Genomic DNA, 40824 nt, shown 5'->3' on the forward strand with positions numbered 1-40824 from the left:
GGGGCGGGAGGGCGGGGAGGCCGGCCCAGGCCTCAGTTCCGCCCGAGAGAACGGCGCGAGTAGCGACGGGCGTATCCGAGGCGACGACGAATGGGTACGGGGTCGTTGACGGCGCGGCCAGAGCCGCGGCGTTTGTGCGGTTTGCACATCGCGCAACCACGCCAGGACCGGGACGGGTGATGATTGGACATCGCGCCATTCCAGAGGTTGACTCCGCATAACCACTTCCAGCAGGTATCGCCCAATGCCGATAACGTACATTATGTCAATCTGTGCTGACGGTTTGCACTGCCCCGCAATTGCTTTCGTCCGACGACGCGCGATTCCCGCGAGCCCGGCACTACAGATCGAGGACGAAGCGCAGTGCTTGGTCAATGACTTGCATCTGTTCTGGACTGATCATTCCCTGACGAGATGACAGTCGTTCGACGGCGACCACTCGCAGTTGGTCGCAACGGGCGTAGGAAGTGTGGCTCAACCCGCTGTTCTCTGGCTCAAGTTCGACATGGCTTCGCAGACCGTAACCAGCAGTCGTGATCGGTACGACCACCACCAGACCGCCCGGTCCGTTGTTGAGAATGTCGACCGACACCACCACCGCCGGGCGACGAAAAGCCGGCTCGTGTCCGACTGGCCGGCCGAGATCGACGTGGTAGACCTCCCCTCGCCAGATCAAGCCAATGCGTCCCACTCGCGACGCTCGGCCAGGTACTGCTCCCATAGTTCGGGGTCGTTGCGCAGGCGCTGGTAATCCCCGTTGAGGCCCCGCAGGAATTCCTGCCTCTCCAAGGCGTCAATGGCTGCGTGCACGACGTCGACGACGGCGGTTTGACGAGCTTTGGCGAGAGATTGCAGCCGCTCAGAATCGAGACGGCGGACTCGGACAGTCGTAGTTTCTGCTGCCATGAAGTCAGTGTAGACGAATTGTAGACACAAGGTATGGCGGAAAACTTCGAGCGCTGCCGGCCCCCGCGCCTTCCTGGGGTGTTCCGCTACGAGATGCGTGGCGGCAGCGAAACAGTTTCGCCCGCCACGTCGATCGCGACCTTGCCGCGGAGTGCATACGACCGCCTGTTCTCCAGGAGTTCATGAGCCTCGCCCATTCGGGCGAGCGGAAGAGTCGCGCCGATGACCGGCTTCACGAGACCGCGCTCGATCAGTGTGGTGAGCGCGTCCAGCTTTCCTCGGTTCTGTCGTGTGAAGACGAAGTGATAGGCGGCGTTCCTCCCCCACGCCTCGATGAGGTTCTGCGGCTGCGCGATGTCGACGATGCTGACGACGCGTCCGAAGTCGGCGAGCGTCAGCGGGCTTCGTGTGAGCGCGTCGCCACCGATCGTGTCGAAGACGACATCGACCCCTTTGCCTCGCGTCATCTCGGCCACGGCATCGACGTAGTCCGTCGAAGTGAAGTCGATCGCCGCATCCGCTCCAAGAGAGCGCACGAACTCATGGTCGCCGGCTTTCGCGGTGGTGATCACTCGTGCGCCGATCGCGTTCGCGATCTGGATCGCGATCGTGCCGACACCGCCCGCACCTCCATGGATGAGGATCGTCTCCCCCACGGCGAGCTGAGCTCGCGTCACCAAGGCCTCCCAGACCGTTCCGCCGACGAGAGTCAGGCTCGCCGCCTCCAGGTGACTGAGGTTCTCCGGCTTCCGGCCGACGAGGTCGACGTCGGCGACGTGCTGCTCGGCGTAGGAGCCGGGGCCGCCAAAGATCCGGGGCGTGTAGTACACCTCATCGCCGGCGCGGAACTCGGTCACCTGGGATCCGACTTCCTCGATCACGCCGGAGATGTCATGCCCGATGATCGCCGGGAGCGGCACATGATCCGCGTAGTCTCCGCGACGGATCTGATAGTCGAGCGGGTTGACGGCGGTCGCATGGACGCGCACCCGCACCTGCTGGGGTTCGACTCGCGGTACGGCGACGTCGCGCAGCTCGAAAGCATCGGCTCCTCCGAAACGGGCGAGCACAACTGCCTTCATCGAATCAGTCATATCGGTGTTCCTCGTGTGTCGTCTCCTGACTCGGGCACCTCGCGACGACGGTGCTCTCGTCCTACCCTTCGCTTTCTAGTCCCCCCACGCTCGCCTTGGCGTCCTTGATCAGCAGCAATAGGTGGAGCGGGTCCGTAGGCGACGGTTCGAACTGGTAGCGAGAGTAGAACTGCCGGGCTTGTTCGTGGAGGGCGTGCACGAGGATGGCGCGGACACCGATCTGATCAGCGACTTGGACGCTGCGAGCAATAGCGTCGCGCAACAGGTTCTCCCCCAACCCGCCGCCTTGGTGTTGGTGGTCGACTGCGAGGCGCGACAACAGGATTACCGGCACCGGGTTGGGCATGTTTCGGCGGAACCTGCCGGACAAGTCGGCGTGTGACACTGCGCCAGATGCAAGTGCGTAGTAACCGACCACTCGGCCATCACGGCACGTGACGAAGCAGCGCGACGCACCGCCGGCGTGGTTAGTCAGTGCACGCGTGCGGAGATAGTTGTCCAGGCTGGGTTCCCCACTGTGGAAGGTCGTGATGTCGTCGGACTCGCCGATCGGCCGCGGGAGGCTGTACCCACTCACGCGTCAGGGTCGAACAGCGATGGCTTGTCGAACATCTTCGCCAACGCCGGCTTGTGCTGGACAGGCCGGTCGAGCAAGGCGCTGAACTCAGCCCATGCGGCGTCATCGAGTAAGAAATGCCGACGGTCTGCGAGAACGTCGCGAGCGTGCGCGACTGTGGCACACACAGTGAAGGTTGTCAGGTCGGTCCCTTCGACCTCCGCGGCACGACGAATCAGTGCGTCCTGCTCAGGCGTCAGGCGCACCGCGAAACGTTCCGACTTAGTAGCCACCCACCTATTGTGTGCCTAATAGGCGTACAGGTCAACAAGGGTCGTCACCCGCGCCCCTCAGAGTGCTCGTAGGCCACGCAGGGTCCGTTCGATCAGTTCACGACGTTCGTCGATTGTCATCGAGTCACCGGTGGCGTGCACCCGCAAGTAACCCTGTGCCACCAGCTCGCCGACCAGGAACCGCGTCGCACCGAGCGGCAAGGACAGATGAGCGGCGATCTCTGCGACCGAGTGGCGGTGCCTACAGCACGTCAAGATCTGTTCCCGGACATCATTTTTCGGCCAGCGCGGCGGCTTTGCTCCTGAGTTGAGCGTTTCGATCACAGCCTCGAGAGGCAGTTCGACACCGGCGTTGGTGCGGCCTCCCGTCAGTACGTATGGCCGGACCAGGCTCGGTTCATTCGCGGGCTCCGGTGCTGTGAACCCGTCGCTGATCGGACCGCCATTGCGCTCCCACTGCTGACGCGTGTCGGTGTGCTTCTCCAACTTGTGGTTCTGCAAAAACCACAAGGCCTCGTCAGCGTGCACCGCAGCACGCAGCTCGCTGGAGACGACCTTGAGTACGGTGCGGTCGGTGTCGATGACGAATGTGGTCCGTCTGACCGGCAACAGCCGGGCCACCAGGCCACGGCGCCGAGCGTGCTGGCGACGCCGGGACGTCTCACGCAACACGACGGATCTACGCAGCTTCGCGAGCCGACCTCGGCGCACCCCGAACAGCTCGCACACCACTCCGTCTGCGTCGGAGAGCAACGGATAGTCGAACGACCGCTGTTGGGCGAAGTGGGCCTGCCTGTCGACGGTGTCGGTGCTGATGCCTACCCGCTGGGCGCCCAGCAGGGCGAATTCGTTGCTCAGGTCCCGAAAATGACAAGCCTGCGCCGTACAGATCGGCGAGGATGCCAATGGGAAGAAGAACAGCACAACCGGACCTTCGGAAAGGAGCGCGGAAAGCGTCCGAGGCCGACCGGTGTGATCATAGAGAGCAAAGTCAGGCGCCTTCTCGCCCGCGATCATCGGCAAAGACTAGCGCGGGGAGCCTCCGCACGGTGCGCGACTGGAGATAATTTGGGTGATCGCCACATGCCGTCGGCGGGCATGCTTCAGAACACGCAGGTGTCCCCCAACGCGGGTCCATCATGGGCCTAACGTGCCACTCCGATCCGTGAGCTTCTTCTCCTAGCCCGGGTGAACGAAAACTACGAGCGCTTCTGCTGGCCCCATCCTCAAGCGTGTGTACCTAAGACGGCGTAGCGTGCTGGATGCTCAGCACTGTCGCTCGAGAGCGGTCTAGATATGGGACATCAGTATCGGATAGTGCACGTCGGCACCGGCTACACCGGCTCTATCGCCCTGCGGCAGATCCTGAAATCGCCACGGCTGAAGTTGGTCGGCCAACTGGTTCACAGCAGCGACAAGGTTGACAGGGATTCCGGTGAACTGGTGAACCAACCCGCCGCCGGTGTGATCGCTACAGACAACCTCGATGACCTGCTGGCCCTGGACGCAGATTGCGTGACCTACTTCGCAGCTGTGTCCGGTCGCGAAGCCAGCGATATTGTCGACCAGCTATCAGCAATGCTCGCGAGCGGAAAGAACGTCGTGACGCCGTCCTATCACGCGTTGTTCCACCCACCCACCATCGACGAAGCCTCAAGGAACAAGCTGGAAGCTGCATGCCGGCAAGGACATAGCTCCTTGCTGGCCACTGGGATTGCGCCAGGCTTCGCCACCGATATCCTCGCAGTGCATACAGCAAGCATGACCGAACTGCCCACAAAGGTGTCTGTTGACGAACGCATTCCATGCGGGGCTTATCGCGTGCCGGGCTTCTTCGCGATGCTTGGCTTTGGCCGAACCGCTGAACAAGATGCCGAAACGTATCGCCCTGGATTCATGGTCCCCACAGTCACCCCATCCCTACGACTTCTAGCCCAAGGCCTGGGACTACAGCTGGACGAAGTCCACGAGCACCGAGACATCGCAGTCGCAGATCGTGACTACCACTTCGACGCCGGCCAGATCCCCGCCGGCACAATTGCCAGCGTGCGGATGCGGTTCGACGGCGTCGTCGGTGGCCAGCAGCGCTTGCACTACTCGTCGATCTGGTCGATGCCTGATGAAGCGGTCGAAGACTGGCAACCACAGATAGCGGCCGACAGTCCGACTCGACGGCTCACCCGAATTACCGTCGAGGGCAATCCCCCGGTTCAACTCGACTTTGCCCTCAACGGTGGGGAGCTCCCCGGCTCAACCGCTACTGCCGCGCGAGTGGTGAACGCCATCCCAGCGGTCTGCGCCGCCAACCCCGGTGTCCTCAGTGCACTCGACCTTGTTGTGCCTGCCCACGCAGCACCGAGCTAAGGCGGCGCGACGAAGACCCCTAACGCGGGAACAGGACTCCGCTCTTCATTTCGGCGAGCCGCATCCCAACCGCCTGGCAGATCTGCCGCAGCCGACAACATCCGAAGCGACTCCGCCACTGACTCCATCGGTCCCATGCTGCGGGTGATCCGGCACATCGTGATCGCGCCGTGCAAGTGGAAAGCGCAGTGTTGGCGAGCGCCTCAGCCCGATCCGGAGCGGCGCCGTCCGCCTCGAACGCGGCCGCCACAGCGTCACGCCAGATGAGGTAGACCTCCGCGGCGCGCGCCGCCAACTCCTCTTCCCCCAACCCGGGATTCACCGCCGCGGCCGCCACCGGACACCCCGCCCGGAAGTCACTGTCGATCAACAACCCGCGGATCCACCCTTGGCGGCCGCCCGCTCGATCATCCCGGCGTACGACTCCCCCGCATATTCGAGCGTCCTGCGCAGCAGCTCTGCCCTTCCGCCCGGAAAGTGGTGATACACCGAGCCCCGAGGGCACCCACTCCGGGCAAGCACTTCGTCGATGGAGAGCCCAACCGCGCCGCGTTCACGCATCACCACGATCGCAGCATCCAGCATGCGACGACGTGTCTCTCCCCGCGGCGGCATCCGGAGACCTAGCCCACAGGATCTGAATCGATTTCCGCGGAATAGATTTCGGCGATCCCGCGCAAGTTGGCCTGGAGCCCCTCCCGCCATTCGGCGAGGCGATTGTCGATGATCCGCCCCTCCTTCTCCGGCATCCGGTCGATGGCGAAGCTGAGGCCCGAGCGGCCTGGCCCCATCCGCCCCCACTGCCGCACAAGGGTCCCGTCTCGGACGGGTTCGACCTCGAACGCCCAGGATGCGCTGGGCTCACCATCGGCGCCCGTCACATCCCAGACCCAGCGCCGGCCGTCCTCGACCTCCACGATGACCGACTCCGTACTCCACTCCCCGAGGGCGGCGTGGTTATTGCGGCCCCGGAAGCGGTTTCCCACCGCCACCGAGTCCCCCTGAATCCACTCGACCGCCGCCAGCTCAGCCGAGAACCTCGCAGGCAACGTCACGTCGGTGACCAGCTCCCAGACCCGCCGCGGGTCTGCCGCGATCACCGCGGATTCCTGAACGATGGGCGCATCCCGATACCGTCGCGGAGCGGGTCGCCGCGTTGGAAGTCCTGGTGGCCGCCGCACACGTCTGAGCGGGCACGCGTACCCCCGCACTCGCCGAAGGTCCGCCCGCAGAGCTACCGTTGCCATGGGTCGAGGTCACCGCCGGCGACAAGGGAGCATCGACATGCTGAAGTACGAGATCCACGGCACGGGCGCGCCCTTGGTCCTCGTCCACGGAATCACCCACCGCAGGCAGGCCTGGTACCCGGTCCTCGAGCATCTGACCGACCATCGCACCGTGGTGCTCTTCGACCTGCCCGGCCACGGCGAGTCCCACGATTTGGTGGTGCGCGACGGCGACGTGCAGGCAACCTTGCGCACCGAGCTCCTTGAGTTGCTGGACCAACTGGGGATTGAGCGTCCGCATATCGCCGGAAACTCTCTCGGCGGTCGCATCGCGCTGGAGGCCGCCGCCGACGACCTGGTCGCGAGCGCAACGGTGCTGTCCCCCGCGGCTTACTGGCACAACTCGCTCGACTTCGCCTACGTGCGCATGGTCTTCCGGTTCCTGACCACCAGCGCCCGAATGCTGGCGCCCGTGGTGCCGACGTTGGCTCGGTCGTCGGTGGCGCGGCGAATGATGGGTGCGGTGGTCTCGGCCCACCCCGAGCGGATCCCCGCCGAGGAGTTCGTGGCCGACCTCTACGGCATGAAGCGGGCCATTCCCGCGATGAAGATGATCTTCCCGGCGGCCACAGTGTTCGACCGCGAGATCGCGGCCGACATCCCGGTGACCGTCGCATGGGCCGCCCGCGACCGGATCCTGCTGCCCTACCAGGCGCGTATCGCCGAGCAGCGACTCCCCCAGGCCCGCCACCTCCGCCTGCACGGGTGCGGCCACGTGCCGATGGCCGACGACCCCGAGTTGATCGCACAGGTACTGCTTGAGGGCAGCGCACCCGGCGGCTCGCAGGCCCAGGCGTCCTGACGCCCTTCCCTGCGTCGGCGGGAGTGCTTGAATAAGCCGTGCCCAACCGCATCCAGTCTTTGCTCGGGGTGCAATACCCCGTGGTCCAGGCGCCAATGACCTACATCGCGCGCGCCGAACTGGCGGCCGCGGTGTCAGAGGCCGGTGGGCTCGGAGTGATCGAAACCCTCACCCCCGAGGGGCGCGCCGACCTGCGGCGGGTGCACGAGCTCACCGACAAGCCGGTGGCGGCGAACCTGATGATCCAGGGCTGGAAAAAGGATCCTTCGATCGTCGACAAGCTGGCCGAAGCCGGCGTGCGGCACGTCTTCACCTCAGCCGGTGATCCGGCGCTGTTCACCAAGCTGCTGCACGACGCCGGTATGACGGTGGTGCATGTGGTCGGATCGCTCAAAGGTGCACACAAGGCGGCCGAGGCCGGTGTCGATGCACTGGTGGTCGAAGGCGTCGAGGGCGGCGGTTTCAAATCACTGCTCGGCGCCTCGACGATGGTCCTGCTCCCCCTGATCGCCGAGAACGTGAACCTGCCCATCATCGCCGCCGGTGGCATCTGCGATGCGCGGTCGGCGGCGGCAGCACTGGTGTTGGGCGCCGAGGGCGTGCAAATGGGCACGCGGATGCTCGCCAGTCAAGAATCCATGGTGCACACCAACTTCAAGGATGCGATCGTGGCCGCAAACGACGCGGGCACAGTACTTCTCGACATTCCGGGCAACCCGACCATGCGGGTCTTGCGGACGGGGCTGGCGGCTCGCGTCGCCGCACACGACCCGACGGCCCAACTGCTGGGAAAGGTCACCGAGCTCTATTTCGACGGCGATATGGAAGCCAGTGTCGCCAACACCGGCCAAGTGTCGTCGCGAATTGTCGATCTTCTCCCGGTGGCCGAGATCATTCGCCGCACCTGGGGTGAGATCGAAGCTGTTCTGGACGCGGCGCGGTTGCGGAGCGGGACGTCGCGAACCCCATGACTGAACACGACTCGCAACCCGATTCGCAATCCAATTCGCAGCGTGGAACGGCGATCTCACGTTTTCATCTGTTCAACGTGCTCGGAGTGATCGCCATCCCCGCCATCGGCTGGTTCACCCAGCGTTGGTCCGGTGCGACGACGCTGGCGGTGTACTGGTTCGAGAACGTCGCGATGTGCCTGTTCGTGATTGCCCGCATAGCCGTGCACCGGCGCTGGACCCCCAAATACGGGCACTTCCGCTATCGCGCACCGCAATCCGGCGGCCCGACCGGCAACCAATCCTTCCTGGGCGGCTTCGCCCTGATCAGCCTGGCCTTCTGTGCTGCCCACGGGGTCTTCCTCGGCGCCATTCTCGCGATCCTGATGCACAACCGTGCCCCCGAACTGCAGCTCCTCAATCTCGACTGGCGCAGCATCGGATGGGGCTGCCTGTTCGTATTGGCTTTTCTGACACTGGATTTCCTCCTCGACCTGGTCGAACTGCGTAGCTGGTCCTTCCGGGACATCGAGCAGACCGCGAATACCGGACTGGGCCGGGTCATGGTGGTGCACCTGACATTGCTGCTCGGCTTCGCCGGTATCGCCGCCACCGATGCCCCCAGCACGCTGTTCGGGGTGTTCGTCGTGCTCAAGTCCCTCGCCGCACTCAGCAGTGTGGTTCCTCAATGGGAGCCGGAGCGCCCGCCGCGCTGGCTCACCAATCTGTTGAACCGAGTCCCCAATATGCATCCGGGCGAGAGCTTCGAGGACTACTGGGTCAAGGACCAAGCCAACGAGCGAGATCGGCAGCGCCGCAACGAGAAGCCCTGGCCGACGACCCGGTAGCCCTACCCGATCGAGATTCGTCGCGCGATCTCGCCGTAACGCTCGAAGCGTTCGGTGTCGCCAAGCGCGTTGTACAGGACCAGGCGAGTCGCAACTCCCCCGTATTTGTCGATCAGCCTGTCCGCCAGCTCATCCCACGTCGACTCGGTCGCGAAGGTGGCAAGGTGCTCGTCGGTGATCTGAGCGGCCATGCCCGAGAAGTCGCCGGCCTTCTGCTTCTCGCGGATACGCGCGGTTGTGCCCTCGAACCCGGCCTCATCCCAGATGAACGCGTAGTTCGGCGTGCTTCCGTAGAAGCTCATGCTGGCGCGCACGAATTCCCGCTCCTTGTGGCGCTCTTCGTCGGTGTCGCCGACGATCGTCATCGCGGGCACGATGATCGCGATGTCAGACGATGAGCGGCCCGCCTTCTCGGCACCTTCGGCCACCTTTGGCGCAACGTGGCGTTTGAGATAGCCGGGCTCGCCAAGCGGATGGACATGCACACCGTCAGCCACCTCGCCGGCCATCCGCAGCATCCACGGATTCACCGCCGCGATATCCACCTGGGGATCAGGTGCGTCGATCGGTCCCGGGCTCCACTGCGGAGTGATGAAATCGAGGTCGTAGAACGGCCCGTGATGATCCAGCTTCCCGGTCCGGAATGCGGCAAAACACGCCTTCACGGCCAGCACATAGTCCCGCAGGCGAGGACCAGGATGATCGAACGTCGCACCGTAGCGCCGCACGACATGGGTACGCACCTGGGTGCCGAGGCCGAGCCGGAACCTGCCACCGGAAGCCTCCTGCAGTTCCCAGGCGGTAGCGGCCGTGACGAACGGACTGCGCGGAAAGGCAACCGCGACTCCGGTCGACAGCTCCAGGCCGGGTGCGGCCTGGGATGCAAGGGCGACGTTGAGATAGGCGGTGCGGCCCGCCTCGGTGAACAGCAGGCCGGAGAAACCGGCCGCCTGGGTACGCCGGGCAAGCTCGCCGACTTTCCCCAAATGCTGCGGGAGGGTCATGACGTCTATTTGCACGTCGAGAGCCTACGGCGGTCGGGCCGTGCCACCAGTGGAATCACTCGGGAGGCGTACCGAGTACTTCGATCTGGCATCGCGGGCCATGGGCTCGGGCAAGCCTTCCATCCAGAGTGACCAACGTAGCGTTCAGCGCTTCGGCAAGAGTGACGTAAAACGCGTCCCACCCGCGTACCGAATCTCGCAGTTCCCACACCCGATCGAGCATCCAGCGATGCGAGAAGCGTTCGCCTGGCCAGTCGCGCAAGTCAGCCACCGCCTGCCCCGCAGCCGTCCCATCGAGGCCTCCGCTCAGGTACTGCGCACGGATGACGCCGAGCACCTCTACGTCGATGATTTCGGGAGCTGCATGATCAGCGTCCGACGCCAATCGTTGCGCTATTTCCCGCGCCCGTGGCGTGTCTGCCAGCACTTCGAACAGACATGAAGCATCAACGACCAGCATGCGGCCACTCGCCACGCCACTCGTCTAGGACGGTCAAGACCTCCGCGGTCGTCACCTGCGAAGGGCGACGTCCGGTTCGTCGCAGCCATTCCGCGATCGATGGTCGAGCCGCCAGTCGGGCCGCCTCGCGACGCAGCAACTCAGGAACCGTGATCCCCTCCTCCGCGCCTAGTCGCACCAGCGCCGCGTACACATCGTCATCGATGTCACGAATTTGCACTGTCTTAGGCATAATTGCAGGATATCATGCATATACGCATGAGCCCATGCGTGATTCATCCGTCATGGGCATCGGACTGACGGATCACCTGTAGCGTGTCGAGCGTGAAGCCCACTCGGATGCATTCCTTCGTCGCCGTCGCCGCCAGTGTCGCGGCCATCGTTCTCCCCCTCGCCGGGGCCGGCACGGCGTCGGCTGCCGACACCTGTCCCACCGCCGCACCCGCCAGCGCTGGCACGCCGGAGTGGACACTGGCCGGGGCCACCGGCAGCGTCGCCGTCACCGGATCCACCGATACAGCAGCGCCGCGGGTGGATGTGTCCACACCGTTCAGCGTGACCCAGACCCAGGTACACACGTTGCAGGCCGGCGACGGCCCGGTGGTTCCGGGGACGGCCAAAGTATCGGTCTGCTACATGGGCGTCAACGGTCGCGACGGGTCGGTGTTCGACAGCAGCTACAAGCGCGGTACCCCGGTTGACTTCCCGCTCAACGGAGTTGTGCCGGGCTTCCAGAAAGCGATCGCCGGGCAGAAGGTGGGCTCCACGGTCGCGGTGGCGATGACGTCCGAGGACGGCTACCCCGACGGTCAGCCCGGTGCCGGCATCCGCCCCGGTGACACCCTCGTGTTCGCCATCAAGGTCCTCGGCGCTACAGGCTGATCCGCGCGGCTTAAGTCGCTCGCAGCGCCCCTCCCCTCGACCCCTCCCCTCGACTGGGAATCTCACGACGTGACGCGCCGGTTGAGCGTCGTGGTTTTCCCCCTCGCGGGCGTTCCGCGGACCGCCAACCGCATCAGGTAGCGTGCGCTCATGGCCGACCGCAACCGCCGCTTCCTCCTCCGTGAACGCCCCGCCGGCCGCATCGGCCCGGACACCTTCGAACTCAGCGAGCAAGCGGTGCCGGCGATCGGAGATGGCGAGGCGCTGGTGCGCGTCGACTGGATCTCCCTGGACCCGACCAACCGCATGTGGATCAACGACACTCCGTCCTACCTGCCCCCGGTCGGCATCGGAGAGGTCATGCGCGCGGCCGGACTGGGTGTGGTCGTCGCGTCGAACAACCCGAACTTTCCCGTCGGCCAGACCGTTCAGGGCCTGACCGGTTGGCAGGAGTACGTGGTGGTCTCGGACTCGATGCCGTTGTTCCCGGTCGACATCGCCCCGGGCGTCTCGCCGAGCGTCTACATGGGCGCGCTCGGAATGACCGGGCTGACGGCGTGGATCGGGATCCGCGACATCGGCAAGCCGAAGCCGGGCGAGACCGTCGTCGTCTCGGCCGCGGCGGGCGCGGTGGGTTCGGTCGCCGGTCAGCTCGCCAAAGCCGACGGCGCGCGTGTCGTCGGGATCGCCGGCGGTCCGGAGAAGTGTGCGCTGCTGACCGATCAGCTCGGCTTCGACGCGGCCGTGGACTATCGCGCCGACGACTGGGCCGCCCAGCTTGCCGCCGCAACCCCTAACGGCATCGACGTCGACTTCGAGAACGTCGGCGGCGACATCATGGACGCGATCTTCGCGCGCATCAATATCGGCGCGCGAATCGCGCTGTGCGGACTGATCTCCGGTTACAACGCGATCGACCCCCCGCCGGGACCGCGCGCATTCGGGAACCTGCTGATCCAGCGCGCAACCTTGCAAGGCTTCATCGTGCTCGACCATTTCCTTCGAGCGCCGGAGGCGAACAGCGAGATCGCCGGTTTAATCGCCGCGGGAAAGCTGACACCACTGGAGACCGTCGTGGAGGGCTTTGAGCAGCTGCCGACCGCCATCAACATGCTGTTCGACGGTAAGAACGTCGGCAAGCTCGTGGTGAAGATCTCCGATTAGGGCCGGGCTGTAGCGTGGCCAAGATGAATTCGCGTATCTCCCGGTTCGTCGTACTGGCCGCCGGTGCCGCCTCGTTGGCGTTGGCGCTGGCCGCCTGTGGCGGTTCGGACACCGACGCCTCCTCGACGAAGTCGTCGTCGGTCACCGACCTGTTCATGCCGCCCGGTGGCGAGAGCGTCACCGCCTGCCCTTCCACGCCGCCGGCTGAGGGTGTCGCCGCCGACTGGACATTGAAGGGTGCCACCGGCAGCATCGCGGTGACCGGCTCCACGAACTCTGCCGCCCCGAGCGTCGTCGTGACCGGACCGTTCAAGGTGGCCCAGACCGAAGTCCACACCCTGCACGCCGGGGAGGGACGCGTCGTCGGGGAGAACGCGACGGTCTCGGTCTGCTACATGGGCGTCAACGGACGCGACGGGTCGGTGTTCGACAGCAGCTATGAACGCGGCAAGCCGGTCGACTTCGGACTGGACCGGGTGGTACCGGGCTTCCAGAAAGCCATTGCGGGACAGAAGGTCGGGTCGACGGTGGCGGTCGCGATGGTCCCCGCCGACGGCTATCCGCAGGGCCAGCCGGCCGCCGGGATCCTGCCGGGCGACACGCTCGTCTTCGCGATCAAGATCCTCAACGCCTCCCGCTGAGCCAAGCGGCCCGTCATGGAATCGGCACGGGTGGATCGCTGGTTGTGGGCGGTGCGGCTGACCAAGACCCGGCCGGACGCCGCTGCGGCATGCCGAGGCGGGCACGTGCGGGTCAACAACCGGCCCGCCAAGCCGGCGACCACCGTCTCACCCGGCGACGTGGTGAGTGCCTTGATCGGTGATCGCACTCGGATTGTCGAGGTGCTGCGGGTGGTTCAGAAGCGGGTCGGCGCCCCCGACGCGGCGACCTGCTACCTGGATCGAACACCGCCTCCCACACCGCCTTCCGCGACGCCGGTGGCCGCGCGGGACCGCGGTGCCGGGCGGCCGACCAAACGGGATCGGCGGGCGCTGGACAAGTGGCGGGCCCAGCAGGGCTGAACGCCGTTACTGCGGGTGGGTGGCCAGATACTCCGCGACCGGAATCCGCGACGACGACGCGTACCCGACCGGCAGCAGAAGGTCCCCGGCGGTGGTGCGGTAATAGGTGTCCCACCGGTAGTAGCCGGCAAATCCGGCCGGGTCGCCTCCGATCACCGCGGCGTAGTCGTTGACGGCCCGCACGTAGTAGTCGGAGTGGTTGTAGTTCCAGATCGCCTTGTCCCGATTGGTGGCAAAACCGTTGGAGGCCAGTAACCTACCGGCCGCCATGATGCTGTCGCGCGGTGAGTGGATGTCTCCCCCGTTGCCGTAGGCCGCGAACGTCGAGGGCAGGAACTGCATCGGGCCCTGTGCGGCGTCATCGCTGACACCGTTGATGCGGCCGAAGCCGGTCTCGACGAAGTTGATGGCCGCCAGGTAGTTCCACGGCACTCCGCTCTCCGCCTCGGCCGCACGGTAGCTGGCCACCAATTCATTGGCCGGCACCGGTGGGACCACCCGCCACGCCGGCAGGCTCTCTTTCGGCTCGGTGAGCGCCATCAGTTGCCGGCGGGCGTCGATATTGCGGTCATAGACCGCCAGTAGCGCCGACGGAACCTGCGGGCGGGCGACCGGATCCCACTCGGGATGCGCACCGAGGGTGCGGTAGGCGACCTGTTGGCGGCGCGCCGCGGCCGAGAGCACCTGCTCCGGCGACGACGGGTTGCGCAACGTCTGGTCGGCAGCCACCAGGTCGGCCACCAGCGCCGCCGGGTCCGCTCCCGGCGCGGCCGCGGCGGGCGCCATCGCGGCAGCAAGAGCGAAGACCAGAGTGGCGGCGTAGCGCAGTAATCGAACAACCATGCCGTTCATCTTCGCCCCTGGGCGGTCCTAAACTGCGCAAGGCCACCAACCCGAGCGTTCCCGGGCGCCTAGAACATGTTCCGCTTTGAGGCATAGGTGGCATCATCATCCCTGGTCATCTCTGCTGACGGGAAACTATCGGCTGTTACATTGAGGCCATGACCACCACCAGTGTGACGACCGATGTCGTCATCGTCGGCTACGGCGCGGCCGGTACCTGCGCCGCGATCACCGCTCGCGAACTGGGAGCCGAGGTTGTCGCGGTGGATCGCGCCAACGGCGGCGGCGCCACCGCGATCTCCGGGGGAATCATCTACGCCGGCGCCGGGACCTCGGTTCAAAAGGAAGCCGGCGTCCCGGACTCCGCCGAGCAGATGCTGGACTACCTGCGCCTGGAAGTCGGTGACGCGGTCCGCCCGGAAACCCTGCAGCGCTTCGTCGACGGCAGCCCGGAGATGATCGACTGGTTGCAGGCGCGCGGGGTGCCGTTCAACTCCGGCCTGTGCCCCTACAAGACGTCGTTTCCGAACAACCGCTACTACCTGTACCACTCGGGCAGTGAGAACGCCGGAGCATTCCGCGCCCACACTCCGCCGGTGCAGCGCGGCCACCGCGCCTACGGCAAAGGGACTTCGGGAAAGCAGATCTATGCGCCGCTGGCCGAATCGGCCCGCAAGCTCGGGGTGGACTTCCGCCCGCACACGACCGTCACCGAGTTGCTGCAGGACTCGTCGGGACGGGTGATCGGCGTGCGGGCCACCACCATGGGCCAGGCACCGCGGCGCATCCAGCGGCGCTACGCGCGCATGTCCGCACTGTCGTCGAAGCCCGGCGTCTACTACCCCCCGCTGCGCGCCGCGATGGACCGGCGGCTGGAGAAGCTGCAACGGCGCTACGGCCGGCCGATAGAGATCATCGCGCGGCGCGGCGTGATCATCTGCGCCGGAGGCTTTATCGCCAACACCGAGTGGCGCAAGCGCTACGCACCGGAGTTCAACGGCGGCCTGCCCCTGGGCACCAGCGGCGACGACGGCAGCGGTATCGCGCTGGCGCAGAGCGTGGGCGCGGTGACCGACCACATGGACAACGTCTCGGTCTGGAAGTTCATCACGCCACCGAGTGCCTTCATCTCCTCGATCATCGTCGACGCCGACGGCCGGCGGGTGATCGACGAATCCCGTTACGGCGCAGCGGTCGGCCAGGCCATGGTGAAGAACCACGGCAGCCGGGGCTGGATCCTGGCCGACGCCCGGCTCATGTCCGAGGCCCGCAAACAGCTGCTCACCCAAACCCTGTGGTTCCAGCGTGCCCAGGGCGCCGCACTGATGTTCAGCGGCACCGTGCGCGGCGCGACGCTGGAGCAGGTCGCCCGGGCCGCCGGCATCGATCCCGAAGGACTGCAGGCCACCGTCGCCGCGCACAACGACGCGATCGACTCCGGCACGCAAGATCCGGCCGGCAAACCTGCCGACTTCTGCCGGCGCATCGACCAGGCCCCGTTCACCCTGATGGATATCTCGGTGCAGCCCAACGTGTTACGCCCCACCCCGATGCTCACGCTGGGCGGGGTCCGGGTCGACGAGGACACCGGCGCGGTCATCGACGCCGACGGCAGTCCGATCCCCGGGCTCTACAGCGCCGGCCGCACCGCCGTCGGTGTCGCGTCACGCTCCTACGTCAGCGGGCTGTCGATCGCCGACTGCGTGTTCGCCGGGCGGCGTGCCGGAGCCAGCGCGGCCGTCAACCGGCCCAGCTGAACCTTCAGTCCGTCGGGTCCTCGATCAGTCTCCGAAACCCGTTGGCCGGGTAGGTGTTCGCACCTGCGTGCCGAACCCGATCCGCCAGGGCGGTATCGGATGTCACTACGGTGATGTCCTGGGGCCGCTCGTCGGCTCGGACCAAGCGGACGATCTCATCGTCGGCGGCGTTCGCGCCGGCCCGCGGTGCCGCCGCGATCATCACGGTCGCGGACTCGATCGGCGGTGACGGTGGTTTCTCGAACACCACGGTCACCTGCCGGCCCTCCGCGGCCGCCCAGTTCTCGAGCCGCGTGGTCAACCGGACCATTGCCGCGTGACGGTCCTTCCACCAGCCGTCCGGGCGAGAACCGATCACGTTCATCGCGTCGACGATCCACCGCACGACTCCGACGGTACGGTGCGGTCATGGAACTGGTCACCTATGAGTGCAATGACCACGTCGCGACCATCACCCTGAACCGGCCCGAGGCCCGCAACGCCATCAACGGGGCGATGCGCAACGACCTCAACGCCGCCTGGGACCGGTTCCGCGCCGACGAGGACGCCTGGGTCGGGGTTCTGACGGCCGCCGGCCCGGTGTTCTGCGCCGGGGCCGACCTCAAGGATCCCGCGGGCGCGGTCGGCACGTTTCCCGGCACGTTCTGGGAGAAGCCCACCATCAACTCGTTCGAGAGTGGCATGGAGCTGTTCAAACCGACCATCGCCGCCGTGCACGGTCCGTGTGTCGGCTACGGGCTGACCGGCCTGTTGTTCTGCGACTTCGTGATCGCCAGCACCGACGCGGTGTTCCGCTTCCCGGAGGTGTCGCTGGGCGTGCCCACCATCGTCGGGGCCATCCGGCTGCCGCAGCGGGTGGGCTGGGCCAACGCGATGGAGCTGCTGTTGACCGGAGAACCGATGAGCGCCCGGCGCGCCAAGGACATCGGCCTGGTGTGGAAGCTGGTCGACCCGGATGTCCTGCAGGAAACGGCCCTGGCCTGGGCACGTACCCTCACCCGGGCCGCTCCCCTGGCCCAGCGGGCCACCAAGGAGGTGGCGTGGCGCAGCGCCGACATGAGCTGGATCGACGCCGTCCGATTCGGCGAGACCATGCGCAAGGTGGCCGGGGCCACCGAAGACGTCGCCGAAGGCCTGCAGGCCTGGCGGGAGCAGCGACCGCCGCGCTGGCGGGGCCGCTGACCCTTAGGCCGCGGCCAGCGCGGCCAATGCCGCGTCGTAGTTCGGCTCTTGGCCGATCTCCGGAACCAGCTCGGTGTAGGCAACCTTGCCGTCCGCGCCGATCACCACGACCGCCCGGCCCAGCAGCCCGGCCAGCGGACCGTCGGTGATGGTGATCCCGTAGTCCGCGCCGAAGCTGTCCCGGAAGCCCGAGGCGCTGGTGACGTTCTCGATGCCCTCGGCCCCACAGAACCGCTTCAGGGCGAACGGCAGGTCGTTGGAGACACACAGCACGGCCCCACCGGCCGCGGCGGCACGCTCGTTGAAGGTCCGCACGCTGGTCGCGCATACCGGAGTGTCCACCGACGGGAAGACGTTCAGCAGGACCGGCTTACCGGCGAAACTGCCGCTGTCGACCACACTGAGGTCGGTTCCGGTCAAGGTGAAGGCGGGAGCGGCCGAACCCACGGCCGGCAACTCACCCGAGGTGTTGATCTGGTTTCCACGTAACGTGATCTGCGCCATGGCAACAGTCTGCCAAGCGCGTCAATGGGCGTCCACGGCGGGCTGCTGTTGCTCCGCCAGGATCGGTGGGACGGTCGCCGCGGCCACGATGCTCAAGTAGGCAGCCGTGAAACACAACACCACGTACCACAGAGAACCCACCGGGTCGCCGTCGGCGGTGAGCCCGCCGGACGCGCCGAGGTAGTCCGGCAGGGCCGTCAGCCACAGCACGGTCATCACCGACAGGTACACCGCGGCGTAGCGGACCATCAGCGGATTGTCGTAGCGGCCGGCGACGAAAAGATTCAGCCGCAGCCGCCGCCATTGACTGACCAGCACCGGTATGGCCACCGCCGCAATCACGAGAAGCTCGACCGCATAAGCGATCCCGAGCAACTTACCGTCAGTGGCGGCACCGAGCAGGGTGGCCGGCAACGGCAGGATGAAGGTCCCGAGCGAGGCCAGGATCCCGATGACGACGGTCCGCCAGATCAGCTGCGGCCCGCCGAACCTTGCACCCTGATCCACCTGGCGGCCGACCAACAGTTGGACGCTGAAGGCCAGCGACGCCGGCCACAGCGCCGCGAACACCACGACACTGCCCAGCGGCACCGAGGTGAACATGGGCTGGTTCAGCGGGTTGTCCACCGACCATTCCCACCAGCGCAGCTGCGGGCCGAGGTGGTCGAAGATCTCGTAGAAGGCGTGGTGGACGAAGCCCACGCAGATCGCACCCACGATGGTGCCGTAGCGGCGGAATACCCCCAGGATGCGGACGATCTCAAAGGAGATCGTCGCCATCATCGGATAGATCGCGACGATGTACAGCGGCAGCCGGCCCCACAGGAATTCGACGCTGAACACGTTGTGCGCGAACATCGTGTCGACGTGATCAGAGATCCCGAACGCGCCCGGAAAGTACAGCGGCGGTTCGATGATCAGCAGATAGGCGATCGCCCCGAACCACAGCGCCAGGTTGGTGGCGTCCCCGCGGCGGTATCGCAGGATCGCGTAGACCAGCGCAAGCACCGCCCCGGTGATCACCGTGACCTCCAGGACCGGCAGCGTCCAGTTCTCCAGCTGCAGCGGATTACGGAATTCGACCAGTCCCCCGGCTTCGCCGCAGGAGAAGCCCAGCGATTCGGCGAGGCGCTCGAATGTCGGTGTGCACAAGTCGGGCATCAGGCGCTCTTCTCCTCTGCGGTGTACCACTTGGTCACGTCGTAGCCGTCGGCGTAGCGGGCGAACCACTCGTTGGCCAGGACCGGGATCTTCTCGTGGGCCGGTTTGTGATTGGGCAGTTGGCTGCGGATGATACCGGTCACCGCGGTGGCCATCTCACGCTTCGGCAGATGTTTGAACGCGTCGACCACCGGGCCCTGATCGGCCGGCCAGCCGAACGGAATCCGTCGCCGCCAGGCCTGCTTGCCGCGGTAGGTGGTGAACAGTGACAGCGCGTCGACTTTGCGGTCCTCCAGCGGAACGTGCCGGTTGAAGCCCTCGCACGCCACTTTGATCACGCTCATGACGTGCTTGAAGATCGACGGCGCCATCCGCATCCGGTACCACGGATCGTTGATGACGTGGTCGTAGATGATCAGTGCGGAACTGCGGTGCTCGACCTCTTCGACGAAGTGCCACAAGAACAGTGACGCGACCCGGTCGTCACCCGGCGCGAACAGCGTGTCGTCATGGTCGAGCATCAGTTTGAACACCGGGGTGAAGGTGGCCTCCAGGTCGGCGGTATAGGCCAACCGGTAGCTCAGCGACTTCTCCGCGCTCATCTTGTCGAACATGCCGTTGCACTCGTCGACGGTCTCCTTGAGACCCGGGTAGGCCCTGATCAACGCTTTCGCGTGCCCACGGTGGGCCATCGAGTGCTGGCCCTCCTGGCGGACGAACGCGTCGGCCTCCTCGGCGACCGCCGGGTCGGTGATCAGCGGCATGGCCTCGGTGATCATGCCGCCGATCATCTTCTCGAATCCGATGGCCAGCAGCGACACCGCGTTGGCCATCGACGAGAACGCCGGGTTGGCCTCGTTCCAGAGGAACGGCACGGGGTACTCGGCGAAGGCGAAACGCAACTTGCGCACAATCAGGTCGGTCATCGCTACCTCAACTCAGAACATACAACTAGACGCCTTCGCGTATGATTGTTCGATGCATCACCGTTGTCAAGCGAGTCGCTGATGGCACGCCGACGTGGCTGGGGCGGTAACCCGCCCCGCAACGACGAGGAGGCCGCCCGGCGAATCATCGACGCGGCCGTCGAGTTGGTCGCCGAGACCGGGTCGGCGGTGTCGCTGGCCGACGTCGCGAACTCCCTCGGGGTGATCCGGCAGACGGTGTATCGCTACTTCCCCACCGCCGAGGCCCTGATGCGCGCGGTGGCCATCGCCTCCGTCGACGGCTTCCTCGACCGGCTGACCGAACACGTGCGGGGCATCCACGACCCGGCCGACGCACTCTCCGAGGGTGCGGTGTACACCCTGGATGCGGTGGCCCGCTCCCCCCACCTGGGCGCCATGTTGTCGTCGTCGTCGGCGCACAACCGGGAGATGGCCTCCGAGGAGGCCCGCGCCTTCGGGTTGCGGATGATCGACCGATTCGACGTCGACTGGGAACAGCACGGCTACGACGAGGCGGCCCAGCGCGAACTCGTGGAGTTCACCCTGCGAATCATGCTGTCGTTCGTCGTGGCGCCCAATGATCCGGCTCGCACCCCCGATGAGCTGCGCCGATTCCTGCGGCGCTGGCTCGGCGAAGCGGTTGCCGCCCAGCCGCGACACCCCGCCGGCTAGACCGTCCCCCATGCCCCCTGGGGTTCAACGGGAATATTTGATATACCCTACGGGGTATCGTATTGATGACGAATCGGACCGGGAGAAGTCGGGAGGTGATCGGTGTGCGCACGATCATGAAGCGAGCGTGGGTGCCCGTCGTGGTCGCGGTGGCGGCGTTCGCCGGCACCCTTGCCGTGGTCAGTCTGCGCGGCGAGTTCGGCTCCGACGAGATCTTCCGCTGGGACGGCAGCGGTTCGCGGGTGATCGACTCGATCAACGAGAAAGAGGTCCGCTACGAGGTTTTCGGTCCGGGCGCGGCCAGTGGCTCGGTGAGCTACCTGAACCGGGAGACCCAGCCCGAGCAGGCGAGCTTCACCGGCCTGCCCTGGAGTCACACCATGACCACGACCAGTCCTGCCGTGATCGGCAACCTGGTCGCCCAGGGTGACGGCGACCAGATCGGCTGCCGCATCACGGTCAACGGCGCCGTCAAGGACGAACAGCTGGCCACTGGGCACCACGCCCAGGTGTTCTGTCTGGTCAAAGCCGCATGAGCGGCCAGGGCACCCTCCGCCCGGGGTATATGCGGGTGATTCGCCGACTGGCCTGGCCATTGGTGATCTTCTGGCTGCTGCTGACCGTCGGGCTCAATGTGCTGGTTCCCCCGATCGAGTCGGTGGCGCGTGACCACGCGGTGACGATGTCGCCCCAGGATGCGCCGTCGATGATCGCCGCCAAGCACATCGGCGCCACGTTCGGGGAGTTCGACTCCGATGCCATGGTGATGCTGGTTCTGGAGGGCGAGTCCGAGCTCGGTCCGGAAGCACACCGCTACTACGACACCGTGATCGCCAAGCTGGCAGCCGATCACGAACACGTCCAGCACATCGCGGACCTGTGGGGAGACCCGATCACCGCCGCCGGAGTGCAGAGCAGTGACGGGCGGGCCGCCTACGCCCAGATCAACACCGCGGGTGACCAGGGCAGCACGCTGGGCAACGAGTCGGTCGATGCGGTCCGCACGATCGTGGCCTCCGTTCCCCCGCCGGACGGGGTCAAGGCCTACGTCACCGGCCAGGCGGCGCTGACCACCGACATGACCGAAGCCGCCGACAAGAGCATGTTGAAGATGATGGGCGTGACCGGGTTGGTCATCATCATCATGCTGGCGATCGTCTACCGTTCCGCCGCGACCGTGGCACTCGCACTGGTCATGGTGGGCTTCGAGATGGGCACCGCGCGCGGCCTCGTCGCGTTGCTGGGAGATCTTGGCTTACTGGGGTTTTCGACGTTCGTGGTCGCGATGCTGTCCTCGCTGGCCATCGCGGCGGGTACCGACTACGCGATCTTTCTGATCGGGCGCTACCACGAAGCCCGAAACGCCGGCGAAGACCGTGAAACCGCATGGTATTCGATGTTCCGGGGCACCTGGCATGTCATCTTGGGATCCGGGCTGACCATCGCGGGTGCGTCCCTGTGCCTGCACTTCGCTCGCCTGTCGTACTTCAAGGCCCTCGGCATCCCGTCGGCGCTGGGCCTGCTGGTGGTCATCGCCGGTGCACTCACGGTCGCCCCGGCCATCGTCGCGATCGCGACCCGGCATGGCCTGCTGGACCCCAAACGGGTGGAGGGCCGCGGCTGGCGGCGGATCGGCACGGCCAACGTCCGCTGGCCGGGAGCGGTTTTCGTGGGGGCGCTGCTGGTCACACTGGCCGGAATGTTGGCGGTCCCGGGCATGAAGATCAGCTTCAACGACCGCTACTACATCCCGGCCGATCTGCCGGCCAACGTCGGCTATGACGCAGCCGAGCGCCATTTCACCGCCGCGCGGATGAACCCGGACGTGCTGATGGTCGAGGCCGACCACGACCTTCGCAATCCTGCCGACATGATCATCTTGGATCGGATCGCCAAGAACATCTTCCGCACCCGAGGCGTGGAACGGGTGCAGAGCATCACGCGGCCGCTGGGCAGCCCCATCGACCACACCTCGATACCGTTCCAGATCAGCATGCAGGCCGTCCCGATCCAGGAGAACCTGCAGTTCATGACCGATCGGATGTCGGACATGGAAAGGATGAGCGACGATCTGGGCGCCACGATCGAGTCCATGCTGCGGCTTCGGGGCCTGGTCGCCCAGATGGGCAGCACCACCGACAAGATGAGCGCCGACATGGCGACGGTCAGCCAGACCGTCGACGAGATCCGGGACCACATCGCCGATTTCGACGACGCCGTGCGCCCGATCCGGAATTACTTCTATTGGGAGCAGCACTGTTTCGACATCCCGGCGTGCCAGGCGGTCCGTTCGGTGTTCGACGCCTACGACGGCATGGACAGGTTCAGCGAGAACATGCAGCCCCTGCTGGCCGACATGGCCGACATGAACGCCGTGATGCCGCAGATCGTCGAGCAGTTCGACCCGATGATCGCGATCGCGAAATCGATGCAGGCCAGCCTGCTTTCGATGCACAGCAGTTTCTCCGGGTTGCTGACCCAAATGGCGCGGATGACTGAGACCGCCAGCGCCATGGGGCAGGCATTCGACGCATCGAAGGCCGACGACTACTTCTACCTGCCCCCGGAGGCGTTCGACAATCCGGACTTCCAGAAGGGCCTGAAGCTCTTCCTGTCCCCGGACGGTAAGGCGGCCCGGTTCATCGTCACCTATGACGCCGACCCGGCCACCCCCAAAGGCATCTCGTTCGTCGAGCCGATGCTGGCCTCAGCCCACGATGCGGTGAAGGGAACGCCGCTGACCGGCGCGAAGTTCTATCTGACCGGAACCGCCGCGGTGTACAACGACATCCAAGTCGGCTCCACCTACGACATCCTGATCGTCGGGGTGGCGGCGGTGACCCTGATCTTCATCGTGATGCTGTTGATCACCCGGGCACTGGTGGCCTCCGCGGTGATCGTCGGGACGGTGTTGCTGTCGCTGAGCGCGGCGTTCGGACTGACCGTGGTGGTGTGGCAGCACATCTTCGGACTGGAATTGAACTGGATCGCACCGGTGTTCGGGGTGATCATCCTGCTCGCGGTCGGCTCAGACTACAACCTGCTGCTGGTGTCCCGATTCCAGGAGGAGATCGGGGCGGGGATCAAGACCGGGATCATCCGTTCGATCGGCGGCACCGGGTCGGTGGTCACCGCCGCGGGTCTGGTGTTCGCGTTCACGATGATGTCGATGGCGGCCAGCGACCTGTACTCGATCGGGCAGGCCGGCAGCACGATCGGGCTCGGACTGCTTTTCGACACCCTGATCGTGCGCTCGTTCCTGACGCCCTCGATCGCGGCGCTGCTCGGCCGGTGGTTCTGGTGGCCCCAGAGGATTCAGCGGGTGCGTCCGGCGCCACTGCGCAGTCCCGACCCGGCCACTAGCCCGCTGCCGGTGAGCGTGGGATCACCGTAGGCCGGAAGTCGTACTGGGTTGCGGGGGTGGCGAAACCGCCGCGGCCGGCCAGATTTCCGAACGGCACCATTGGCGGCATCGCCGCGGCGCTCCCCGTTCCCGCCGCCGGGGCCGCCATCCCGGCGGTCACCGGCAGGGCCCCGGCCGCCGGGCTGGCGGCCACACCCAGACCGGTCCAGGCCGGCGGCACCGACAGCATTCCGATCGAGGCGGCGCGGCCCAGACCGGCGGTCGCCGCCGACCCGCCGGACAGACCGGTCAACGTCACCGTGCCGGTCGCGCCACCGGCGGAGCTGAGCATGCCCGAGGCCGCACCACCGGCCGCCGCCACGCCTGCCGCGGCGCCCTTGGCGCCGGTGCTGCCGCCCATCAACATGCGCATCAACATCGTCATCGGCATCATCGCCATGCGCATCGGCATCATCAGCGAGTTCAAGCTCGACATCGACGACGACACCGACCCGCCCGTCGACGCCTCCTCGGTCGGAGCGGCCAGCGCCTGCAAGGTCGCCGGGGTGCTCGAAAGCAGCTGCGGCCCTTGGCTCATCAGCATCTCGGTGTCCGTCCCGGTGGTCGCAGCGGCCGACTGCGCGACCGCGAACGCCTGGCCGACCTGCAGGGACGGATCGGTGGTCTGCGGCGGCGAGACGAACGGCGTGACCTGCGTGGCTGCCGCCGAGGCACCCGCGTATCCGTACATGGCCGCCGCGTCCTGCGCCCACATCTCCAGGTACTCGGCCTCGGCGGCGGCGATCGCCGCGGTGTTCTGTCCGAGGAGATTCGTCGCGATCAGGGTTTCCTGCAGGCCACGATTGGCCGTGATCAGCGGTGGTGGAACGGTGGCCGAAAACGCGGTCTCGTAAGCCGTGACGGCGGCGGTCAACTGGGCTGCCGCCTGCTCGGCCTGCGCCCCCGTCGCACTGAGCCAGGTGATGTACGGACCGGCCGCGGCCGCCATCGTCACCGCCGAGGGCCCCGCCCAGGTGCTGCTGGTCAGCCCCGCGATCACCGAACCATACGACGCGGCCGCCGAGTTCAGCTCGGCCGCCAGGTCCTGCCAGGCGGTTGCGGAGGCGAGCAACGAGCCCGCGCCGGCACCGGCGTACATCCGCGCCGAATTGATCTCCGGCGGCAGGACTCCGAAATCCATTGCCTCCCCTTAGCTGCTGGCCGGCAACCGAACCGGCTCGACGCTTTAGGAAGGCTAGCCAGCAGTTTTTGGTGCCCGGCATGTCCCAGCTATGCGCTCGCTGTGCGCGGCGGAGGTGGCGCTGCGACGGTGTCAGTGCCCGTCTAATGCGCCCGCCAGATACTGCTCGCGGCACGCGGTGCGTCCGAGTTTTCCGCTGGTGGTGCGCGGGATCGCCCCGGCGGGAACAAACCGGACATCGGTGGCGGCCACCCCGTGCACCCGCGCCACCTCCGCCCGGATGGCGGCGATCGCCGGTGCGGGGTCCTGACGCCCGGTGCCGGTCGCCCGCTCCGCGACGATTACCAGGTCGTCGACCGGATCGGCCGGCACGACGAACGCGACCACGTAACCGCCGCGGACCATCGGCGAGGCGTGTGCGACCGTGGCCTCGACATCCTGCGGATAGTGACCGCGGCCGCCGATGGCCATCAGATCCACGGTCCGCCCGGTCACGTAGAGCTCACCTTCGAGGTAGAAGCCGAGGTCGCCGGTGCGCAGCCAGTCCCCTTCTGCCGGCACCTTCCCGGCATGACTGCCCAGTGCCAGCCGCGACCGCAGCCGCGCACCGAACACCCGCCGTGTTTCGTCGGGTCGGCCCCAGTAGCCGGCGGTCACGTTGTCGCCGTGCAACCAGATCTCACCGATGGAACCGTCGGGAAGCTCCGCGCCGGTGTCGCCATCGACGATCACCGCCGACAGGCTGCGCGCCACCCGCCCGCACGACACCTGGGCCACCGCATCCGCAGCGTCGGCCGGCACCGGAACTGCACGGCCCGCACCGAGTTGCTCGCGGTCCAGGTGCAGCACACTGGCCTCGGCGTCGGGGTCGATGGTGGCGACGAACAGGGTGGCCTCGGCGATCCCGTAGGACGGTTTGATCGCGGTGCGCGGCAACCCGTACGGCGCGAAAGCCTCGTTGAACGCGGTGATCGCCGCCATGCTCACCGGCTCGGAGCCGATGATCATCACCACATTTGACAGGTCGATGTCGGCGCCCGACGCGGGCCGGCCGCGCCCCGCGGTCAGCTCATAGGCGAAGTTCGGCGCGGCGGTGACCACGCGGCCGCGCCGCGAGGCATCCGACAGCGCGCTGATCCAGCGCTGCGGCCGGCGGATGAACGCCGTCGGCGAGAGCAGCGTGGAATGCCCACCGTAGACCGCCGGAAAACCGATCATCGACAGGCCCATGTCGTGGTAAAGCGGTAACCAGCTGAGCCCGTGCGTATTTCGGTCCAGCATGTCGATCGACAGGATCATCTGCAACAGGTTGGTGCCCACCGCTCGGTGGGTGACCTGCACGCCGACCGGCGGCCGCGTGGTGCCCGAGGTGTATTGCAGGTGCGACACCCCGTCCCAATCGATGTCGACGGGCACGAAGGCCTCGCCCGCCGAGTCCGGTATCTCGTCGATGACGACGACGTGGGGCCGCAACTGCCCGGGCAGCTTGCGCAGGAATTCCTCGACGATGTGCCGCACCGCTGCGGTGGTCAGAACCACAGCCGGGGTGGAGTCGCGCATCGCGGTGTCGAGCCGCTCGGCGTGCCCGGGCAGCTCGGGGGCGAACAGCGGCACCGCGACGGTTCCGCACTTGAGTGCCGCATAGAACCCGGCGACGTAGTCGAGTCCCTGCGGCGCCAGGATCGCCACCCGGTCGCCGCGGGAGGTGACACGCTGCAGCCCGGCGCCGATGGCGCGCAGCCGCTCACCGAGTTGCGTCCAGGTCAGTTCCACCGCGCGGCCCTCGATGGGCCCGGCGTAGTCGAGGTAGCGGAATGCCACGGCGTCCCCGACGTTGGCGATGTTGCGGTCGATCAGCGAGATGAGGGTCTCACCCGGCGGCAGGACGATGCCGCCCTCCGAATCCAGGCACTCCTCGATCTGGACCAGGCCCTTGAGGGCGGCCGTGTGCTGCGGGCTCTCCATGCCCGGAAGTCTAAGTGCCGACTACCGCAAGGGAGTTCGCTGGACAGCGGCTCACATGGCCGGTTCGCGCAGAGCCAGGCTGATGAACAGGTAGCCCATGCAGATCAGCAGGTTCAGCGCGGCGATCATCAGGCCCATCACAATGAGTGCGTCGATCAGACGCCGCCGGCTGCGCTGCGCCCGAGCCAGTCGCTGTTCCTGCTTGATCTCGGTCGCGGCGAGCGCGAAGGCGTAGTCGACCGACTCCGCCGACGCCAATGGAGCACCCGCTGACATCTCGCGCAGCCGGGCGGGCGGAATCTGAACACCGACACCGGCGAAGCGCCGGCTCATCCGGCGGGCCGCCCAGCGACCGACCGGCCGGCCGGCCGTGATGACACGCTGCGGCGGCTGTCCTCGGGGGCTTCCCCACCGGTCTGACCGGGCCGTCATAGCGCCCCAGCTTAGCCACCTCTGCCCGCGAATCCGTAGGGTTCGCCCAAGTTTCGCGGCGCCGCCGCAGGCGTGCCGAAGATGTAGGCAAAACCGAACTATCGCTCAGCGTGCGGCGGCACAATACGGGGAAGGAGCACGCGTCCAAACCCGTCGAGCAGGAGCGAAATTCCATGACGACCATAGAGACGAACGGGGCGGCAAGCGCACCGGTCGCGCCCGACGTCGACGCCGCCGTCGAGGCCACCCAGCGGTACTTCGACAGCCCGCGTTTCAAAGGCATCACCCGTCTCTACTCCGCCCGCCAAGTCGTCGAACAGCGCGGCACCATCCCCGCCGACTACATCGTGGCGCGCGAAGCGGCGACCGCGTTCTACGCGCGACTGCGCGAGCTGTTCGCCGCCAAGAAGAGCATCACCACCTTCGGCCCGTACTCGCCCGGCCAGGCGGTGGTGATGAAGCGAGTCGGCATCGAGGGCATCTACCTGGGCGGCTGGGCCACCTCGGCGAAGGGGTCGATCACCGAGGACCCGGGGCCCGACCTGGCCAGCTACCCGCTCAGTCAGGTGCCCGACGAGGCGTCCGGGCTGGTGCGTGCCCTGCTCACCGCCGACCGCAACCAGCAGTACCTGCGCCTGCAGATGACCGAGGAGCAGCGCGCCGCCACGCCTGCCGTGGACTACCGGCCGTTCATCATCGCCGACGCCGACACCGGCCACGGCGGTGATCCGCACGTGCGCAACCTGATCCGGCGTTTCGTGGAGGCCGGTGTCCCCGGCTACCACATCGAGGACCAGCGCCCCGGCACTAAGAAGTGCGGCCACCAGGGCGGCAAGGTGCTGGTGCCCTCCGACGAACAGATCAAGCGGCTCAACACCGCCCGGTTCCAGTTGGACCTGATGGGTGTGCCCGGCATCATCGTCGCGCGCACCGACGCCGAGGCGGCCAACCTGGTGGAGAGCCGCGGCGACGAACGTGACCAGCCGTTCATCCTGGGCACCACCAACTTGAAGATCCCGTCCTACAAGGCCTGTTTCCTGGCGATGACGCGGCAGTTCTACAACTCCGGGATCACCGAGATCAACGGTCACCTGCTCTACGCCCTGCCCGAGGGCGAGTACGCCGCCGCCGACGCCTGGCTGGAACGCAACGGGATCACCGCGCTGATCACCAAGGCCGCCGAAGACCGGCGCGGCGACGGGCGGCGATCCGTGGACGGACTCTTCGACGAGATCGAGTCGACGTTCGTCGAGGCGTGGCAGAACGACGCCGGACTGATGACGTTCGGGGAAGCCGTCGCCGAGATGCTGGAGTTCGCCGAACGGGAAGGCGAGCCGAAGGACATGAGCGCCGCGCAGTGGCGGGAATTCTCCGCCCGGGCACCGCTTTACACCGCCCGGCAGAAGGCCGCAGAGCTCAACGCCGACCCCGGCTGGGACTGCGAACGGGCCAAGACCCCCGAAGGCTACTTCCAGGTGCGCGGCGGCATTCCGTATGCGATCGCCAAGTCACTGGCCGCGGCTCCCTTCGCCGATCTGCTGTGGATGGAGACCAAGACCGCCGACCTCGACGATGCCCGCGAATTCGCCGAGGCGATCCACGCCGAGTACCCCGATCAGATGCTGGCCTACAACCTGTCCCCCTCGTTCAACTGGGACACCACCGGCATGACCGATGAGCAGATGCGGGCCTTCCCCGCCGAACTCGGCAAGATGGGCTTCGTATTCAACTTCATCACCTACGGCGGCCACCAGGTCGACGGTGTGGCCTCCGAGGAGTTCGCGGCCACCCTGCTGCAGGACGGCATGCTGGCGCTGGCCCGCCTGCAGCGCAAGATGCGGCTGGTGGAATCGCCCTACCGCACGCCGCAGACCCTGGTCGGCGGCCCGCGCAGCGATGCTGCGCTGGCCGCATCGTCCGGCCGCACCGCCACCACCAAGGCGATGGGCGCCGGCTCCACCCAGCACCAGCACCTTGTGCAGACCGAGGTGCCCAAGAAGCTGCTGGAGGAATGGCTCGCGTTGTGGGCAGAGCACTATCAGCTCAGTGAGAACCTGCGGGTGCGGCTGCGCCCGACCCGGCCCGGATCCGACGTGCTGGAACTCGGAATCTACGGCGACGACGACGAGAAGCTCGCCAACGTGATCGTCGACCCGATCAAGGACCGGCACGGCCGCAGCATCCTGACGGTGCGCGACCAGAACACCTTCGCCGAGAAGCTCCGGCAGAAGCGCCTGATGGACCTGACCCACTTGTGGCTGATCCACCGGTTCAAAGCCGCCGCGGTGCACTACGTCACGCCCACCCAGGACAACCTGTATCAGACCGAGAAGATGAAGGGGCACGGCATCTTCAGCAGCGTCAACCAGGAGGTCGGCGAGATCATCGTCGCGGACGTGAACCAGCCGCGCATCGACGAACTGCTGGCGTCGGACCGGGTGGCGCTGCGCAAGCTGATCGGCAAAGAGGACTGAACCCCTCCGGGCGAACCCGGCTACTCCGGCCAGCTGTTGCCCAGGATGGTCTCGACGAAGTCGCGACGTACGAACGACGGGTCGTAGTGCGCGAGCACGTCGGCGTTCACGGTGCCGAAGGTGCTGTCCGGGCGGTGTTTGACCCCTTCGGTGAAGGCGCGCAGGATGCGCCGCTTGAAGTCGGGCCGCGGATGCGCGGCGGTCACCGCGGCAACCAGGTCCGCGGGTAGGGCGTCGCGGCCGACGCCCAGGACGTCGGTCTCGACGCCGGCGGTCACCAACGCGACCTCCGGGCCGAGGAATTCCGGGATCCCCGGGGTGGTGTGCAGGGCGATGCCCAACCACACCTTGCCGGCGCCGGATTCGTCGACGCCGCGCCGGCGTAGGAAGTCGTGTGCGGCGTTGGCGCCGTCGACCTCAAAGCGCAGATCCGAGCCGAGGTAGCGCTCGGTCAAGCCGAGGTCGTGAAACATCGCGCCCACGTACAGCAGTTCCGCGTCGAAGCTCAGTCCGCGCCGGCGCCCCTGCAGCGCACCGAAGAAGAACACCCGGCGGGAGTGGTGAAACAACAGGTCGTCTTCGACGTCACGGATGAACTCGGTGGTCTCGCGTACCAAGGGGGTGTCGGGAATCGCGACACCGGCAATGGTGTCAACCGCTCTGGTCACTGGTCTGACTCCTTCCTACAGCGTGTCACCACCCAGCCTGGTCGATCGACGGGCGAACCGACCGTGGCTGATCTGCCGTAGTTCCCACAGATTGCGACACGCGATCAACGCCTGGCAGCATTGGCTCCATGCCGGTGCCATCGCGGACCGTGGTGCTCGTCGTTTTCGACGGCGTGAAACTGTTGGACGTCGCCGGCCCGGCGGAAGTGTTCGCCGAGGCCAACCGATTCGGCGCCGACTATCGCCTCATGGTCGCCTCAGTGGACGGTCAGGCGGTGCGGACGTCGGTCGGAATCCCGTTTGCTGTCAGCGATCGCATTTCGTCCCTCGAGTCCGCCGACACGGTGATGGTGGCAGGCGGTGACGAACTGGTCGGCCGGCCGATCGATCCCGACCTGGTGGAGGCGTTGAAGTCGGTGGCCGACCGCACCCGGCGGCTGGCGTCGGTATGCACCGGCGCGTTCATCCTGGCCCGGGCCGGTCTGCTCAGCGGCCGCCGGGCGACCACTCATTGGCGCCACGCCGGGCGGCTGGCCCGGGCCTTCCCGGACATCGATGTCGAGCCGGATGCCATCTTCGTCCGCGACGGCGCGCTCTTCACCTCGGCAGGAGTGTCGTCGGGCATCGACTTGGCGCTGGCACTGGTCGAGCAGGACTACGGCACCGAGATGGCCCGCGAAGTCGCCCGCTCCCTGGTGGTGTACCTCAAACGCGCGGGCGGCCAATCGCAGTTCTCGGTCCTGGTTGAAACCGACCCCCGGCCGGGTCCGCGCTGCGGAACGTTCTCGATTCGATCGCAGCCGATCCCGGCGCCGAACACAGCGTGAAAACGCTTGCGGCACAGGCATCGGTCAGTACCCGCCAGCTGACCCGCCTGTTTCACACCGAACTCGGAACCACCCCCGCGCGCTATGTGGAGTCCGTCCGGATCGATATCGCCCGCGCCGCCCTCGACGCCGGCCACAGCGTCAATGACACGGCGCGCCTGGCAGGCTTCGGCAGTACCGAAACACTGCGGCGGGTGTTCGCCAACCACCTCGGCATTTCACCGAAGGCGTACCGGGACAGGTTTCACACCGCCGCGCGGCGGTGACTCGAACGTCGATCAGGTCCGTTTTGGCAACTGGCCGGCGATCAGCGGCACGATCTTGTCGGCCATGTAGGCGTGACCGGCATCGCTGGGGTGCACCCCGTCCGGGCCGATCAGATCCGGCCGCCCGACGAACCAGCCCTCGGCGAGCGGATCGACGAACTCCGCGCCCACGACCCGCGCCTCGGCACTGAGGACATCGCGGATACGCCAAATGTCGACCGGCACGTCGGCGATGGGCCACGGCGGCCCGATCACCAGAATCCGCGCCCCCGGGGCGATCCGGCGGGCCAGACCCAGGGTATCGGCGACCAAGCGGCCCAATTGGCCCGGGTCGGCGTCCTGGTCGTTACGGGAGCCGAAGAACACCACCAGCGCGTCGTCGCCCTGCACCGCACGGGATGTCAGATCCCCGAACAGCCCACCGTGGTTGCCACGTACGCCGTAACCGGCGCCGCCCTCGGCCGCCACGTCGGCTCTGACGTACACCCCGCGCCCGGCCAGGGTCTGCCACGCCCGCTCGGTCCAGTTCGCCGCACCGCGGCCGGTGTTTTCGAAGCCCGCGGTATAGGAATCACCGATCACCGCGATCCGGTTCGGCGACGCACTCAGCGGCACCGTCGCGTAGTGGCGCGTCGGCTCGTGATCACGGGACAGATAGCCGGTCCCGACAACGACCCCGACCACGACGGCCACCAACGACACGGCGAACGTCATCACCCGGCTCACCGATCACCTCCCCCAACGGCTTCAGCGCACACTGACCGGAACCGCCTCCGTACGTTCATTCAGGGCTTCATCATCCGGGTCGTCCGGACCGTCGGAGTCGACCGGGTCGTCCGGGTTGAGGGCCAGCGGGTCCTCGGACGGCCCGACCTGCGCTGACTCGGCCCGGGCACCGATCATCTTGCGCATCCAGTGCCGCCCGGGCTCCTCAACGCTGTGGAACAGCAGGATCGACAACAACGTCGCCGCCGCCAACAGACCCACCACCATCCACTTGGCTGCGGTGGCACCTTCATCGAGCACGATCTCGAATTGCAGTGCGGCCCAATTCCAGGAGGTGTGCACCAGTTCGTGGACCATGTACAGGCAGAACGAGATCTGGCCGCCGTAGACCATCACTCGGGTGGACAGCAGCGCGGGCAGGCTGCCGATGCCGACCGCCAGCGCCATCACCAGCGGCACGAACAACACGTCCACCAGGCCGCCGCTGTCGTAGAGGCCGGAGATCGGATGCGCGTCGAAGTAGTAGAGGATGCCGATGATCGCGACGATCAGCAGCGCCGACGAGTATCCCGCGGCACGGCGGGCACGGTCGAGGGGTGCTAGCTTGCGCACCGCGGCGCAGGCCAGCGCGCCCGCGGTGAACTGCATGACGATGCGCGGCAACCAGCTCCACGGGGTGTAGAACTGGCCGGTCGCCAGCAACAGCAGCAGTGGCGGGAGCGAGGCGATGATCGCCAGTACGGCCAGCCCCCGCGCCGACGTCACCCGCATCATCCGATAGACCGCCAGCACCATCACGGCGAACAACAGGTAGGCCAGCCATTCAGCGCTGATGGACCAGGCCGGCCCGTCCCAACTCGACCCGTCGAAGAACGGCTCGAACCACAGCTGCACCAACAGAACCTGGCGCACGTAGCTGATCGCGGTGATCCGGCTCAGGTCCTCGGTCGGGACATGGCCGACGTGCAGGGTGAAGATCACCCACAGCAGCGCCAGGTGCATCGTGACCAGGTAGATCGGCCAGACCCGCGCCAGCCGCAGCCACAGGAAATGCACGGTGGCGCGCGCGGAGAACGTCTCCCCCATTCGCTCCAGATAGTTCCAGGTCAACACGAAACCACTGAGGATGAAGAACAGATCGACGCCCTGGGCCCCGCGGTCGAGCACCGGGGCGAGCGCGTCACTCAGCGTCGGCGACGCCAACCTCAGCAACGGCCGGAAGTGGAACAGCACCACCCATACCGCGGCGATGATGCGAAGCCCGGTCAGGGCCTTGATCTCTCCGCTGCGCACAACACTCTTTCGCCGGTGGGCTCTGCTGTCTTGACTGCCTTTGTCGCGGGGACAGCGTAGCGAGCGGGTCTGAGCGACGGCGAGCGACCACGCCCGGCGGTTCAGCGAGGCTCGACGCAGGAGAGCCGAAGCTGGGACCGCCGCATGAACCGGTGATACTGATGCGATGCCAGACGAATATCAGGTGGGCCGCGGGATCGCCGACATCACCGGCGAACCGGCCGAGTGCGGAATGCTCGGCTACGGGGTCGCTTCCCAGCAGACCAGCGGCCTGCACAACCGGCTGCGTGCGCGGGCTTTCGTGTTCGCCGACACCGCCACCGAGACCCGGCTGCTGCTGGTGGTCTGCGAGATCCCGCTGCTGCTGGAAAGCATCCACCACGAGGTGCTCGGGCGCCTGGCCGCCGACTACGGCGAGGCGTACACGTTCCGCAATGTGATGCTGACCGCGACGCACACCCATTGCGGCCCGGGCGGTTACTCCGATCACCGGCTCTACAACTCCAACACCAGCGGGTTCCGCCCCCAGACGTTCGCCGCGATCGTCGACGGGATCTGCCAGGCCGTCGCGCGCGCTCATGCCGACCTGGCCCCCGCCGCCCTGAGCCTTGCCGTCGGCCGGCTGCATGACGCGAGCAGCAACCGCTCACCGTCGGCGTTCGCCCGCAACCCGGAGGCCGACCGCGCCCATTTCCCGGACAAGATCGACCCACAGACCACCCTGCTGCGGATCGAACGTGACGGCCGGCTGGTCGGCGCGGTGAACTGGTTCGCCACCCACGGCACTTCCATGACCAACCGCAACACCTTGATCAGCGGTGACAACAAGGGATATGCCGCCTACCAGTGCGAGCGTCTTGACCACGGAGTCGACTACCTGGCCGCCGGCCCACCGGAGTTCATCGCCGCCTTCGCCCAGACCAACGCCGGGGACATGTCGCCGAACCTCAACCACCGCCCCGGCAGTGGACCCACCGAGGACGAGTTCGAGAACACCCGGATCATCGGCGCCCGCCAGGCCACCGCGGCCACCGAGCTGACCCTGGGCCACGGCACCGAGATCAGCGGCGGCCTCGACGCGCTGGCCACCTACGTCGACCTGACTGACTTCGAGGTGCGGCCGGAATTCACCGGCGACGGCCGGGCTCATCGCACCGGCCCCGTGATGGCCGGAACGGCGACGCTGGCCGGCACCGATGAGGGGGCCGGCCCGCTGCACCCGCTGCTCAAGCAGGGCCGCAACCGCATCATCGACGGGCTGATCGCCAACACGGTCTTCCGGTTGTCCCGCCGGCTGCGGGAGGCGCACGCGCCCAAGGGTGCGGTGGGCCCGGGCATCCGGCTGAACAAGGCGCTGTCGCTGATGCCCGAGGGCGGTCCGGTACAGCTGTTCCGAATCGGTCAGCTGTATCTGATCGGCATCCCCGCCGAGGTCACCATCGTTGCCGGGCTGCGGTTGCGCCGCACCGTGGCCGAGATCGTCGGCGCCGAGCTGCGCGACGTGCTGGTGGCCGGTTACAGCAACGGCTACCTGCACTACGTCACGACACCGGAGGAGTACGAGGAGCAGCGCTACGAAGGCGGCAGCACCCTGTTCGGCCGCTGGGAGCTGCCGGCGTTGCAGCAGGTGGCGGCCGAGCTCGCCACCGCGATGCGTGAGCAACGCCCGGCCCCCGACGGCAAGCCGCCCGCCGAGCCCTCCCGCCGGAGGCGGTCACGCCGCCGGGCCAAGCCCGATGCGCCGGCCGCCGGCCGGCGGTTCGGGGACGTGCTGCAACCTCCGCTGTCCCAGTACCCCCCGGGTGCCACCGTCACGGCGGTGTTCGCCGGCGCCCACCCCAACAACGACCTGCACCACGGCGGCACCTACCTGCGGGTGGAGCGCGAGACCGGTACCGGGTGGAGCACCGTCGCCGACGACGGCGACTGGTCGACGACGTTCCGTTGGCGGCGTACCGGCCGGCGCGGATCGGCGATCACCGTGACCTGGACGGTGCCCGACGACACCGCCGCGGGGCGGTATCGGCTGCGCTATGAGGGGGACGCGCGGGACCGCGATGGGCGGATCAGCGCGTTCAGCGGCGCGACCGAACCGTTCGATATCTCACCAAAGCGTTAATCGGCCGCCCAACGCACCTTAACTTCGCCGCATAACGTCGGTAAACATCGAGGTCGGCTCATCCGCCGGCGCCGATCACACCATCGGAAGCGGGGGCTGGCATGGCAAGCGAGATCACCACACGGAGCACAGCTCGGATCAATCCCGTCGTCGAGTGCGGCGGTGCACAGATCAGGGCGCACTACCGCCACCTCGCCACGGTGATCGCGGTCCGGGGCCGGATCGACTCCGCCAACGTGGACCAGCTCAGCGAACACGCCCGGCGTTTTGTGCTCGCAAAGGAACCGCTGGTCCTCGACCTGAGCGGGGTCACCTCGTTCGCCGCCGCCGGCATCTGGCTGTTGTGCGTCCTCGACGGTGACTGCCGCGCCGCGGGCGTGGAGTGGACCCTCATCGAGAGCCCGTCCGTGCACGAACTGCTCGGTGACTTCGACGAGGACGCCATGTTCCCGACGGCACGCTCGGTGGACCAGGCGCTGCACGCGCTCGCCGACGGCAACGACCAGCGCCGTCAGTTGCTGCTGCCGCTGTTCCAGAAGTCGGCCTGAGATAGATCGGGGCCTGGCCGCCGCCCTGCGCTGGTGGCCGCTGCTCGGCCTGCTCGCGACGCTGGCTTTGGGCTGGGCGGTGGGACGTGGCTCGACATCCATCGACAGTTGGTTCAGCCGCAATACCCAGGCTGTCATCGGTGAGCAGCCCCGCTGGCTGTTGATCTTCACCAGCGGCTGGGTCCTGCTGGCAGTGTCGGTGGCGTGCCTGGCGGTCGCCCTGTACCGGCGGCAGTGGGGGCTGGCCGCTGCGGTGCTGGCCTGTCCATTCGCCGCCACCGCCGCCAACGAGGCGCTCAAGCGTTTTTTCGACCGGCGCAACGGGCCCTACCTGGAATACCCCAGCGGCCATACCGCGCTGCTGGTCGCGGTGCTGGGAATGATGGTCGTGGTCGCCAGTTCGAAATGGGCCCGGCGCTGGGCACTGGCCAGCGCGGTGGTGCTGAGTCTCCTGGGCATGGTCGGACTGGTGGCCTGCGGCTACCACTTCTTCACCGACACCGTCGGTGCGGCGATGCTCGCCACCGCGCTGGTGTGTGGAACGGCTCGGTTAACGTCTGCGCTGTGATCGTGCTGCTCCCTCCGTCGGAGACCAAACGTGCCGGCGGCGACGGGCAGCCACTGCGCCTCGACGCGCTGGGCTCCCCGCAACTCACCGACCTGCGCGCGCAGCTGGTCGATGAACTGGTGGGTCTGGCCGCGAACCGGGAGGCCAGCCGCAGCGCGCTGGGTTTGTCGGCGTCCCAGGACGGCGAGATCGAACGCAATGCCGCGCTGCGCACCGCGCCCACCGCGCCGGCGATCAACCGCTACACCGGAGTGCTGTACGAGGCACTCGACGTCGAGTCGCTGCGCGGCGCCGCGGCGGCCCGTGCCGCCGCCCGATTGGCCATCGGTTCCGCCCTTTTCGGCCTGTTGCGGGCGACGGATCCGGTGCCGGCCTACCGCCTGTCGGCGACCTCCAAGCTGCCCGGGCAGCCCGGCTTGGCCAAACGGTGGCGGCCGGTGCTGGAACCGGTGCTGGCCGAGATCGCGGCCACCGACCTGGTGGTGGACATGAGGTCCGGGTCCTATGCGGCGCTGGCCGCCATTCCGGGGTCCGTCCGCGTCGATGTGGTCGCCGAACACACCGACGGTCGCCGGGTCTCGGTCAGCCACTTCAACAAAGCACACAAGGGCCGGCTGGCCCGGATACTGGCCACCACCAGGTCCGAACCCGGCGACGCCGCGGCGGTGGCGACGACGGCACGCCGGGCCGGCATGCGGGTGGAACGTGATGACCGCCGACTGACGATCGTGGTTCCCGCGTGAGGCGCAACAATGGGCGGATGCCGACACTGCGACCCCTGCTGGCCCTTGCGCTGCTGCTCGCCACTGCCACCGGTGTGGCTGCCGCTGGACCAGATGTGCCACCGCTGTCCGAGGCGGCCCGCGCGGCCGGCTTCGTCGACGTGCGAAGCACGGTGCCCGACGCGATCATCGACCTGAGGTATGCCACCCCCAACAACTTCGTGGGCGAGCAGTTGTACCCGGCCGGTGCCCGGTGCCTGATACACGAGTCGCTGGCCCCGGGTTTGGCGGCGGCGGCCGCCGCCCTGCGCAGCCGGGGCCGCACACTGGTGTTCTGGGACTGCTACCGGCCGCATGCCGTGCAGGTGCGGATGTTCGAGGTGGTGCCGAACCCGAACTGGGTGGCCCGGCCGGGCTCGCTGGCCCGCAGCCACGAGACCGGACGCTCCGTCGACGTGACGACCGCCGACCGGCAGGGGCGGCCAGTCGAGATGGGCACCGACTTCGACGATTTCTCGCCGACCGCCACGGCGTACGCCGACGGGATCAGTGCGCGGGCCGCCGACGAACGAACCACCCTGCGCGAGGCGATGAAGACCGGGGGGCTGGCCCCCTACCCCGGGGAGTGGTGGCACTTCGACGGACCGGGCGCCGGCGTGGGACGACCCATCCTCGACGTCGGCGTCAACTGAATTCGGCGGCGGGGGTCACCACGTTGCTGGATGGCCCCAGGTGGCCCGAAGCGCTTCCCCGTAGCGCTGTTGTTCCTCGCCGCTGGGGATCGCAACATCAGCCACCAGGAAGTCGCTGCGCTCGAACAGGTCCGGGGTGCACGCCACCTCGGTGATGCGCTCGGCGAGCGCGAAACCCGCTGCGTGGAAGTCAATTCCGGCAAGGTCGTCCGGATCGGTCTCCAACGGCAGACCCACCTCCCGGATGTCATCACTGAGGGCCGCGGGATCCGCGCCGAACCGCTCCGCCGGAAACAGCAAGTCGAAATCCACCAGCAATCGCCCGTCGCGCCACCAGTGGAATCGATGCACTGCGTTGATATTGCTGAAGTGCGACACAATGGTTCGGCCGGCGGACATCGGCCCGATAAGGCGCTCTGTCACCCCGACAAAGCCATTGATCTCCGCAATCAACGTCCACCTGCGGTCAATCTCGGTCACGCCGATCACCGCCCGCGACGGGTCGTAGCCCTGCGGCCAGTGCTCGACGGCGAGTTCACAGAGCGCGTCGATACCCCGCACCGAGGCCCTGATCGTGGCGCCCAGCGACCGGATGACGTCCTCGGCGGCGATGTCGCTGATCAAGGTCACGCAGTGCGCCTCAGCCCACTCCGGATGCCAGGTTCGCCACCAGGAATAGTCGGCGGCTGTCGCAGCCAATGTCACAGACCCGCGTTGTGCGGCGGGGGCGCTGACAGATGACGCTCCACCGACTCCACTTTGGCAGTCATCGCATCGACCGCGCCGGCCCGCCAGTCGGCCTTGATCACGGTGCTCACCCGCGGTGATCGGGCGGCCACCGCTTCCACCGCCCGCTGCACCACGGCCATCGCCTCGGCCCAGCTGTCACTTTCGATGACGGTGAACATGGAATCGGTGCGGTTCGGTAAACCCGACTCGCGAACCACCCGGACCGCTTCCGCGACGATCTCCCCTACCCCCTCACCCACCCCGAGAGGCGTGATGGAGAACGCGACCAGCACTGACATCTGACTCCCCCTCCCGGAAGGCGCTACGGCGAGCGTACCTAGCATCAGGGCGTGCGGGTTCTGGTCCAACGTGTCTCCTCGGCTCGAGTCGATGTCGATGGCGAGACGGTCGGCGCCATCGAACCGGACGGGCAGGGCCTGCTCGCTCTGGTCGGCGTAACGCACACCGACGACGCTGCTACCGCGCAGCGGCTTGCCGAAAAGCTTTGGCAGTTACGCATTCTCGACGAGCAGCGGTCGGCGGCGGATGTCGGCGCCCCGATCCTGGTGGTCAGCCAGTTCACGCTGTACGCCGACACCGCCAAGGGCCGGCGCCCGTCCTGGAACGCCGCCGCACCGGCTGCCGTCGCCGAGCCGCTGGTCACCGAGTTCGCCGACGCACTGCGGCGCCTGGGCGCCCAGGTGGCGACCGGGCAGTTCGGGGCGCACATGCAGGTGGAGTTGGTCAACGACGGTCCGGTGACCGTGCTGCTGGAGCTCTGAGCCGAAACCGCCGTGCCGGCCGGGCCCGGGACATTAGCGTGGCCCGCATGGACAAAGCCGCCAAGATCCGCTGCGCCATCTACGCCGCGATTGCCCTCGCCGCGTTGGTCGCCACCTGGAGCCAGAACCTCGCCTACAACGGAGGCGACCGACCGCTGTCCCGGTTCCTGCCGGACACCGCGGTCACGCCCGCCTCGCGCTCGATCACCGCCGACATCCTGCTGTTGTTATTGGCGGCAGTGTTCCTGATGGTCCTGGAAGCGCGCAGACACAACGTGCCGTTCGTCTGGGCCTACATCGCCGGTGCATTCCTCATCGCGATCAGCGTGACCTTCCCGTTGTTCCTGATCGCCCGCGAACGGCGGTTGGCGGCCGAAGGGTCGGCGACCCCGCGGTTGAGTGCTGTTGACACGGCCTTGCTAACCGCACTCACCCTGGTGGTGGCCGGAGCCACCCTGTGGGTCGATACCCGGTAGCGTTCGCGCCCCAATTCCTCGACTATCTACCCCTGATGTGCCTTTGGTTGCACATCGAACTTTCGACGGCTCTTAGGGGCTGGATATACGGCAGGGAAATTGGACGCCACCACCCTGCTACCCGACTGGGACGAGACGAAGAAGAACCACGGGGTGTGGCTGGTCGACGACAAGGACAATCCCACCAAGTCCCTGGTCTACATCTGGGACGGCACCAAGTGGAACAAGGTGCTGCCCGGCCCCTCCGGGCCGGTCGGTGCCACCCCGAACATCTCGATCACCTACGAGACCATCCC

The 40824-nt window shown here is 67.1% G+C and carries 46 protein-coding genes and 1 pseudogene; 23 read left to right on the forward strand and 24 right to left on the reverse strand.

Features of this window, described 5'->3' with window-relative positions; genetic code table 11:
• Positions 1-340: 340 nt before the first annotated feature.
• From AWC16_RS00020 to AWC16_RS25445, 6 genes are all read right to left on the reverse strand, one after another.
• Positions 341-691: a type II toxin-antitoxin system PemK/MazF family toxin gene (locus AWC16_RS00020; RefSeq protein ID WP_234812057.1), complete on the reverse strand. Its 351-nt coding sequence runs from the start codon at positions 689-691 to the stop codon at positions 341-343.
• Positions 673-906 (reverse strand): hypothetical protein, encoded by a 234-nt coding sequence (locus AWC16_RS00025; RefSeq protein WP_085262794.1) that lies wholly within the window; start codon positions 904-906, stop codon positions 673-675. Before AWC16_RS00025 ends, AWC16_RS00020 begins: the two co-directional genes overlap by 19 nt.
• Before the next feature lie 86 nt (positions 907-992).
• Complete coding sequence (locus tag AWC16_RS00030) at positions 993-2000, reverse strand: zinc-dependent alcohol dehydrogenase family protein (protein ID WP_085262795.1); 1008 nt, start codon at positions 1998-2000, stop codon at positions 993-995.
• Between the two features lie 61 nt (positions 2001-2061).
• Positions 2062-2577: a GNAT family N-acetyltransferase gene (locus AWC16_RS00035; protein ID WP_085262796.1), complete on the reverse strand. Its 516-nt coding sequence runs from the start codon at positions 2575-2577 to the stop codon at positions 2062-2064.
• The gene (locus tag AWC16_RS00040; protein ID WP_085262797.1) at positions 2574-2849 is read right to left on the reverse strand and encodes a type II toxin-antitoxin system TacA family antitoxin; all 276 of its coding nucleotides are present in this window, start codon (positions 2847-2849) and stop codon (positions 2574-2576) included. The genes AWC16_RS00035 and AWC16_RS00040 overlap by 4 nt, the downstream gene beginning before the upstream one ends.
• A 57-nt stretch (positions 2850-2906) precedes the next feature.
• On the reverse strand, positions 2907-3866 hold the full coding sequence (locus AWC16_RS25445) for a peroxiredoxin (RefSeq protein ID WP_085262798.1): 960 nt from the start codon (positions 3864-3866) through the stop codon (positions 2907-2909).
• Positions 3867-4166: 300 nt separating this feature from the next.
• On the opposite strand from AWC16_RS25445, the gene AWC16_RS23800 reads away from it, so the two are divergent.
• Positions 4167-5213, forward strand: coding sequence for a hypothetical protein (locus AWC16_RS23800; protein WP_133055889.1), 1047 nt, complete (start codon positions 4167-4169; stop codon positions 5211-5213).
• A gap of 19 nt (positions 5214-5232) precedes the next feature.
• Here the strand turns inward: AWC16_RS23800 and AWC16_RS25760 are convergent, their stop codons facing one another.
• From AWC16_RS25760 to AWC16_RS00055, 3 genes are read right to left on the reverse strand one after another with little or no spacing between them, the layout of a single operon-like run.
• Complete coding sequence (locus AWC16_RS25760; protein ID WP_409370676.1) at positions 5233-5550, reverse strand: hypothetical protein; 318 nt, start codon at positions 5548-5550, stop codon at positions 5233-5235.
• Positions 5551-5579: 29 nt separating this feature from the next.
• Positions 5580-5918: a TetR/AcrR family transcriptional regulator gene (locus AWC16_RS25765; RefSeq protein WP_409370663.1), complete on the reverse strand. Its 339-nt coding sequence runs from the start codon at positions 5916-5918 to the stop codon at positions 5580-5582.
• Positions 5837-6394 (reverse strand): SRPBCC family protein, encoded by a 558-nt coding sequence (locus AWC16_RS00055; protein WP_308213328.1) that lies wholly within the window; start codon positions 6392-6394, stop codon positions 5837-5839. Before AWC16_RS00055 ends, AWC16_RS25765 begins: the two co-directional genes overlap by 82 nt.
• A 103-nt stretch (positions 6395-6497) precedes the next feature.
• Between AWC16_RS00055 and AWC16_RS00060 the strand changes: the two genes are divergently transcribed.
• The 3 genes from AWC16_RS00060 (at position 6498) to AWC16_RS00070 (ending at position 9099) form a co-directional block, all read left to right on the forward strand.
• Positions 6498-7301 (forward strand): alpha/beta fold hydrolase, encoded by an 804-nt coding sequence (locus AWC16_RS00060; protein ID WP_165759140.1) that lies wholly within the window; start codon positions 6498-6500, stop codon positions 7299-7301.
• 38 nt (positions 7302-7339) lie between these two features.
• Positions 7340-8272, forward strand: a complete 933-nt coding sequence (locus tag AWC16_RS00065) for an NAD(P)H-dependent flavin oxidoreductase (RefSeq protein ID WP_085262800.1) — start codon at positions 7340-7342, stop codon at positions 8270-8272.
• Between the two features lie 86 nt (positions 8273-8358).
• Positions 8359-9099, forward strand: coding sequence for a DUF6498-containing protein (locus tag AWC16_RS00070; protein WP_409370664.1), 741 nt, complete (start codon positions 8359-8361; stop codon positions 9097-9099).
• Between the two features lie 2 nt (positions 9100-9101).
• Here the strand turns inward: AWC16_RS00070 and AWC16_RS00075 are convergent, their stop codons facing one another.
• Both AWC16_RS00075 and AWC16_RS00080 read right to left on the reverse strand, forming a co-directional pair.
• On the reverse strand, positions 9102-10118 hold the full coding sequence (locus AWC16_RS00075; protein ID WP_085262801.1) for a TIGR03617 family F420-dependent LLM class oxidoreductase: 1017 nt from the start codon (positions 10116-10118) through the stop codon (positions 9102-9104).
• Between the two features lie 40 nt (positions 10119-10158).
• Positions 10159-10563 carry a type II toxin-antitoxin system VapC family toxin gene (locus AWC16_RS00080; RefSeq protein ID WP_085262802.1) on the reverse strand — a complete coding sequence of 135 codons (405 nt, stop codon included), beginning with the start codon at positions 10561-10563 and terminating at the stop codon, positions 10159-10161.
• 339 nt (positions 10564-10902) lie between these two features.
• On the opposite strand from AWC16_RS00080, the gene AWC16_RS00085 reads away from it, so the two are divergent.
• The 4 genes from AWC16_RS00085 to AWC16_RS00100 all read left to right on the forward strand — a co-directional run bounded on the left by AWC16_RS00085 (position 10903) and on the right by AWC16_RS00100 (position 13631).
• Complete coding sequence (locus AWC16_RS00085) at positions 10903-11445, forward strand: FKBP-type peptidyl-prolyl cis-trans isomerase (protein ID WP_085262803.1); 543 nt, start codon at positions 10903-10905, stop codon at positions 11443-11445.
• Between the two features lie 150 nt (positions 11446-11595).
• Positions 11596-12609, forward strand: coding sequence for an NADP-dependent oxidoreductase (locus AWC16_RS00090; RefSeq protein WP_085262804.1), 1014 nt, complete (start codon positions 11596-11598; stop codon positions 12607-12609).
• A gap of 23 nt (positions 12610-12632) precedes the next feature.
• Complete coding sequence (locus AWC16_RS00095; protein WP_085262830.1) at positions 12633-13250, forward strand: FKBP-type peptidyl-prolyl cis-trans isomerase; 618 nt, start codon at positions 12633-12635, stop codon at positions 13248-13250.
• A 15-nt stretch (positions 13251-13265) separates the two neighbouring features.
• Positions 13266-13631 carry an RNA-binding S4 domain-containing protein gene (locus tag AWC16_RS00100; RefSeq protein WP_085262805.1) on the forward strand — a complete coding sequence of 122 codons (366 nt, stop codon included), beginning with the start codon at positions 13266-13268 and terminating at the stop codon, positions 13629-13631.
• A gap of 6 nt (positions 13632-13637) precedes the next feature.
• Here the strand turns inward: AWC16_RS00100 and AWC16_RS00105 are convergent, their stop codons facing one another.
• On the reverse strand, positions 13638-14474 hold the full coding sequence (locus tag AWC16_RS00105; RefSeq protein WP_085262831.1) for a lytic transglycosylase domain-containing protein: 837 nt from the start codon (positions 14472-14474) through the stop codon (positions 13638-13640).
• A 158-nt stretch (positions 14475-14632) separates the two neighbouring features.
• Here AWC16_RS00105 and AWC16_RS00110 point away from each other — a divergent pair, with 158 nt between their 5' ends.
• A complete protein-coding gene (locus AWC16_RS00110) occupies positions 14633-16231 on the forward strand; it encodes an FAD-binding protein (RefSeq protein ID WP_085262806.1) in 1599 nt (532 codons plus the stop codon).
• A 4-nt stretch (positions 16232-16235) separates the two neighbouring features.
• On the opposite strand, the gene AWC16_RS00115 is transcribed toward AWC16_RS00110, so the two are convergent.
• A complete protein-coding gene (locus tag AWC16_RS00115; RefSeq protein WP_165759141.1) occupies positions 16236-16616 on the reverse strand; it encodes an NYN domain-containing protein in 381 nt (126 codons plus the stop codon).
• Positions 16617-16639: 23 nt separating this feature from the next.
• On the opposite strand from AWC16_RS00115, the gene AWC16_RS00120 reads away from it, so the two are divergent.
• Positions 16640-17413, forward strand: coding sequence for an enoyl-CoA hydratase/isomerase family protein (locus tag AWC16_RS00120; protein WP_085262807.1), 774 nt, complete (start codon positions 16640-16642; stop codon positions 17411-17413).
• Positions 17414-17416: 3 nt separating this feature from the next.
• Here the strand turns inward: AWC16_RS00120 and tpx are convergent, their stop codons facing one another.
• The 3 genes from tpx to AWC16_RS00135 are packed head-to-tail and all read right to left on the reverse strand — an operon-like array spanning position 17417 to position 20004.
• Positions 17417-17917 (reverse strand): thiol peroxidase, encoded by a 501-nt coding sequence (gene tpx, locus AWC16_RS00125; protein WP_085262808.1) that lies wholly within the window; start codon positions 17915-17917, stop codon positions 17417-17419.
• Between the two features lie 21 nt (positions 17918-17938).
• A complete protein-coding gene (locus AWC16_RS00130; protein WP_085262809.1) occupies positions 17939-19078 on the reverse strand; it encodes a hypothetical protein in 1140 nt (379 codons plus the stop codon).
• Entirely contained in the window at positions 19078-20004 is a 927-nt protein-coding gene (locus tag AWC16_RS00135) for a metal-dependent hydrolase (RefSeq protein ID WP_085262810.1), read from the reverse strand. The genes AWC16_RS00130 and AWC16_RS00135 overlap by 1 nt, the downstream gene beginning before the upstream one ends.
• 81 nt (positions 20005-20085) lie before the next feature.
• On the opposite strand from AWC16_RS00135, the gene AWC16_RS00140 reads away from it, so the two are divergent.
• The 3 genes from AWC16_RS00140 (at position 20086) to AWC16_RS00150 (ending at position 24091) form a co-directional block, all read left to right on the forward strand.
• Positions 20086-20697 carry a TetR/AcrR family transcriptional regulator gene (locus AWC16_RS00140; protein ID WP_085262811.1) on the forward strand — a complete coding sequence of 204 codons (612 nt, stop codon included), beginning with the start codon at positions 20086-20088 and terminating at the stop codon, positions 20695-20697.
• A gap of 65 nt (positions 20698-20762) precedes the next feature.
• Positions 20763-21233 (forward strand): MmpS family transport accessory protein, encoded by a 471-nt coding sequence (locus tag AWC16_RS00145; protein WP_207572220.1) that lies wholly within the window; start codon positions 20763-20765, stop codon positions 21231-21233.
• A complete protein-coding gene (locus AWC16_RS00150) occupies positions 21230-24091 on the forward strand; it encodes an MMPL/RND family transporter (protein WP_085262812.1) in 2862 nt (953 codons plus the stop codon). Before AWC16_RS00145 ends, AWC16_RS00150 begins: the two co-directional genes overlap by 4 nt.
• Here the strand turns inward: AWC16_RS00150 and AWC16_RS00155 are convergent.
• The 3 genes from AWC16_RS00155 to AWC16_RS00165 form a co-directional block, all read right to left on the reverse strand.
• Positions 24057-25241 carry a PPE family protein gene (locus tag AWC16_RS00155; RefSeq protein ID WP_085262813.1) on the reverse strand — a complete coding sequence of 395 codons (1185 nt, stop codon included), beginning with the start codon at positions 25239-25241 and terminating at the stop codon, positions 24057-24059. The two genes, AWC16_RS00150 and AWC16_RS00155, sit on opposite strands and share 35 nt — an antisense overlap.
• Positions 25242-25373: 132 nt before the next feature.
• On the reverse strand, positions 25374-27206 hold the full coding sequence (locus AWC16_RS00160) for a fatty acyl-AMP ligase (protein WP_085262814.1): 1833 nt from the start codon (positions 27204-27206) through the stop codon (positions 25374-25376).
• Between the two features lie 51 nt (positions 27207-27257).
• Positions 27258-27638: a hypothetical protein gene (locus AWC16_RS00165; RefSeq protein WP_234812059.1), complete on the reverse strand. Its 381-nt coding sequence runs from the start codon at positions 27636-27638 to the stop codon at positions 27258-27260.
• A 173-nt stretch (positions 27639-27811) separates the two neighbouring features.
• Here AWC16_RS00165 and aceA point away from each other — a divergent pair, with 173 nt between their 5' ends.
• The gene (aceA, locus tag AWC16_RS00170; RefSeq protein WP_085262816.1) at positions 27812-30112 is read left to right on the forward strand and encodes an isocitrate lyase ICL2; all 2301 of its coding nucleotides are present in this window, start codon (positions 27812-27814) and stop codon (positions 30110-30112) included.
• A 20-nt stretch (positions 30113-30132) separates the two neighbouring features.
• On the opposite strand, the gene AWC16_RS00175 is transcribed toward aceA, so the two are convergent.
• Complete coding sequence (locus AWC16_RS00175; RefSeq protein WP_085262817.1) at positions 30133-30780, reverse strand: HD domain-containing protein; 648 nt, start codon at positions 30778-30780, stop codon at positions 30133-30135.
• A gap of 128 nt (positions 30781-30908) precedes the next feature.
• On the opposite strand from AWC16_RS00175, the pseudogene AWC16_RS00180 reads away from it, so the two are divergent.
• A pseudogene (locus tag AWC16_RS00180) lies at positions 30909-31873 on the forward strand (GlxA family transcriptional regulator).
• Between the two features lie 12 nt (positions 31874-31885).
• Here the strand turns inward: AWC16_RS00180 and AWC16_RS00185 are convergent.
• Together AWC16_RS00185 and AWC16_RS00190 are read right to left on the reverse strand one after the other, a co-directional pair.
• Complete coding sequence (locus AWC16_RS00185) at positions 31886-32599, reverse strand: Rv0518 family GDSL lipase (RefSeq protein WP_085262818.1); 714 nt, start codon at positions 32597-32599, stop codon at positions 31886-31888.
• A gap of 21 nt (positions 32600-32620) precedes the next feature.
• The gene (locus tag AWC16_RS00190; RefSeq protein ID WP_085262819.1) at positions 32621-33892 is read right to left on the reverse strand and encodes an acyltransferase family protein; all 1272 of its coding nucleotides are present in this window, start codon (positions 33890-33892) and stop codon (positions 32621-32623) included.
• A gap of 166 nt (positions 33893-34058) precedes the next feature.
• On the opposite strand from AWC16_RS00190, the gene AWC16_RS00195 reads away from it, so the two are divergent.
• From AWC16_RS00195 to AWC16_RS00215, 5 genes are all read left to right on the forward strand, one after another.
• Positions 34059-36011, forward strand: coding sequence for a neutral/alkaline ceramidase (locus AWC16_RS00195; RefSeq protein ID WP_085262820.1), 1953 nt, complete (start codon positions 34059-34061; stop codon positions 36009-36011).
• A gap of 101 nt (positions 36012-36112) precedes the next feature.
• Positions 36113-36559: an STAS domain-containing protein gene (locus AWC16_RS00200; protein WP_085262821.1), complete on the forward strand. Its 447-nt coding sequence runs from the start codon at positions 36113-36115 to the stop codon at positions 36557-36559.
• Positions 36560-36638: 79 nt separating this feature from the next.
• Complete coding sequence (locus AWC16_RS00205; protein WP_234812060.1) at positions 36639-37127, forward strand: phosphatase PAP2 family protein; 489 nt, start codon at positions 36639-36641, stop codon at positions 37125-37127.
• A complete protein-coding gene (gene yaaA / locus AWC16_RS00210; protein WP_085262822.1) occupies positions 37124-37870 on the forward strand; it encodes a peroxide stress protein YaaA in 747 nt (248 codons plus the stop codon). Before AWC16_RS00205 ends, yaaA begins: the two co-directional genes overlap by 4 nt.
• A 17-nt stretch (positions 37871-37887) precedes the next feature.
• Positions 37888-38541 carry a M15 family metallopeptidase gene (locus AWC16_RS00215; protein ID WP_085262823.1) on the forward strand — a complete coding sequence of 218 codons (654 nt, stop codon included), beginning with the start codon at positions 37888-37890 and terminating at the stop codon, positions 38539-38541.
• A 15-nt stretch (positions 38542-38556) separates the two neighbouring features.
• Here AWC16_RS00215 and AWC16_RS00220 read toward each other — a convergent pair whose 3' ends face one another.
• Entirely contained in the window at positions 38557-39246 is a 690-nt protein-coding gene (locus AWC16_RS00220) for a DUF6461 domain-containing protein (protein ID WP_085262824.1), read from the reverse strand.
• Complete coding sequence (locus AWC16_RS00225) at positions 39243-39569, reverse strand: MTH1187 family thiamine-binding protein (RefSeq protein WP_085262825.1); 327 nt, start codon at positions 39567-39569, stop codon at positions 39243-39245. The genes AWC16_RS00220 and AWC16_RS00225 overlap by 4 nt, the downstream gene beginning before the upstream one ends.
• Positions 39570-39620: 51 nt before the next feature.
• On the opposite strand from AWC16_RS00225, the gene dtd reads away from it, so the two are divergent.
• From dtd to AWC16_RS00240, 3 genes are all read left to right on the forward strand, one after another.
• A complete protein-coding gene (dtd, locus tag AWC16_RS00230) occupies positions 39621-40052 on the forward strand; it encodes a D-aminoacyl-tRNA deacylase (RefSeq protein WP_085262826.1) in 432 nt (143 codons plus the stop codon).
• A gap of 47 nt (positions 40053-40099) precedes the next feature.
• Positions 40100-40528, forward strand: coding sequence for a DUF2834 domain-containing protein (locus tag AWC16_RS00235; RefSeq protein ID WP_085262827.1), 429 nt, complete (start codon positions 40100-40102; stop codon positions 40526-40528).
• Between the two features lie 99 nt (positions 40529-40627).
• Positions 40628-40824: hypothetical protein (locus tag AWC16_RS00240; RefSeq protein ID WP_207572221.1), on the forward strand; the 197-nt coding region annotated here is incomplete at its 3' end.

It is taken from the genome of Mycolicibacter longobardus (assembly GCF_002102265.1).
Classification (GTDB): Bacteria; Actinomycetota; Actinomycetes; order Mycobacteriales; family Mycobacteriaceae; genus Mycobacterium; species Mycobacterium longobardum.

Excerpts from the sequence above, each read along its gene's own strand:
- aceA (WP_085262816.1), top strand. The coding sequence starts at position 27,812 with ATGACGACCATAGAGACGAACGGGGCGGCAAGCGCACCGGTCGCGCCC.
- AWC16_RS00140 (WP_085262811.1), top strand. The coding sequence starts at position 20,086 with ATGGCACGCCGACGTGGCTGGGGCGGTAACCCGCCCCGCAACGACGAG.
- AWC16_RS00160 (WP_085262814.1), bottom strand. The coding sequence starts at position 27,206 with ATGGAGAGCCCGCAGCACACGGCCGCCCTCAAGGGCCTGGTCCAGATC.
- AWC16_RS00110 (WP_085262806.1), top strand. The coding sequence starts at position 14,633 with ATGACCACCACCAGTGTGACGACCGATGTCGTCATCGTCGGCTACGGC.
- AWC16_RS25445 (WP_085262798.1), bottom strand. The coding sequence starts at position 3,866 with ATGATCGCGGGCGAGAAGGCGCCTGACTTTGCTCTCTATGATCACACC.
- AWC16_RS00100 (WP_085262805.1), top strand. The coding sequence starts at position 13,266 with ATGGAATCGGCACGGGTGGATCGCTGGTTGTGGGCGGTGCGGCTGACC.
- AWC16_RS00225 (WP_085262825.1), bottom strand. The coding sequence starts at position 39,569 with ATGTCAGTGCTGGTCGCGTTCTCCATCACGCCTCTCGGGGTGGGTGAG.
- AWC16_RS00135 (WP_085262810.1), bottom strand. The coding sequence starts at position 20,004 with ATGACCGACCTGATTGTGCGCAAGTTGCGTTTCGCCTTCGCCGAGTAC.
- AWC16_RS00215 (WP_085262823.1), top strand. The coding sequence starts at position 37,888 with ATGCCGACACTGCGACCCCTGCTGGCCCTTGCGCTGCTGCTCGCCACT.
- AWC16_RS00165 (WP_234812059.1), bottom strand. The coding sequence starts at position 27,638 with ATGACGGCCCGGTCAGACCGGTGGGGAAGCCCCCGAGGACAGCCGCCG.
- AWC16_RS00060 (WP_165759140.1), top strand. The coding sequence starts at position 6,498 with ATGCTGAAGTACGAGATCCACGGCACGGGCGCGCCCTTGGTCCTCGTC.
- AWC16_RS00025 (WP_085262794.1), bottom strand. The coding sequence starts at position 906 with ATGGCAGCAGAAACTACGACTGTCCGAGTCCGCCGTCTCGATTCTGAG.
- AWC16_RS00195 (WP_085262820.1), top strand. The coding sequence starts at position 34,059 with ATGCCAGACGAATATCAGGTGGGCCGCGGGATCGCCGACATCACCGGC.
- AWC16_RS00200 (WP_085262821.1), top strand. The coding sequence starts at position 36,113 with ATGGCAAGCGAGATCACCACACGGAGCACAGCTCGGATCAATCCCGTC.
- AWC16_RS00155 (WP_085262813.1), bottom strand. The coding sequence starts at position 25,241 with ATGGATTTCGGAGTCCTGCCGCCGGAGATCAATTCGGCGCGGATGTAC.
- AWC16_RS00030 (WP_085262795.1), bottom strand. The coding sequence starts at position 2,000 with ATGACTGATTCGATGAAGGCAGTTGTGCTCGCCCGTTTCGGAGGAGCC.
- AWC16_RS00145 (WP_207572220.1), top strand. The coding sequence starts at position 20,763 with ATGACGAATCGGACCGGGAGAAGTCGGGAGGTGATCGGTGTGCGCACG.
- AWC16_RS00080 (WP_085262802.1), bottom strand. The coding sequence starts at position 10,563 with ATGCTGGTCGTTGATGCTTCATGTCTGTTCGAAGTGCTGGCAGACACG.
- AWC16_RS00105 (WP_085262831.1), bottom strand. The coding sequence starts at position 14,474 with ATGGTTGTTCGATTACTGCGCTACGCCGCCACTCTGGTCTTCGCTCTT.
- AWC16_RS00120 (WP_085262807.1), top strand. The coding sequence starts at position 16,640 with ATGGAACTGGTCACCTATGAGTGCAATGACCACGTCGCGACCATCACC.
- AWC16_RS25765 (WP_409370663.1), bottom strand. The coding sequence starts at position 5,918 with ATGGCGGGAGGGGCTCCAGGCCAACTTGCGCGGGATCGCCGAAATCTA.
- AWC16_RS00085 (WP_085262803.1), top strand. The coding sequence starts at position 10,903 with ATGCATTCCTTCGTCGCCGTCGCCGCCAGTGTCGCGGCCATCGTTCTC.
- AWC16_RS00130 (WP_085262809.1), bottom strand. The coding sequence starts at position 19,078 with ATGCCCGACTTGTGCACACCGACATTCGAGCGCCTCGCCGAATCGCTG.
- AWC16_RS00090 (WP_085262804.1), top strand. The coding sequence starts at position 11,596 with ATGGCCGACCGCAACCGCCGCTTCCTCCTCCGTGAACGCCCCGCCGGC.
- AWC16_RS00150 (WP_085262812.1), top strand. The coding sequence starts at position 21,230 with ATGAGCGGCCAGGGCACCCTCCGCCCGGGGTATATGCGGGTGATTCGC.
- tpx (WP_085262808.1), bottom strand. The coding sequence starts at position 17,917 with ATGGCGCAGATCACGTTACGTGGAAACCAGATCAACACCTCGGGTGAG.
- AWC16_RS00095 (WP_085262830.1), top strand. The coding sequence starts at position 12,633 with ATGAATTCGCGTATCTCCCGGTTCGTCGTACTGGCCGCCGGTGCCGCC.
- AWC16_RS00235 (WP_085262827.1), top strand. The coding sequence starts at position 40,100 with ATGGACAAAGCCGCCAAGATCCGCTGCGCCATCTACGCCGCGATTGCC.